The sequence below is a fragment of the Zobellia galactanivorans genome (genome assembly GCF_000973105.1).
Classification (GTDB): Bacteria; Bacteroidota; Bacteroidia; order Flavobacteriales; family Flavobacteriaceae; genus Zobellia; species Zobellia galactanivorans.
The window spans coordinates 3,994,476-4,052,146 of sequence record NC_015844.1 but is presented as its reverse complement, the minus strand read 5'-3'; the positions used below and the strand labels follow the sequence as shown (position 1 = coordinate 4,052,146).

Below are 57,671 nucleotides of genomic sequence, written 5' to 3'. Positions count from 1 at the left end.
TCTTTCAAATACGATTCTACCGATGGCCCATTATCGGAAGTAAATATGACCAAGGTATTATCATCAATTTTAAGGTCTTTTAAAAGTTGGAGAATATCGCCCACGGCGGAGTCAATCCTACGTGTATCCGTGGCATACCTTTTGTAAACATCGGTCCACGGCACCGGCTTTTTACCGTTCTCCGGAATGTAAGTAGCATCGGCATAATCGGGGTGAATCCACGAATCCACTTCACCACTAGCGGTATTTATCATTTTACCCGGTTCACCAAGCCATTGTAGCCCCCCGTTAAGTCCGCCTCCTTTGGGATAGGCCTGTGTAGGCAACTCCAAAACGGCATGCGGTGTGTCATAGGCCAAATACATAAAAAATGGCCTGTCTTTTTCCTCTCCCCGTTTATGGTCTACGATCCATTTTTTGGCGGCCGCAGTCCATAAATCAGCGGTATAACACTTGTCGAGGTCAGGGGTTATGTTGGTCCGGTTTTCGTAAACCTCTTTGGTGCCACGGTATATCCCTTCCTTGGGGTAATGTTCATGCCCATCGCCATGCCTCATATACCCTAAGTAATAATCAAAGCCTTGGTTTAGGGGGTGGGCAGGCCAATTCGGGGCCTTTCCTTTTCCTTGCAAACCCCATTTGCCTATAGCTGCGGTCTTATAGTTTGCCCCTTGTAAAACGGATCCCAAGGTATGGTTATAGGCCAAAGCCTTATCAAACTGATTGTCCCTTATATTGGAATGTCCTTGGCTTTGCCCCAATAGTAGCGATGCCCTTGACGGGGCACAAACCGGTGCGGCGGAATAATGTTGCGGCAATAAGGCGCCTTCATTGGCCATACGGTCTAAATTGGGCGTAAATTCCTGTGGGGAATGCTTCCCCTCTTTATCAGCTCTTTGCTTTTGAAAGAAGACTCCCAAATCGCCATAACCCAAATCATCCGTTAAGATGAATATGATATTGGGTTTTTGATAAGTGTCAGAAGTAGCATCTACCGTGGTTTGGGCAGTTAAATTACAACTAGCTATTATAACTAAAATCCCAAGACTAGTGATGGACCGTAACTTATTGAAATGCTTCATATTTAATTCTTGCTATATGTTTAAAATCTATTTTGATTGAAAAATAAAAGTGGTTATTGATTTTTTACCTACCGTGAATATTCCCTTCTTAGGTTTCCCTAAAACCTTACTTTTCAAATTTTGCCCAGCATCCGTTACATAACTTATCACTCTAGCAAAGGATCGGAAATCTGAATTAAATTCTAGGTCAGCAGCTTCTTCCTTTTGATTTATAGCTACTACCACTATGCTTCCATCCTTATTTTTATATGCGGAAACCAAAACTCCGTTCCGTAGGGTTTCGGTGGCATCCCTATTCGCATAACTGACGGAAATACGGCTAGCTTCCGGGCGGATGAATCTCGAATAATTCCCTAAGGTCCACAATAATTTTGAATCATAGATAGCACCGTCATCCGTGTTCTTATCATGGTAAATTAAGCCATCTTTAAAATCATATGGACTCATGGCCAGCCACCAGTGCCACGCACTTGCATTGGCTATTGTAAGATCGGCATGAATAAGGCGGGCTACATACAGGGCGGTTTGCATACCCAATCCCCTGCCCTTTCCTTTAATCTCTTCGTTGTTTTCCAGAATGCAATATTCACTCATCCAATATTCCAAGGAAGGATATTTTGCTAGCTTCTCCGCAATGCGTTCCCGCTCCCTTTTCAGCTTTTCCACAGGCCAAGTAGTAAAATAACTGTGTGCGGCTACTTTAGGTGCCAGGGTAGTCAAGTTTCTTAAATAATCCGGACTTGAAGGACTGAAGAAGGTTTCAATTTGGTCGCTTCTATTGTTGTGTTTCTTTTTGGTCCCTGTGAGATAATCGATCGCCCCGGCTTCGGTAATTTCCAATTGCGCAGCAATATTTTCAGCCCTAAAAACGGAATCGATTACCCTAGTGGCCGCGGCCAATTCCTTATTGTTCCAAGGAGAGCCTTCCTGTCCGCCTTTCCATTCCCATTGCGGCTCGTTAAACGGACTCATATAATCAAAATCCACTCCTACACTATCCCTAAAGTGAAGCCATACATCTGCCAGAAAGTTAGCGTATGCGGCATAATTAGCATGTGATATATTGGCAGCCAATCCATCTTCGGAATGTCCCTTTCCATTTTTTGTGAGCTGAATGGGCGGACTATTTACAAAAGCGATAAACTGCTCTACGCCCCTTTCTTTTGCAGCCTTTAAAAACCACTGTTGCCCAGCTTGTTTTTGCCAGTCGTAAGAGCCATTGCTTTGCAAGAAACCTTCCGTTCTTCGCCATGGGTCCTTTATACCGCTGTGGTCTCCTTGATCGAAACTTCCTGCCCCAATGTTAAATCGCCAGGCGGTCAGTCCTATTCCCTTCGGAGAACCCGTTTTATCGATTTCCGTACTAAACAACCAATCGGCCATTTGCCTTCTTTTCCCATCGGGCCACAATCCAGTAAACTGGGCGGCCCAGGCATCGGAAGCCGCAAAATTGTGTATCGTTTGAAACTCAACATCCGTATCGATATCAACTTTAAGAATGGAATTCTGTGCCGCTAGATTACAGCACATACCCAAAACAAGCATCCCCAAAAGCAAATTCCCCATAAACCTCGCGATTATATTATTTTTATTTTTTACAAGGAGGCCTTATTCCCCTCCCGTCCATTTTCCTTTCTTTCGTGCTACTTTTAGAATACTACCTCTATTGGTGAAGTGGCCGTTTTTTAAATCTCCCTCACAGGCGGCCAAGAGGCGGGATTTGAGCTCTTTTAGTTTCTTCGGATGTTGTTGTGACAAGTCATTGGCTTCCTTAAAATCATCGGGCAGAAAAAACAGTTCAAAAACCTGTTTATTCAAATCGGTCCTGATTTTCCATCCTTCATCGGTAATCAATGTGGGTCCGGTATAAGAGGAATACACCACAAATTCGCGCCCTACCTCCGTACTTTTTCCCACTAAAGCCTCGTAGAACGATATGCCATCCGTATGAAAAGGTTTCGAAAAACCGGTAACCTCGGCCATGGTCGCCAATAGGTCATAGTTGGCAACAAGTCCATCGTTACTACTTCCCGCTTCAATTTTAGCCGGCCATCGCACGATCAAGGGTACTTGAATGCCCCCTTGTAGGTTACTTCTTTTCATGCCCGCTCGTCCGCCATTTCCGTCAAAAACATCCCCTGACAAATGGCTGTAGTATTTATGATCTACATCATCGAAGCGTTCCCCTGTCTTTATATTGGTATAGGGTTTTTCTACACGCCCTTTTTGCCCATAGTAAATTTCATGGCCATTATCGGCCGTAAATATCACTAGGGTTTCCCCATCGATTTTCAGTTCCTTTAATTTTTGCATGATCTGTCCCACGTTATCATCCAACATTTTAACCATGGAGGCGTATTCCTTTTCGACAGGTGTCAAGCGCTCGTCATTGATAAAATCGGGATGTATTTCAGGAATAGCTACAGGACCGTGAGGCAATTGTGTAGGGAAATAAAGGAAAAAGGGCCGGTCTTTGTTCGTACTTATAAAATCGAGGGCCTTGTTCATGAACAAATCTTGGGAATACTGCGCCTTCCCTTCCCTATTTTGCCGTTCCGCAAAATTTTCAGGGGTTTCGGGTTCGCCCGACTTTCCGCAGTTAGCAAGGGTATTCCCCTCTATATCGACCAATTTGCCATCTTCAAACAGAAAGGGAGGATAAAACCCATGCGCCCGAACATGGTCGAGATAACCATAGTAACGATCCCACCCGTGTCTTTTCATTTGGTGGTCGGTTGTAGAAAAGCCCCATTCCAATTTTCCGATTTGGGCCGTTATATAACCCGCCTCTTGGGCCACTTGACCAAGGAATACTTGATTTTGGGGTATAGGCCTTAGGGCTCCGTTAAGAATTTTTTCTATTTGCCCTTGCTCGTAATTTCCCGTGCTTATTTTTTTATAAAATCCCCCAGGTGTAATCTCGAAGCCTTGTTTATGGCAATCATGCAGGCCGGTAATCAAAGATGCACGCGCCGGTGCACATAACATGTTGGAATAGGCATTGGTAAATCGCACCCCTTCTTTTGCCAGTTGATCGATATGGGGTGTCTTTATAATTTTCTGCCCCTCATGGCCCAACAAGCCTATCCCCAGGTCATCTGCGTAAATCAGGACAATATTGGGTTTTTGTCCATTGCCGGCTACGCTACCGTTTACCTGCGCAAGGCCCGAAAACGACAAAAAGAACACAAGCAACGGGATAATGCTTTTTTTCCAAATAGTTGTGGAACGTTTCATACTATAACATCTAATTTTAATACCTAAAAACTATTGCGGGGCAATAGGGAGATACGCCTGTACTTTCCATTGACAATTATACCTATTGATTCAAAAGCCTAGGCTTTTTTCTATGTATTTCACCACAGGTTCGGAGAGTAATCGGTAGCCTTCTTTTGTATAGTGCACATTCCCCGGACCTGCAGCATGCTTCTTGTACACCTTCTTTGAGATTCGATTTAGCGGATTTATGGTTACCCCGTGTTTTTTCATGACTTCAACGGCCATTTTATTGTATATTTTATCGGACTTGACAAAGCGACCTACCTCGCCCTCGGGCACATAACTTGTAGTCGCAAAAATCAGTTTGGCCCCAGTCTGTTTCAGTCGAACGACCAAGGCTTCCATATTATCGCGGTATTGTTCCGGAGTATAGGTCACGGTACCGTTTACCTTGTCCCTGTTACCTTGCGTTTTTGCATCGGGATGGCGGTAACACAAATCCCACAGTCCCCAATTGAAATGAATCACGTCCCACTGGGTATCCCCTAGCCATTCATCTAATTTCTCGATTCCCGTTCCCGTGTGTTGGGCATTCCCCTTATTATGGAATACGTTGGCCTTATCTTTTAAGGCCGATTTTACATGGGGCGTATATCCTAAGGAAATGGAATCGCCAATAATCAAGACCTTGGGTTTATTGTCTTGGTCAAAACCTACTAAAATCGCACAAAGCGCAATAATAAGAAACAGTTGTTTTTTCATTTGCTATTCTTCTATACGTATTAAGTTACTTCTTCTTGTCGCAACACTAAATTATTCAATGTTGGATCGCATGTAATTTTGTTAGCCCCATATCCTTACCTCACTTCTTAAAGCAAATAAAGAGGCCCAAACAAATTGGACCTCTGAACAAAAAATGAACTAACTCAAAATTCACAACTCTATTTAACGTTCAAATAAGTCTCTTGATTAAAAGTGAATACTTCCGAGGGCGTACGGGCCTCTTGGAACAACACTTTCATTTCTTCAATTATTTCCGGATGCTCCGCTGCCAAGTCGTTTTCTTCAGCAACATCGGTGCTAATATCATAAAGTTCGATTGGCACATCAGGCCCCTTGAATACATTGTATTTTACCGCTTTCCAATTACCTTTACGGATGGCTTGCCTACCTCCCTTTTCATGAAATTCCCAATACAGGTATTCATGTTCCTTTTGCTGATCGGTATCTCCTAAAAGTGTGGGCAAAAATGAAATTCCATCCAAGCCTTCGGGAGTTTCAATACCCGCTATATCAGAAAAGGTAGGAAACACGTCCCAGAACGCCGATACCAGTTCCGTTCTACTTCCAGGCTTGATCTTGCCCGGCCATGCCGCGACCATAGGCACCCTGATACCTCCTTCGTAAAGATCTCTTTTGGTTCCGCGAAACGGACCGCTGCTGTTAAAATACTCTGGATCGGCACCACCTTCGGTATGCGGACCATTGTCGGATGTAAAGACCACAAGGGTATTATCGGCAATACCCAATTTTTCCAAGGTCGCCATAATTTCACCGACTTGGGCATCCAATAGATGTACCATGGCAGCAAATGCAGCGTGTGGTTCCTTTTGCGATCCATAAGGCCCTAATTTGTATTCGGGACCGTCATCAACCCCTTCATAAACCGTTTCAGGGGCGAATTTACCTTTGTATTTTTCCATGATTTCCTCAGGGGCGGTCAATTCGGCATGTGGTATGATGGAAGCCACATAGAGAAAGAAAGGATTGTCTTTGTTCATCTCTATAAACTCCAGTGTTTTATCATGAATCAATTCGGGAGCATAAGTCTCTTTTTTAAAGCCCGAATTGCCCTCGAGCACCAAGGAATCTTTATTGGCCCAAAGATGTCTAGGGTAATAGTTATGTCCTAAACGTTGGCAGTTGTACCCAAAAAAAGCATCGAAGCCTTGGTTTAAGGGATCTCCCTCGGATCCTGGGAAACCTAATCCCCACTTTCCGAAGGCCCCTGTAATATAGCCTGCTTTTTTCATGGCCTCGGCCAAGGTATAGGTGTTGTCCGGCAAAGGGTATTGCCCTTCCGGTAAAATTTCCTTATTTCCCCTTACGACCGTATGGCCCGTATGCATGCCCGTTAACAAGGCCGATCGTGAAGGCGCGCATACCGTACTACCCGAATAGTGTTGGGTAAAAAGGATGCCGTCTTTTGCCAGCTTGTCGATATTGGGCGTAGAAAATTTTTGCTGTCCGTACGAACTTAGGTCGCCATACCCCAGGTCATCGGCCAAAATATACACGATATTGGGCTTGGTCGCAATTGCCGTTTTCAGGCTTGAAGAATCCTTGGCCTTGTTCTTACATGAAAGAATCAAAGTGGTCAGCAAAATCAAATAAAGAAATTGTTTCATTGTAGTTTTCTATTAATAATTGCCCCGGAACAGTTTTTTACGCTCCGAGGCAATCACACATTCATTAATTACCGGTAACCATTATTGGTCGGGTCGGACTCAAGTAAGTTTGGATTTAGTTCCAATTGTTGTTGTGGTATGGGCAACAATACGTGATAGGGCTGGATATTTGCGGCAGGATTGTTCCATGCACGGTGTTGTACCGTTTTTACACGATCTATCAAAATACCCCAACGTATAAGGTCCATACGACGGTGACCTTCGGCACTTAGCTCGAACTTACGCTCCTCATACATAGCTTCCCTAAATTCATCCTTAGACATGCCACTCCACGGTTGGTCTGGCTCGAAAGCTCTTTCCCTTACTTTATTGACATAATAATAGGCGCCTCCCGGGCCGTTCAACTCATTCTCGGCCTCAGCAGCCATTAGATATACATCTGCTAAACGAAAAACAATATAGTTTTCCGGGTGGTTCCCACGTAAAGAATTCTCTTGATCTAGATTCCAGTTCTTCCGGAAGTATGGGAAGGACAATTTCCATCCTAAATATTCAGTAACGATAGTAGCATCGTATCTTAGATCACCATCTTGCCAGTTTTCCCTTAAAGCGAATTCAGGTAGAGGTACCGACCAACCATAACCGGTCATATCTTCGCCTTGTTCACGCAAAAGACCTTGAAAAATATCCACTTTACTTCCGGAAACCCCGTTTACAATAGTATCGTTATTCCTTCCAGCCGGTTCATCCCTAATACGCGGATTGTAGTCATCCGTTCTTGTGGTAGCTAAAGGTCCGTCATAATCAGCTTCAAAGTCCACTACAAAAATATATTCGTCGTTATACTGATTGCTTGGATCCGACTGATCGAACACATCGGAATAATTATCCAATAATCTGTGTGCCCCACCATCGATTACAATATCGCATTCCGCCTTTGCCAAGGCCCACTCTTTATCAAAAAGGTGGTATTTTGCCTTTAAGGTCGCCGCGGCCCATTTACTGGCCCTGCCTAAATCATTACCCGAATAAGAACTGGGCAATAAATCAAATGCGCGTGCCAAATCGTCTTTCATGGCACTTCTTATCTCTGCCTTTGGGGTTCTTCCCAATACCGATCGTTCCAACACCGGCAACTGCTCCGTATAAAAAGGAACATCTCCCCATAAATTGGTCAAGTGATAGTACGCCAAGGCCCTTAGGAAGAGTAATTCACCCAATCTGCTGTTCTTGGCGTCGTCAGATAAACTCTCGTTACCTTCAATATTGGTAATGAATTCCGTGGTATTATTCACAACCCGGTACAACTGGATCCAAGTTCCGTTACCGTCTGCGGTTCCCTCTTGAATCAGGTAATTATGAATGGCCCCATTAACATCCCTATTGGCCGCCTGTATATCTGCACCGCTCGTATAATAATTATCCAACCCACGTTGCTTGTAAAGGTTGTTATCATGAAATAATCTATAAACCCCATTTACGGCCAATTCAGCTTCCTTATCATTGGTAAAAAAGGCGTCAGGGGTAATCTCGTCGCGGAGGTCTTCCTCCAAAAATTCGTCACATGAGCTTAAAGCTAGAAAGCCCACAAGTAGTATTAAAAATTTGCTCGTTATATTAGTTTTCATATCGTTTTTTTTAAAATTCTACTTTCACACCTAGGGTTATAGTTTTTGCGTAAGGATATTGACCTGTGGCAAAACCTTGGGAAACAGAATTAAGGCCGCTTCCTGCGGTAAAATTGTTTACTTCTGGATCACCCAGCGTAAAGTCTGTAAAAAGTAGGAGGTTCGTTCCCGTAACGTAGACATTCAAAGCACTGAAAATATTGCTAAGTCCGCCTGATTCTAAAGGAACATTGTAATTTAAGGTAGCTGTCTTCAACCTTAAATACGATCCATCTTCAATATTCAAACTGCTATTAGGGTTAAAAAGACTGTTAGAAGGCCCGGCCCTTGGTATGTCGGACGTTTCGTTTACACCGCCCGTCCACCGATCCAATACAATAGGATCAACGTTTTGCTCGCCTCTACCAAAATAAGCCGTTTGCGATCTTACGTTGTAAATTTCGGCTCCGTAGCTACCGTGAAAAAACACATCTAAAGAAAGGTCTTTGTATGTAAACGTGTTTCTAAAACCACCGTAAAAATCGGGTATCGGGCTACCGAGTACGACAAAGTCCTCATCATTGATATTCGAATCGCCATTGACGTCTTCGTATCTCGGGCCACCGATGAAGGATCGTCCTTCCCTACCGTCGGCAATAATCTCGTCGGCACTTTTATAAGTTCCCAAATATTTTGCCCCGACAAAGGTTGGCAAGGCCTCACCCACGATCAACCGTGCGGAATTCCCTCCTTGATTTCCTGTAGATTGCAGGGAAATATACTCTTGCCCATCTAACTCCAATATTTCACTTTGGTTAGATGATATACTAAGGTTAGACTCCCATGTAAAGTTTTCGTTCTGTACGTTGATGGTATTCAAACCAAATTCAAAACCACTGTTTCTTACCGACCCCAAGTTCTGTAATTGGGTAGTGGAATTTGCCCCTACCTGACCGGACAGTGCTACCGATAACAATAGATCATCCGTTGTTTTTTTGTAATAATCGGCTTCAAAGGATATCCTATTGTTCAAGAAGCCCAATTCTATCCCTAAATCCAGCTGCTTTGTTGTCTCCCAAGTCAAACCACTACTCGGAACTTTACCAACAAGAACCCCGTTCACCAAAGAGCCGTTAAAAACCGTTGTGGTATTGGCATAAGTTGCGATTGAATTATAAGCGGCTACGCCCTGCTCCCCAACAATACCGTAACTACCTCTAAGTTTAAACCTGTCTACAACATCGGAATCGGACAAAAAATCTTCTTCATCAACGTTCCATGCAGCTCCTATTGAAGGAAAGAAGGCATATTTATTGCCTGTTTCAAATACGGAAGAACCATCATACCTACCTACTAAAGTCAATAGGTATTTACTTTTATACCCATAGTTGACCCTACCCAAGAAGGAAGTCAAGGTTCGTTGTCCGTAACCGGAACCTACTACTGCCGTTGAAGCATCACCTAAAGCCAAGTTATTAAAAAGTACTACATCGTTTGGAAATTGATCCGCTTCAGTGCGGGTACTTTCATTGTTGTCTTTTTGCCATGTAAAACCACCTAGCACTTTTATAGAATGATCATCTAAATCCAAGTTATAGTTCAGCGTATTTTCATTCAAGATGCTCTTCGTAAAATTGGTATTGATACGACCGAAACCTCCATTTACCCTTTCTGGTAAAATACCTGGTAAATAGTTGTTTTCCTTTTTATAATTTAACTGGGCACCAAAAGTAGATTTAAACGAAAGGTTCTTGGCTACTTCATATTCTACATAGGCATTGGTGATTATCTGGGTAACCAAGTCATGGTCTACACGTAATTGTATATCTGCTTCTGGGTTTCGTTCCAACCCTGCACTGATAGGGTTTTCAAACGAATAACTTCCGTCTTCCAAATATACCGGTCGTATAGGAAGTACGCTAGAAACAATATTACCGTAATCTACTTTGTTGTTTTCTATTTTGTAGTGTGTAATGTTGGCGCGAATACCGGTCTTAAACCTATCGGAAACCCTAACATCTAGATTGGTTCTGAAGTTTACCCTTTCTAAACCAGAGCCTCTAAGAACTCCTTTTTGATTGAAATAATTCCCAGAGATAAAGTAATTGGCATTTTCAGAATTCCCGGTTACGGAAACATCTGTATTTGAAATAGAACCTGGTTGCTCCACTAGATCCAACCAATCGGTTGTTGTAGTGTTTTCAGGATCTAAAACCAGTGGCAAAGACGTATCGGTATAACCAAAACCATCGGGTCCCGGTACAAATTGATACGATTCGTTTTTGTAATCTATAAAGTCTTGTCCCCCCAGAATATCGATACGGTTGGCCGTTTCTTGAATACTCTGATAATGATTAACGGTCACTACCGGTTTTCCCGGTGCCATTCCCTTACCATTTTTGGTCGTAATCAAAATTACACCAGAAGCCCCCCTGGTTCCGTAGATGGAAAGCGCGGTGGCATCTTTTAAGATTTCAATGGATGCAATATCGTTAACATTGATCGTGTTCAGGTTAAACCCCGTACCGGCAATAAAACCATCGATAACGTACAATGGGTCGTTGTTTCCATTAATGGAACTGTTACCCCTAATACGTATAGTAGCCCCAGAACCTGGGGTTCCGTTGTTCGAAGTAACTTCTACCCCTGTAGCACGGCCCTGTAAGGCCTGGTCTACCCTGGCAACGGGTTGGTTTTCGAGAACATCGGATTTTACGGAAGCAACGGAAGATACCAAATCTTTCTTCGTTGAAGTTCCGTAACCAATGACCACTACCTCTTCCAGAAGTGCAACATCTTCTTCAAGTACCACGTTTATCGTAGTCTGCTTCGATACTTGAACACTTTGGGTTATAAATCCCAAATAACTAAATTCCAAAGTTGCCCCTTCGGGCGCCTTAATAGCGTAATTACCATCAAAGTCGGCCACGGTACCTACCGTGGTGCCCTTGACCAATACATTCACACCGGGAAGTGGTTGGCCAGACCCATCCGTTATAGTTCCTGTCAAATTTTGCTGAGCCTGAAGCGACACCATACTGGCGAACAGCAATAGCAATAACATTCTTTTCAAATTCATAATGGTTTATGTTAGTTAGAATTAGTAGCCTCTAAGTTGAGTTGTAAAAGGCCTAGGGTAAATATATTGAAGGGTCTTAGAGCGAATATCTCACATTGGTACACTTATGTTGCAAATTGCCATTTTAAAGGCCTTTAGAAGCCTTTTTGCAACATTTATGGCCTATATTTAGTACATATTTTGACCATTTAACGACCATACGTCTCATTTTAAACCTATAAACAACCAAAAAACAGCCTTTAAAAACACCGTGAAACCCGTATTCTACGTTCAATCAAGTGCTTATATAGTGGAAAAACCAAAAAACTGCCCCTACCAAACCCTGTGTATGAAATCACTCGTTACCCTCTTCCTTTTTATCTTTTACTGGGCCGGTTGTAGCGCACAGAACGTTAATACGCATTTTCATGACCTACATATAAACAATAGCCGTTTTAACAAAAAGACCAACGTTATTTATGAAGACCACTTGGGCTATTTATGGCTAGGTACCGATAGTGGGCTATATAGGTATGATGGGCACGCCATGGTCGAAAACCAATACGATGTTTTTGACGAAAACTCGATACCCAACAACAGTATCAATTCAATTATAGAAGACGATTACGGAAACCTATGGATCGGCAGTGAAAGTTATTTGATACGCTATCACAGAAAGACCAATAGCTTTAAAGGCTTCTATAAGAACAACACCAGTACCGTACTAGGCAAGTCAAATGACGGTGCCATTTGGGCCAATCTACGGAATACCGGTATTGTCAAAATCACTCCCGATCTCGCCCTTGACCGCATCAAATTTCAGACAGAACTCAACTATCGACAAAAAAACAGTGTCTGGACGAGCAACAAAAGAATAAACGATTTTTGCGAGGACCTTTTTGGTAGAGCTTGGTTCGCTACCCCTAAGGGTATTTTAATGCTCAACGAAGAAAACATACTGGTAGATGTGGGGTTCCCCAAAGATGTCTCATTTTTGGTTCCTTCAGAAAACAACACTTTTTTAGCCGCAACGGAAGAAGGTCTATTCCTTCTTGAATATCAAAAAGGCGGTATCGGACTAAAAATACTGGAAAAAATAGATCGCTTTAAAAAAAGTCAAGGTCTATTCGAATTCACCTCCATACGAAAAGACACGACCACGGGAATCATATGGATCAGCAACCGGTCTGGCCTATACAAAGGACAACGATCGAACAACTCCTACTCTTTCAGCTATGTGGCCGAAGAACAAAAAACGGACAACTCCCCATACGAAAACCGGATCAACTCCTTGATCATAGATCGCTACAATAATCTATGGGTCGCCACCAATAAAGGCATTAAGAAACACATTGATAGAAACTTGATTTTTGGATATACCACGTTCAACAGTAACCAGAACAACAACTTCACGCAATCCTTGTTAAAAACCGGTAAAAACCTAATGTTGATGACCCTTGACAACGACGGACTGTACCGGTTCAACCTCAAAACCAAAAAAAAACAATTATTGGCCGCCAGCGATGAAGAATACAGCATCGTAAAAAAAGACCATTCCCAGAAGGAAATACTATACGGACAGGGCAACTATCTTTTAACCACTAAAAATTACAGTAACAAGCTTGATAACATTCGGTTCGACACCATAAAAAAATACCACTATAACGTTCGAGATATGGTACCCCTGAACCACGATGAAATTTGGGTTGGACTTTGGGGCGGTGGAATAGACATAGTCACTCCTGAAAAAAACATGAACGCCTTTAAGAGAAAGGCCGTTTCCGTGTTGTTCGGAAAAAATGTTTCGGTCATGCACCTTGACCACAACCACAATCTATGGATCGGTACCCGGGGCGACGGCCTGTTCAAGATCAACCTTATCGATGAAGACATTAAGGTATTCAACCCATCTTTTGAAGACGGACTGAGCTCCAATGCCATTCTATGCCTATTCGAAGATGAGCAAGGCAATATATGGATAGGCACTAGGGGCGGCGGACTCAACTTCTACAACGCTGAGGAACAAAGCATCAAAAGCTATGCAAAAAAAGAAGGGCTCACCTCTACTACCGTTGCCAGCATTGCAAAGGATCCTTCTGGAAATTTATGGCTCAGCACCAGGGACGGTATTTCCAGATTCGATGTCAAGGAGGAAAAATTTGTCAATTTCGGAATTGAAGATGGCGTAACCGAGAGCCATTTTATGTTCAATTCATATGCCATAGACGAAGAGGAAAAAATCTATTTTGGCTGTCCCGGAGGCTTTTTTTCGGTAAACACCCAGAACTACAAAAAAGACTCGCTGGCGCCGCACACCATAATAACGAATTACACCATTTTCGGGGATTTCGACCGCTTAAACACGGAGAACAATGAGAACCATTCGCGAAAATTCCTCAACACCACAGACAGTCTAAAATTGCCCCATAACAGAAATAATATTGCCTTTGAATTCTCCTCCTTGGATTTTACGGCCCCTAACAAGAATAAATTCGCCTATAAACTCGAGGGTATAAACGATTTTTGGCACCATACGCAAGCTTCTAACCGCAACGCCAATTACAACGACCTGCCTCCGGGCAATTACATTTTTAAGGTAAAAAGCTCTAATAGTGATGGTGTATGGAACGAAAATCCGGCGACATTTAGCTTTACCATCAGCCCTCCCTATTGGAAGAGCACCTGGGCCTACCTTATTTACCTTCTTCTTTTAATCATCTCCATATATACGACATGGTCAGTCATTAGAAGATGGTATAAGCTGAAGAAGAAACTGGTAGCGGAAACCGTAAGCCGTGAAAAAGACAATGAGATGAACCGTATGAAAATGGTGTTCTTTACCGATATTTCACACGAGTTGCGTACGCCTTTGGCCCTTATCTTGGGTACCATCGAAAAAGTGGTAAAAGACAAGAAATTTACTTTAAGCCCCATTACCTCGCAACGGATCTACAACAATACCTTGCGAATGCACCGCCTCATCAACCAACTCATGGACATCAGAAAGTTCGATGAGGGAAAACTCAAACTTCAAATATCGAAGAACGATATTGTAAAAGACATCGAAATTATCAAGAATGCATTTAACGACTTTGCCAAAATTTATGAAATCGACTATGAGTTCGTTAGCGAAGAAGACAAAATTTTCGGTTGGTACGATGTTGACATTCTTGAGAAAATCCTTTTTAACCTCTTGTCCAATGCCTTTAAGTACACTCCCAAAAAAGGAAAGATCAAGGTTTGCTTGAGTTTGGCTTCCGCCAAGGACAAAAGCCTTTCCCATAAAAAATTAGGCAGTGGCAAGTATATCAAATGTAGCGTTAGGGACAATGGCATAGGCATTCCTAAAGAAGATATAGCACGAATCTTTGACCGTTACTATCAAGCCACCAAAAATTACAGTAATCAAATACCAGGAACCGGTATTGGTATGGAGCTGGTACAAAAACTTACGGAAAGACACTACGGCACCATAGAGGTGGAAAGCGAAGAAAACGTTTTCACCGAATTTACATTTTATCTCCCCATCAACAAAAACAGGTACCATAAAAAAGAACGGATCAACAAGGCTACCCCCCTTACCAAAAATTTTATCAAAAACTCCGAATTTCAGGTTATCGAAGAAGTTTCTTCCGAGTTCGAATCCATTCCCATGGAAGCTAGCCTTACAAAGCCCCTTGTACTGCTGGTAGAAGACAATAATGACCTAAGGTCTATGGTGCGCGAAGAACTAAAGGACGACTTTAATATCATTGAAGCTTGCAATGGTCAGGAAGGATACCTTAGCTGCTTGTCCCAAAAACCGGATTTGATCATATGCGATATTCTCATGCCGGTAGAAGATGGCATCTCAATGCTACGCAAGTTAAAAGGTAATACTGAGACCAAGACCATTCCCATTTTTATGCTTACCGCTAAAAATTCCGAAGAAACCAAAATAGAATGTCTTAGCCTGGGAGCCGACGATTATATCGAAAAACCTTTTAGCCTTGAATTTGTAAAGTGGAAGGTAAAAAACACTTTTAGCTCACGCGAAGACTTAAAAGACAGGTACAGTAAGATAATCACTCCCGAACCGTCTGAACTGAAAGTCGATTCCAACGATGAAAAGTTTATCCGAAGGCTTATAGAGGTCATTGAAAAATTTATTGACGATAGCTCGCTCAATGTAGAGTTCCTAGCTTCCGAAGTGGGTATGAGCCGTGCCAATCTCTATCGTAAACTACAGGCGATCAACAATGACACCCCTGTCAATTTTATCAAACAAATACGGTTAAAACGTGCCGCACAGCTATTGAAGAACAATAAGATGTACATTTCAGAGGTGGCTTATATGACCGGTTTCAGCAATCAGAAATATTTTAGCAAGTGTTTTAGCAAAGAATATGGAATGAGCCCTACCGAATACGCCAAGCAATTTTATAAGGACACCCACACTAGCGTAGAAGCCCCGCACAATGATCCGACCAAATAACAACGACCTTTACCCAAAAACGCAACATCCGTATCCCCTTAACGAAGCATTACACCCCTATATAATCGTTGAAAGGGGAATACTTTTAGCCTTCGAATATATCGGGAAGCATACGAACCTCTTCTAACATCCATACCAAAACATGAACGCCCGCACTTATAAAATACTATATATTGTTCTCCCGGCCCTATTGGCCTTTCAATCGTGCAAACCTGTAAAAATCGCCGATCCAGTACAGAAAAAACCAAATATCGTTATTATAAACATAGACGACCTAGGGTATAAGGATGTGGGTTTTATGGGAAGCACCTATTACGAAACGCCCAACCTAGACGCCTTGGCCGCCGAAGGCATGGTTTTTTATAATGCCTATGCGGGCGCCGCAAACTGCGCTCCCAGTAGGGCATGCCTTATTTCAGGACTGAACACGCCTAGGCATGGCGTATATACGGTGAGCCCATCCGACCGTGGGCATATAAAAACGCGAAAACTCGTTCCGATCCAAAATACCGATCATCTCAACGACACTATTTTCACCTTGCCCCAAATGCTCAAATCGGCCGGCTATGTCACCGGAAGCTTTGGCAAATGGCATGTAGGCAAGGATCCCGGCACCCAAGGTATAGATGTTAATATTGGAGGAAGCGGAAGGGGAAACCCCGGCAAGGGCGGATACTTTTCACCGTACAATATAGACCATATCACCAATGGCAAAAATGGCGAATACCTAACCGATAGGTTGACCGATGAGGCCATAAGATATATAGAGAAGTACAAAGACAGTACTTTTTTCCTTTATATGCCCTATTACACCGTACACACCCCCATTATGGGCAAAGCGGAACTGGTGGCCAAGTTTGAAGCGAAAGCCGGTCAAAATGGACAAAACAGGCCAGATTATGCCGCTATGGTGTACGCTATGGACCAAAATGTAGGCAAACTCTTGAAGGCCCTTAAACAAAATGGCCTGGAAGGCAACACCCTTGTCATTTTCACTTCGGACAATGGAGGGATTCGGGCTATCTCCGAACAAAGTCCCCTACGTGCCGGAAAAGGCTCATATTACGAAGGGGGCATTCGCGTTCCCTTGATCATTAAATGGCCGGGAAAGATCCAGGCACAATCCATATCGACCGCACCGGTGAGCCATTTAGATTTTTATCCCACGCTTCAAAGCATTGCTACCCCCGGAAGAAAGGCCGAATTTCTCGACGGTATAAACCTTGAGCCCGTTCTATACGGAAAAGGGGCCGCCGAACGACAGCTTTATTTTCATTTCCCAATATACCTTCAAAAATATAGCGGATTGAAAGATCAAGCCAGGGATTCCCTTTTTAGAACACGCCCCGGTTCGGTCATCATTTCTGGGGATTGGAAGTTACACGAGTACTTTGAAGACGGAGCCCTAGAGCTCTATAATTTAAAAACCGATATAGGCGAAACGACCAATCTAGCGAAACAAAATCCGTTAAAGACACAGCAGATGTACGATGAACTAAAAAAATGGCGCACCGCTACCCATGCACCAATTCCTACACAGGTCAACCCCGCATACGAGCCTACCAAAAAACCATAACCCACTTTTACCATAAAAAAACCGGCCCCAAATGGGAACCGGTTTTGCTCTAATCAATAAAAAAACTAATTACCAATTCGGGTTTTGGGTCAAATTAGGGTTTAACGTAAGTTCATTGGTCGGTAATGGCAATAGGTAATCCCTTTCAGGGTTAAAGCCGTATGCCCCACCATCCAAATAGTTAATAAAAGGATCAAGAAAACCCTCTTCATTCGTAAACAGGGCTGGATATTCCGCCTCGATATCCGCAGTATAGGTCGTACCTGTAGGGCGTGTCCCCACAAACAAGGTATGCGCTCTCCATCGCATTAAATCTGCCAATCGGTTACCCTCGCCAAATAGCTCTACTACGCGTTCCCTTCTGATCTCATACAAGTAGTCCGGTAGGGTATAACCGTAGTTTGGCCACTCTGGATCGGGGGTAATGGCATTGATGACCAAATCCGGCATACCGACCCTGGCCCTTAGCTGATTAATACTCATATCAACATCCGTTTGGGTTAGGGTGCCCAATTCGGCCTTAGCTTCCGCATAGATCAAAAGGGTTTCCGCATATCTGAAGATGATATAACCAATATCCCTTGTCCGTTGATTATTCAATTCTTCGAACAGCTCTTTAGACCTCCATTTTTCAATGGCATACCCCGTTGGGTTACGTGTCATTATCGGAACGCTAAAAGCGATGGAATCTCCATTGACCGCGATAAAATCTAGGTCTCCGGGGGCCATAACGGACTGTGCCAGCCTTGGGTCGCGGTTCACTTGAATTTCATCAAGGGTAACATCGCCTTCAAAATTCGGACTTACGGATATAGGAAGACCATCTGAAGCCAAATAGTATTTTGTCATTTCACGGGTCATACCATGTGCATTCGGTTGATTCCACAGTGAATTTTGAATGTTATAGGTCAAATAATCGTAGTGCCTGTATAACATTACTTCGGGATTACCGCTATAATCGGTCTGAACGAATAGATTATAATAGGCATCGTTTACATCACCCGTATCCAAGGAATAATTGCCATCATCCATAACACTTTTGGCCGCTTCCGCCGCTTGCTGTATAAAACCGGCTCCATTGGTATCACCGGCAAAGGTGGTGCCTTGATGGTATTTTTCCCAAGTACCCTCGTACAGGGCTACCCTTGCCTTAAAAAGGGCCGCTATGTCTTTATTCAACCTTGAAGGCCCCACATCGGAAGCCGTCTTCATCATGGCAATTGCCTTATCCAGGTCTTCCAAAATAAAGTTGGCCACTTCCGTTCTCGGGCTTCTTGACCCGTACAGAAGGCTTTCATCTTCAATCCCAACTACATCGGTAATAATAGGTAGGTCTCCAAAATTTTGTAGCAAGCTGAAATAAAACCAAGCCCTAAAGAAATAGCCCTCACCTTTATAATGGTCTACAAGACCACCGCTTTCTACACGCTCTGCGTTCTCAAGAAAATAGTTGACCCTACGTACGTTAGACCAACTCCATCCTCCACCAGAACCAGGAACGTTAAGGGTACCATCTAATCTAGTGGTCGACGAAGCGCCAAACCACTCTTGTGATTCTATGACGATATCGGTACCCACATCTGGGGACGGTGCCGCACCGGCTCCGGCCCAACCCGGAAAAGTTCCGTAGAGATTATTCAAATACAGTTGTAAATCGCCCTCGGTTTGCCAAAAGTCGGTATCCGATATCTGATCTAGTGGGGTTTTATCCAATAGGTCTTCTTCTTCACAAGAGTTAAAAAACAACCCAATAATAACTATCCAGAGTATATAATATATATTTTTCATTTTTATATTTTTAGAAGTTAATATTTAAGCCCAATGAATATACTTGGCTCAACGGATACTGGTCACCTACACGGCTGTTTCTCCCATTAAAGGCTTCTGGGTCATAAATCATAAGATCTGTAAAGGTCAAAAGGTTTTCGCCTGAAATGTATATTCTGGTTTTAGGTAATTTCTTTTTACCCGTACCTCGTGGAAGCGTATAGCCTATTTGCATATTCTTTAATCGCGCATATGCCCCGTTTTGAAGGTAACGCGTGGTGGCATACCCATAATTTTTATTGTTCTGACCGGTAAATTGTGAATACGGATTCGCAAAATAAGCATCGGGATTAGCGCCTAACGGACTAGTGTCATCGCGCCAGAAGTCTAGGTGCTCTTCGTATACATTGGCATGTAATGGTCCGTTGGCCGGCCCTCTAAACGTACCCAAGCCCCTTAAATCCAAATCTCTTTTGCCTACACCTTGAATCAGGAAGGAAAAATCAAATCCTTTATACGAGGCGTTAGCACTGAATCCAAATTGATATCTCGGGGTACTGTTACCGATAATTTTTCTATCGCCAGGGTTATCTTTTGTATTGTCACCTATATCTATGGCACCATCACCTGTTTGATCGACATATTTTACGTCGCCCGGTAAAAAAGCACCTGAATACAGAAAAGATTGATCAACGCCCCAATTCGCTACATCTTCATCTGACTGAAAAAGACCGGCTGTTTCCAATCCCCATATTTCATTGAGCATTTGACCTTCATAATAGTTGCTCAAAATCTTGGTCGGATTGTTATAGCTGGTTATCTCACTTTGGTAATCAGATAGAACGCCCCTGAATCCATAGGAAAAGTCCTTAGAACTATTTTGCCATGAAAGCTCCACTTCCCAACCCGTAGTAGTGACTTCACCTCCGTTGGTTTTTGGTACACTTGTGCCTAATATGGCAGGTACAGCTTGACCAGGACCGACTAAGTCACTGGTTTTTGACTGGTACCAATCAAACGTAAAACCCAACCTATTGTTCAAAGCACGTAGGTCTAGACCAAAATCTAGGGTACTGACCTTTTCCCAGGTTAAATCGACACTAGAAAGATTCGGTGTTCCGACCGTCCATAATCGTTCTCCCCCAAATAACCAGCCAGATTCAGAGATCGGCATTGTGGGTACGTATAGATAGTTATCAACGTCTTGGTTTCCTATTGAACCATAAGATCCCCTAAACTTTAAAAACTCGATCTGTTCCTTAAACGGATAGAAGTTTTCCTTTGAAACTACCCAACCTGCGGAGACCGATGGAAAAGTACCCCATCTATTGTCTTCATCAAACCGTGAGGATCCGTCTCTCCTTAGATTCATTTCAAAAAGGTATTTCTCATCAAAATTATAGCTGAACCTTCCGAAGAATCCTTGAGTAGACCAATGGCCTTTACCGTCAAAAATAGTTTTTTCACCTACCGCGGTATTGATAGACGGTATGGCATCAGTCAGTAGATATTTTGCCGAGGCATACAGGTTAAAATACCTATAGGTTTCTTGTTGATATCCCCCTAAGACGAGAAAATTGTGCTTCCCTAGGCTTCGTGTATATTCCGTATATATGTTCGGAGAGAGATAGGTATTGGAATACATCGTAGAGTTATACCCTGTGTTCTCTTGACTGGAACTTGTTATGATAGACCCTCCCGAACCGTCGGGTACCGCACTAGCTATAGTTGGAAATTCCGAAGTCAAACGATTGTCGTTCGTCTTGTAATTCAACTCTATATTGGTCGTCCAGTTCTTAAAAGGCTTAAGGGTCAACCTAGGCGATAAAATGATCTGACGTTCTTTGTTATATGACCGATGCAATTCTTGCTCCCCCACTCTACCGGTCCATACTTCCGTACCAGGATAGTACGCCGGTTTGGTCGGCTTAAGCCTTGTCATCAACAACATAATAAAGGACCTGCCTCCCGAAACTTGTTCGGGGTATTCCTCTTCTTCGTATTTGTACTTGGCCAAAAAAGATAGGTCGGCCCATGGAGCCAGCTTAGCGCTGATTTTCGCATCTATATTGTACCGGTTAAAAGAATCGTCTCCTTGTTTTAACAATCCGTCCTCTTCATAGAGTCCTCCTGACAAGTAAAAGGATAGGTTCTCGCTACCTCCTGTTATATTGAGGTTATGCTTCATTCTAGACCCGGATTTATTAAAGAATATCGATTCCCAATCCGTAGCCGCCGAAGCGTTAAGTCCGTCAACCCCCAAGTCCCAGCTCAAACCATTTGGAGTGGCAAGCACTTCTGGAGCGCTTCCGGGAGAAGCCATATTTTGTTCTATTCTGGCAAGTGCGGCATCGTCATAATACCCACTTCCCCCTGCATTGATACTCGCATGGTTCATGGTATGTGCAAAAGAAAGCGCATCTGCATTTTGCGGCATGTTCAACATAGATGTGATCGCGTAATTGGTAGAATAGGAAACATTTACCCCTTTATTACTTTTTCCGCTTTTCGTAGTGATCAATACCACCCCATATGCTGCCCGTGCCCCATAAATAGCGGAGGCCGCTACATCTTTTAACACAGAAATACTGGCTATATCACTTGGGTCGATATCATTGATCCCCATAGGGATGTTATCCACTAGAATATAGGGCGAACTATTCCCTTCCAAGGAGGTCAAGCCCCTAATATTCATATTCATATCCGCACCCGGTTCGCCTGTTGCCCCAGATTGGGTTATCTGTAAGCCCGGTGATGCACCTTGCAAGGCCTGTTGGGCATTCGCTACAGGTCTTGCCTCTAAGACCTCTTCGTCTAAAACCGATATGGCCCCTGTTAAGTTTACCTTTTTCTTGGTACCATATCCAACTACTACGACTTCTTCCAAACTTGCCGCATCTTCTTCTAGTTCAACGATAATCGACTCTTTACCGGCTACCGAAACTTCTTTTGTAGAAAAGCCAATATAGGATATGACCAGGGTGGTACTTGTCCCCGATAAATTAATGGCAAAGTTTCCGTCAAAATCTGTTTGTGATCCATTTACGGTTCCTTTCTCAACGATACTGGCCCCAATAAGTGGGCCGTCTATACTTGTGACGGTTCCCGTTACCGTTTGGGCCATAATTCCTATAGTCCCGAATAGGAATACAAGGGTTACTCCACAGAGCCTTACCCAGCTTTTAATTTGTTTTTCTTTTTTCATTTTATTGAAATTTGGTGATTACTTGGTTACTTAAAACTTCTCTTTTTTCTATTTACATAGTTCATGATTTAGCTTAGTGATGTGTTATTCATATTATTTTTCACTCCCAGGGATAAACCCGCAATTTTTGTACGTCTTTTTAATATAACTTTAAAAAGTATTCCGGCAGAAGTCCAAAAACCAGGCTTAAAGCCTATTTAAGGGCCTTCCACATTAACTTCCCCATCTTTTCACCTAGCCAAATATTCGACTCTGAATTAAAATGGGTGTTATCGTTTAATGTCTCAAGCTTATCCGTATTTATGATAAAAACATTTTTGTCTTCTGCCGCCACCTTATCTTGGGCCGCCTGCACTACTTCTGTATGATCAAAGTTCCAAGGGGTCTTTCTCAAAAGGCCTATAGAGATTCTGCCCATGACTATAGGCAGGTTTTTCTTGCCGGTTTCCTTTCGGACATCCTTATAAAGCACCTTTAAATTTTCTTCATAAGCATTTGCCCACTCCAAGGTCTCCGCATCAGATTCACCTTGCATCCAGAGCATCCCGGATACTTCATAGGCCACTCCTTGGCCCTTCAGGTTTTGCAAGGCATTGTCCATGTTCTTAAGGAACCGTGTATACATGGGCTGGCCAGGTAACCAATGCTTCCATAATTTGGTCCCACCCCCTGAAGTCTTGACGATAGCGATGGTGTGATTTGGAAACTTCTTTGCCATTAGGTGGGAAAAAGCGATTTCCGGTCCAAATTTAAACTTCCTCCGCTCCGAAAAAGAGTCCGTTCCCAACGACACCCACTTCTCCTTTTTATTGTCCCAGATCATAACCTCATCGGGATGGCTTCGGTATTTTTCCGGCAAGTCTTCAGACTTACCGGTACCGTCCATATTCGATTGCCCCCCAAGAATAAAAACCTTAACGGGCAATTCTTGATTTTCCTGACCTAGGCCGCTAAAGCCTATGAGGGATAAAAAAAATACGTGTATGTATCTGGTGATTTCCATGTAAGGTCTTCCCTATTCTGCCATTTCTACAGCTGCGGTATCCTTGTACTGTACCCTAAGCTCATTTAATTTATCGTGCAATTCGGCCTGTATTTGGGTGTATGATTCATCACCGTACAGATTATTCATTTCGGCAGGATCTTCTTGAAGATCATAGAGCTCCCACTGGTCTATATTGTTATAGAAATGTATAAGCTTGTACCTATCGGTTCGCACCCCATAATGTCTTTTGACGGAATGTGGCCCTGGATATTCGTAATAATGGTAGTACAAAGCATCGCGCCATTCTCCATTGCCATTTTCCCCTACCAATGGAAGCAATGACTTCCCTTGCATATCCGCTGGTATTTCAACACCTGCCAAATCTAAAAAGGTTGGTGCATAATCAATATTCTGTACCAATTGATCCACACTGGCGTTTGCCTTAAATCGTGATGGAAGCTTCATTACCAAAGGCGTTCTAAAAGACTCCTCGTACATGAACCGCTTATCGAACCAACCGTGTTCCCCTAGATAGAAACCTTGATCAGAAGTGTAAACGACCAAGGTGTTTTCTGCCAATCCGTTTTCCTCTAGGTAATCTAATATCTCACCCACACTGTCATCTACGGAGGCTATACAGCGCAAGTAATCTTCCAAATACCTTTGGTAGCGCCATTCCATCAATTCCTTGCCCGTTAGCTTGGCCTCTTTGAAATACGCAATTTCCTTATCATATGCCTTGTCCCATGCGGCCCTTTGTTCAGGGTTCATACGGTTGATCTGACTCTCAAAGAACTTACGAAGCGAGGTATCGAATTCCCCTTCCTTATCATACATTTTTAAGTCGTTCACCAAATCAAAATCTTTGATGTGCATCTTCTGCTCTGCAGCGGCCGTCCTATTATCATACGCATCATAAAAGTTATCGGGAAGGGGGAATTTAATATCATTGTATTTTTCCAAATACTTAAGATCGGGCATCCAACATCTATGTGGCGCCTTGTGGTGCATCAATAGAGCAAAGGGTTTCTTTTCATCCCTACCTTTTAACCAATCAAGGCTAAACTTGGTTATAAGCGATGTTACATATCCTTCCACCACCGACTTTTCACCCATTTCAATAAAGTCGGGGTTATAATAATCCCCTTGACCTGGAAGAATGTTCCAGTAATCAAAACCGGTAGGATCACTTCCCAAGTGCCATTTTCCGATCATCGCCGTTTGATATCCTTCCTTCTGCAATAGCTTTGGAAAGGTCATCTGGCTTCCGTCAAAACGTTGGCTATTGATTTGCTGTCCGTTTAAATGAGAGAACTTCCCCGTAAGCATTACCGCCCTACTCGGAGAACATATGGAATTGGTAACGAAGCTTCTTGTAAACTTTATACCCTCGTTGGCAATTCTATCAATGTTCGGGGTTTCGTTCAAGCCGCCATTGTACGCACTTATCGCTTGGTACCCATGGTCATCGGTCATGATATACACAATGTTCGGAGGTCCCGGTGTTTCAGGGCTTGTAGTTTTGTCTTTACAACTCGCTAGGAAGGCCGACAGAACAAGGCCGATACTCAGAACGGTTAAGGAGGTTATCGATTTTGACATTTTAAGTGGATTAAATTATTATTCTAGTATGAGTTATTGTCTTCGTTTTATTCAAATTTGATATCGACCATAGCGAACCATTTTCGCCTCAAATATTCTTCAAGACCTTTTCGTTCCCAATCCAATAATTTTCTGTCGATCAATATCATTTCGGCAATGGCCCCTTCCCACAAGCCTTCGGTACGGGCCAAAGGAACATCGGAAGGAGAGGCTAATTCCACTGTTAGGATGCAGAACTCCATGGGGTTGGGGGTCGTGAACGGATCCACTTTCTTTCCATTTAGAAAGACCTGCCCCTTCTTTGTTCTATCATCTACCGCATCAAGGTCGAAAAGTGATTTCTTAACATCGCTACTCCTTCCAATAAAAGCGTTCAACCCTCTAAACAAGCTAGTTCCCGGAAAAGAAACACTGCCCTCTTTATAGACCAATACTATGGTCTGGTATTCTTTAACTTCCTCTTTCATTATAGAAACCCACACGTGGTCAAATGCCGCCACACCCTTTCCGTTCAGGGCATTGGGTTCGTATTTCATAAAAAGTTCGTAGCCATTTCGAATGGACTTGTCTTCCCAACTCTTGACCGGCCCGCGATCCGGGTTTTCTTCATCGGGTTTGCCGTTTCCGTCTATATCGCTTGAATCGAACCATAACTTTATCGCATCCTCCCCTAATTCTTCCGGAGTAATCCGCACCTCTCTCCTATCGGCAATATCACCTACCGCAAACCCAATTCTATTGCTACTTTCCGCATTGGTAGCCTCGTTATAGGCGGCCACATAAAAAGTACCCTTATGCGGCACACGAAAGGTATTACCGACGCCCAAAGGCTTTTCATAGTGCTCCAACTTTACCTGTGGGGCATCTTTAGCATACCATTTATAGGTATATCCGTTAACCGGACTAGCTATACCTACGGTGCCCTCCGAAGTATTTTCTACACTTATATCGCTTATTTTAAAAGGATAGGTTTCGGGAAGTACGACTACACCTTCGACAGTGTTCGATTCACTATCCATGACCACATATTCGTAGGTGCCAGGCGCAAGACCGATTCTTTCGTTGCCGGAAACCGATATGGCCTCGACACGCGTCGGGACCCGTAAATAATCGAGATTAGGAAGCGATTCCCCATTGGAGAAAAGCTTCACCGTATTTATTCCTTCCTTTAAAAACACTTTGGCGGTGGCCACATCCCAACCGGTATAGAGCGGCCGGGTTTGATTGAAATGAACCGATTCCTTTTCTTCGACCCCATTGACCATCAGCTTTGCCGAAGAGCCTTTCATAAAAATACCCGCATAGATAATATCTACAGGATATATCCCGCTGTTGGCTACTTTCACTTCCCAAGAAACCGAACCTTCGTTCCCTTTTAAGTCCACATAAGTATTGTTGCTGGCACTAAAAAGATGTTTGACCGTATACTCCGCATCAGTAATAGTTGCGTTCTCCGACTCATACACCCACGGCGAACCGTATTGGTATTTTCCCTTTTTCCACAATACCGTATAGGGAGCCTTGCCTCCCGAAGGGCTAATGGCAAGCATACCGTTAGCCTTACCTATGTCCGATGCCTTTATATTACACCCGACACTGATTTCATTTTTTTTCTTTCGTTTTTTAGATTTTGACTTCTTGGTCTTTGAAGCGAGGCCACCGGCATAAATATCGATACCAGACGTTGCAGTCCTGTACTCACTATCGGTAACGGTCAATTCGTATATACCCAGGCCACTATCTTTCAAAGTGGGCCCTGTTGTTCCGTCAGACCATTGATAACTATATGGAGGCACGCCTCCAGAAATATCCGATGTAATATTCCATACTGTTTTTTCTCCAGAAACAGGCGTTTTGGAAAGTTTTACAACCAATGGTGAAGCCTTCGTTGGGGCCGATTTAGAACTGATTTCCCACCTTACCTCAAACTTTGGAAATCTAGAAAAAGGTGGATCAGGACGGATATATTCCGTTTCATCGCTTATAGAGCAAACCAGCTCGTAACGGGCAATTTTCCCAAGCTCTACGTCTATCCCATCTACCCCCTCGGCAATCAGTTTCCCATTTAAAAACCATCTGGCGACCTGGGTATTCGGCTCTGGCACAATGTGGTCCACAGAAAAATGCATTTTCTGTACACCCTCTATTTCAATGGAGGTTTCCGAAGGACTAAAGCCATTTACGGGATCGACCAAATCATAGACCCGCATAGAGACCCTTTGGTTACAGACAGGACACATTTCTTCGGTATTATCGAACACGCCTGCCCCCATGATACAGCCTTGGGCCGTAGACCGGTAGTAATCTACCAAATGATATTGGTTCCCCTCAAAAGCACCTACTTTATCGATATATTCTTCCTCATAGGGTGTGGGAAGTGGCGTTTCCGGGTCGATCCATTTTCGCCATTTGATTTTCTCCCTTTCATAATTTAAATCGGCCGCATAGGTCGGAAAAGCTCCCGTGCCCGTCGCGGCCGTAGTATATTCATCCCCCAAACTCATACAGGTATGTGAGATCTCATGTAACATTTTCCCTATGCCATTCCCGGCAATCACGGCCGTACCAACCCTTTCTTCAAGGTTTCTTGCCGCGCCACCGCCCCCCTTGTCCCTGTTAGGCATAACTAGAAAGGTCACCCAGCCCCTGTGCTCATTTTTCCAAGGTAGAAATAACTTGTCACGAATGGCATCTACGGTTTCCCTATCGATACCCTTTTTCCACTCGGGAACAGAAGGCGCCCACAATCCGTAGACATTAAAAAATTCTTTGTAACTGGCATAGGCGGTTTGCGCCCTTTCATCGCCGTAGGTCAAGGCAGCTACCATAGATTCCTCAATATCCTTTACGAATTCGCCTCTCATATCAGGACTATTATAAGGAGCTTCATCGGCAGCAGTCCATTGGTTCATAATAACAATATTGATCCTATTATCCTTGTCCCCTGTAATCTGTATAGGAATCAACTCAGATTCGGCAATGAGCTTATCTATAGCTTCGTCATTCCATTTACCGTCCTCACTAGATTGCGTATAGGCAAGTGACACAAAACCGACAATAAAAATAATAGTGCTGAATAAACCTTTCATCATATTTAGCTGGATTCCTAGGATATTAAAATGCCTTTAAAAAGTGTAAACTTAGTTATAAAAATGTTAAAATTGCACAACAAAATTACCCGTAAATGATACTATTTTGATAGTTCGACCAAAGTATGGACATATGAGTCCGGCTTCAATCACAAAGCAGATTTGCAAGGTTAATATTAGTTTATAACATTTTTTTCTTACAGATATAAGGAAGCTTACTTCCCTACGATACGATCTGCCATCAAGCCCTGAATAACCGAATCACATTTTTTAGCATACAGTTCCACTAGTTCTGCGTAATCAGGATCCAAGGCCAAGTTATGCACCTCGCTCACATCTTCCCTAAAATTGTAAAACTCTATAAAATCGGGCGCGCCTTCATAGCGGATGAATTTATAGGTCTCATCCCTAAAGCTTTCGGTTTTGGGCAATAAGGACTCCCCTTCCCTTTGATGCTCGAAAAAAGCTGAAGTCCTCCAATCTTCGACATCTCCATCGGTAAAACCTTTTAGCGTTTTCCCTTGGTAGCTTTCCGGTATGCCCACATCGGCGTAATCTAATAAGGTTGGTGCGATATCCAAGTTCAAAACCATCTCATCAAAGGTTTTCCCCCGAAGGTTTTCGGGTTGTCTCGGATCATAAATCACCAAGGGCACGCGCAAGGATTGTTCATGCATAAGCCACTTACCCGCAAAACCACGTTCTCCCAAATAGTATCCGTTGTCTCCCATCAGCACGATAATGGTATTATCGGCCAAACCTTCCTTTTCGAGCGTAGCCCTAATTCTACCAAGAACACTATCGACGCCACTGATCATACGATAATAGCCCTTGACCATTTCCTGGAATTTTTCGGGGGTATCATATCGCCAATACCATCGCTTTCTGTTCATTGATTTCTTCATGAACTCCGGCAAGGCCTCAAAGAATTTCGGGTCGGCCGTATCGGGAACGGGAATATGGTCCGACACATACAGACTATCTACATATGCTGGCCAGAAGTATTGTTCCTTGGCGCCATCATCAGCATGGGGAGACCAAAAGGAAAGGGATAAGCAAAACGGCTGGTCTTTGCTTTCCTTAATAAAATCGATGGCATGATTCCCGTTCATATCGGCCAAATGGACTTGCTTTCCATCTACTTCCCTTAAATACGGCCAAAAGGTTTTGATACTGACATCGAACAAAGAATCTTCAATCCCCTCATTGACCTTCACCCCAAACTTACCGATAAGTCCCGTTCTATACCCTGCCTTTTTAAGAAGGTAGGGATAACTCTCTAACATATAGCCATTATTCAATTTCGGTTTCCCGAAATTGAAGTCGTGGGTTCTCTCATAAAGTCCCGTAAGTATGGTAGCGCGACTGGCGGCGCAAATGGGGGTAGTTACCAAGGCGTTCTTAAAATAAACTCCAGATTGGGCCAATTTATCCATGTTCGGGGTTTTTATAATAGTATTGCCCGCAAACCCCAAAGCATCCCATCGCTGGTCATCCGTAAGAACAAATATGATATTGGGCTTCCCTACCTTTGCACTAACAGCTTCCTTTTGAGGACGGTCGTTACATCCGAACAAAAAGGCGATTCCTGCCGTAGTTATTATTGCCATGCCCAATTTCCCCATACTATCGTTTTAAGTAAAATTCGAATTAAATATCAATCATAGGGTATTACGTTTTGCTCGTATCCCTTTTTCAAAATCTCATCTGGATCTGAAGCCACATAGGTATTCAGGTCATCTTCACCAAGCCCTCCTAGGTAGCTCACATACATACATTGGGTCGCCAAGGTCTTGCCCTCTTCCGGCATATGGAACGCTGTTTCTATACAGGTCGTTCCCGCATTTATATCCACATTAAACGTAACGGTGGTCATATCTTTATCCACCTTTTTACGCCGTTCTATATTCCCTACCTTCAACCAAGCATCCGTAACCGCTACTTCCGCATTTCCCGATTTATTTTCTACGATCCTTTTTCCCGACTCTTCAGGCCATCGATTGAGCCGTATTTCATAGGTGCCCGCTTTTTCAACATCGACCACCCATATCTTTTTTCCGTTTCTGCTATGTGCATCGTGAGCGTACATCCCTACGGGGTCTTCACTAGGGTTGCCGATATGGATTTTAGCATATTCATCAAAACCTACGGAAACATCGTTCCACCAAGCTTCATAATCGGCATACAATCTTTTTATCACCTCAGGATGTTCATGGGCCACATCGTGTTTCTGTTCGGGATCCTTTTTAATATCATATAGCTCATTCCTTTCCCTTTTCACTAATCGCCATTCCTCTGTAAGAACTTGGTACTCCTTATCTTTTACCGGATATTCCACCCGTTGGTTTTGCACGATCAATTTGCGCTCATCAGGCCATTTATCAATGGTCTTATTCAGGATCGGCGCCAAACTACGACCATCCAGCTTCAACCCACTGTCCGTGGTCAAATCACAGAGATCAATCAATGTGGGCATGATGTCGATATGGGCAGCTATGGCATCGACATCTTTACCGCCAGAAATGCCCCCATTGGGCCAACGCATAAAAAATGGTACACGGTGGGCATTTTCATAACCCCATATTTTCGCTCCCCTCATACCCGCCGTATAGCCCTCTTCAATATAGCCGGTATCAAAATCCATTTCCACTCCCCCAAACCAAGGGCAGGGGCCATTATCCGTCATGAATATGACGATCGTGTTCTCTTTAAGCCCTACCTCGTCAATTTTATTTAACAATTTTTTAACGTTTTCGTCAATATTATCGACCATACCGTAATAATTGGCCAAACGGTCAGAAACCTCGCCCCTGTATGGCGCTACGTATTTTTCATCAACATGAAGGGGAGCGTGGGGCAGATTGGTGGTCAAATAGCAAAAAAATGGATTTTCCTTATTTTCATCTATGTATTCAATTGCCTGATCGAACCACACTTCATTACAATAGCCCTCGTACTTTTCAAACTTCCCATTGTGTTTATAGGTGTCATCGAAATAATCATTGCCCCAGTAGTCAGGCCCCTGTCCTATGCCACCACCACCATGCACGATAGCCTCTTTAAACCCTCTATCCTGTGGTCGAAACGGGTAATTCTCACCCAAGTGCCACTTACCGAACACAGCGGTCTCATAACCGTTGGAAGCAAACACTTCGGGCATGGTGACCATACCTTCTTTTAACAATGATCGCCCCCCTATGGTATGCCATACTCCGGCCCTAGCCGAATAGTTCCCCGTTAAAATAGCCGCCCGAGTAGGCGAACAGGATGGATCCACATGGAAGTCCGTAAAGCGAACGCTCTCCGCATACAAGGAATCGAGTGCCGGGGTTTTAACGTAGGGACTACCGTGGCATGCCAAATCTCCGTACCCCTGATCATCGGTCATGATCAAGATGACATTCGGCCTTTTTGCCGCCACTATGTCTTTTGGGGTATTACTCTCGTTTTTACAGCTAAAAAAAATGACGGCCAAAACAGCCGTCACTATGTAATTTGAATTCCTTTTGCGCATTTGTATCAGATATATATGTATAAATCAAAACATAAAGGGGAAGGTCAGCCCCAATTTACCCCTCCTCCAAAGAGGATAATTCTAGGTTCAGCACCTTTTCCAATATTAAGGATACCGCCCCTATCGAAGTTGCCTGGTCTCCAAAAGTAGAAGGCCTTATCGCTACATTTGAACTGGCGGGCAATAAATATTTGCCCTTTTTTTTCTCTATAAGATCAAACAACAGGTCGCCGCTCAACGAAACCCCACCTCCTACATACACCGTTTCCGGATTCAACAGGTTCGCTATGGTACCGATACCCTTGCAGAGGTACTCGGCAACCTCTTCGTATATTTTCAAGGAAGCTTCATCTCCTTTTTTCGCGGCCTTTGCCACGAGCTCGGCCGTTATCAATTCTTCCTTGCCCATGCTCAGTTTTTCCAAGAGCCCAGAACTCCCATTGGCCAAGGCAAGCTTACCCAAACTAGCTATTCTCCGACCCGAGGCCAATGCTTCCAAGCAACCGTACATCCCACATTTACACTGTACCTCGCTATCCGTATCTACGGAAATATGTCCAAACTCACCAGCAAAACCCGAGTAACCCTTTAACAGGTTGCCCTCTACTACTAGACCGGAAGCAATTCCGTACCCAATATTGATTACCGCAAAATTCTTTTGATGGCTCTTTAGTCCCATTTTCAATTCACCCAAGGCCATAAGGCGGGTGGAATTATCATAAAAGAAAGGCAGATCCATTTGGTCTTCCAGCTCTTTTCTTAGGTCGATATGAGACCATTGAAAATCAGGGGAAGATTCTATTATACCCGTCTCGCTATTGACCAGACCGGCCACCCCTATTCCAACACCCCAGATTTTGGCATCGGGTTCTTTACGGGCCTTAAGCTTATTAACCACCTTTATCATCTTATCGATGATGCTGTAAAACCCTTTTTCCAGCTCGGTAGGCACCTGGATTTCAGAAATAAAATTGGCGTTCAAATCGACCAGACATCCCCTAATATAAGTGGCTCCCAAATCTATACCGATAATAAGGTTGTTTTGGTTTTTGAATTTAACGATCAGCGGGGGGCGCCCCCCACTGGAATCCCCTACCCCTAAGCTTTTCACCAATTGGTCCTTGGTAATCAACTCATCTACTATACGCGTAATGGACGGAGGCGTCAATCCCGATTTTTTGGCCAAAACGGAACGACTAATTTCATCGTGATCCTTTATAAGGCGCAAGACCACTTTTTTATTTGCAAGATGTAAGAGACTTACATCCATTTTTGAATATTCCTTTTTCATTCTTTACACTACCTTTTATTTTTTCCTTTGAAACATTACATCAGAAAATGCCCAAAGACTCTATTCCATATGTGTTTTTTTTAGACTATAGGCTTATTTCTTTTACTGTTCTCCCCATAAACGTGAGGGTCGGTTGTTATCTAAAAAAACACAAAGTTCCTTTCGCCTACATTTTATGTTTCCATTTTATTCTTATCAAACCTAAAATTACCGCTAAGTCCTTCTTCCGAAGAGCTCCTAGCATAAAGGTAAAACTTCCGGTTTCTATCGTTTTGTCCATATTCAACCCTGTAAATTCCAACATTTCGGAATCGACCGTAAAATGTACGGATTTTGTCTCGGAAGGCTTAATGATTATTTTCTAAATTCCTTTTAACTCTTTACCTAACCTAGTCTGAGAAGCGATATCATCGGCACTATCGCCCTTTTTACACTTCCCCCACTTTTCCATACATCCAGCCTTCTTACCGCTTAAAAATCAAAAACTATGATTCAAAATTTATGTTTACACGTACAAACCAAAGATATTAAAATTGATTTCATAAATACTTAAAAAACAATTTTACCCTATTTTTGTGCAAAAATTGCACAAAAAAGATAGTTCACACCTAAATATAGCTCAATATAACTAATTTCATATGATTTGAAACAAATCTAAAAAAACTTATTATAGTTATTTTACAAAGATAGTTTTAAAATCATATATAATCGCCTCATCCCTTTGAAATAAGGTGATGCTGATTTTTATTTTCCATATCAATAATTTTCCTCAACTGAGCACGCGCCCCTGTAATTCCCAATTCCTACTTTACCCCCTTTTTTCCATGTAAAAACAGGGCCCAAATTCCCTTCCTTATGGTTTTGAGTTGAAAAAAAATCAACATCAATTCTAAAATATTTTATATATACTATAAGAATAGTATTGATTATTGGATGGATTTTAAGATTTTTGGACTTTAAGATTTTAGGAAGCCTAATTCACCCATTCCCGATTTGGGCCTTTATCCTAGAATCTAGAAACCGGTCAATAGAATAAAACAGAATCATTAATTAAAAGTACCCTTGAATTATGGCTTCCGGATTTTTCGCCTTACTAGATGATATTGCTACACTTATGGACGATGTTGCCGCCATGAGTAAAATTACGGCCAAGAAAACGGCCGGTATTCTAGGTGATGATTTGGCGGTAAACGCCGAAAAGGCCTCCGGCTTTATGTCAAGTCGCGAAATACCCGTACTCTGGGCTATCTCCAAAGGTTCTTTGCTGAACAAGCTTATTATTCTGCCTATCGCCTTCCTATTAAGTGCATTCCTGCCATCGGCCATAATCGTTGCCTTGGTCTTAGGGGGACTCTACCTTGCCTATGAGGGTGCCGAAAAAATCTACGAAATCTTTGTTCCACACCGCCACGAAGAACACGAGGCCTCTATGCTGAACCTTACCGAAGCCGACATATTGGCCTTGGAAAAGGAAAGGGTAAAGGCGGCCATTGTTACCGATTTTATACTTTCCGTAGAAATTGTGATCATTGCCTTGGGCTCGGTTGCCGAAGAACCACTTTCCATACAGATTCCCGTAGTATCCTTAATTGCCTTGATCGCTACCATCGGGGTTTACGGTATAGTAGCCTTGATCGTTCGTATGGATGAATTCGGACTACGACTCATCAACCTTAACGAAAGGGACGATAGTTTCTCCGACTACGTCGGTAGGTTATTGGTCAATGCCCTGCCATGGGTCATCAAGAGTTTATCGGTAATCGGTACTATTGCACTCTTGTTGGTCGCTGGAGGTATTTTTGCCCATAACATTCATTTCTTTCACGACCTCCTTCCCGAGCTTCCAAGCATTATCAAAGAATTCTTGGTAGGCCTCGGCGTAGGTTTTGTGGTCTTGGTCGTCGTTAAACTGGTAAGTAAGGTCATAAGCCTCTTTAAACGAAAATAAGACGGCCCAAGCCTTGCCGGTCTTTGCTTTTCATTTCTTCAGCGGTGGAATTTTGTCTTTTCAAAAGGCAATGATACCCTAGCCTCCCTAGCCGATATTGTATGTCGATCGCCATCGTATTCTCCATTTTTAACAATCCTAGCTCGCAACCTTTTTACTTTTCAAGTATCTAGCTAACGAACCAATAATCTATATTTTATGAAAAGAAACCTATTTTTTGCGCTTACCGCTTCGGTCGTCACCACACTGTTTACCGCATGTAACTCTGACAACGATATTGAATGCCCCGAAGACTATACGGGAGCCTTGGCCGCAAGTGAGGAAAAAATGCAAGGGGACTGGGTTCTTACCGGTATGATGGCCGATACGGAAGTAGACCTGACCGATGACGAAGAAGACAACCCCATAAAAGACCTCTTTGCCCAGTACGAAGATTGCCAAAAAGACGCCTCTTATACCTTTGGCAGTGACCGCTCCTACACCTACAAGCAGAGTCATGTCGCCGAAGATTGCGACAACAAGGCTACTCTAAGTGGTACCTGGAAACTTACCGGCGAAGTACTGAGCCTAGTCGGAGCCTGTATCGTTCAGAACATTTCACTGAACATTAAAGATGACGCATCGGAGTTTTCATTTACCGACACCTTCAACATACAAGACATAGACGGCAAGGTCGTTCAGGCTAAAGTCACCTTTACCTACACGGCCCAATAAACCAAAATACTCCTCAACTGTGCCAACGAGGTTTTTGCCGATCAAGGAAATCCCTTGGTCGGCAAATTTGTTTTACACCTTATTTACACCCAAGTTAGATCTCTGATTTTCACACAAAAATGAAGGCTTTAGCTTTGTAAATTGTAATTTAGGGGCCAAAGGTTCAATCTATGACAGACTTCCAACTCAAAACCGCCCCCGAAGTAGCCGCTGTTTTTGACGCCTACCCAAGTTCGGTAAGACCCCAAATGTTGGCCTTACGGCAATTAGTAATCGACACGGCCAAAGGCATTGAGGGCATCACCCATTTGGAAGAAACCCTAAAATGGGGCGAACCGAGCTACCTTACCTCCATTGGCAGCACGCTACGCATGGATTGGAAAGCCAAATCGCCCGATCAATATGCCCTTTATTTTAAATGTACCAGCAGATTGGTAGAAACCTTTAAGGCAATCTTTAACGAGTCGCTGGACTATGAGGGCAAACGCGCCCTGGTTTTTAAATTGGATGCCGAACTCCCAACCGAAATATTGACCCATTGCATCACGGCGGCACTGACCTATCACAAGGTAAAGAAATTGCCAACCCTAGGCATATAGCCTCAAACGTACTTCTGGCAGCACAAATGGTGCTTTAAGCTATTTTCCGTAACATTTTCCAATAAGAATGTTTTATTTTTTTGATAACTCGCCTTTGGAGCCCTATATTTAAGAACCGTATCCCTACCGGTCAACAGCACGGCAAAAAAGAAACCCCAAATCATCTTATACCCTGCCAAACGATTCAAGAGGGGAAAAGTATACCCCATTAAAGCTGCCTTAAACAAAACAAAAGTTATGACCCTAGAATTCAAGCTCAACAATGAAGAACGTTCTGTTGACCTTACCGATGAAAATACCCCTCTCTTGTGGGTAATACGGGATATTATCGGTTTAAAAGGCACCAAGTTCCGCTGTGGAAAAGGCGGGTTATGTTGACCAGGCCGTGAACGGTCGTGCCATGGGGCTTGCCGCATCCATTGATAGTGGAACACCCTGTGCCCAAGTCGCCGAGGTATCGATTGAAGATGGAAAGATCAAGGTGCATAAGGTAACCTGTGCCCTCGACCCCGGAATCGCCGTCAATCCCGACCAAGTGAGGGCGCAATGTGAAGGTGCCATTATTATGGGAATCAGTGCCGGCCTACACGAACAGATGTACGTTGAAAACGGCTCCTTGCAACCTACCATTTACGGCCCGTACGAAATGGCCTTGATGAAACACGCCCCTAAGAAAATAGATGTAGTACTGCTACAAGGGCGAGACCGCCCGGGCCCCGTGGGCGAACCACCTTTGGGGCCTATCGCCGCTGCCGTGGCCAATGCCGTTTTTCGTTTGACAGGGAAACGTTTGCTGCAACTCCCCCTAAAACTATCCTGATAAAGAAAATACAGACTCATTCCTCAAGCCCGTAGATATCCTTTAAGACCGATATTACCGAACCTTCAAAATAGGTTTCCAGATCATAGCGGATTTTCAATCTGGTACCCAAGGGGGCATAATAATATATGACCCAAGCATCGGCCTCACGGGTACCTATGCACCCATTGGAATAAGCCTTCCCCAAACTCTTGGGATTCGTGGTCGGATGTATCATCTGTCCGTTCCTTATTCCATTGATCTCGGTCTCTATCCATGGGATTTGTGGCATCTGCGTAAGCTTTCCGTCATCACGTTTGGTCACATAAAACTGATGCCCGTTTACGGGATTATAGAAGTCTGGGTGCTTTGCATGTCTAATAATGCTTCCTTCCCCGGTTTTAGTTCTTAAATCGGTAATACGGTCTCCCATTTTCAAATAACGTTGTCGGTTCTGCCCTACCCTGACCGGAAATGTATGGAGCAAAACGGAATCTTGAAAAATACGCAGTTTAAACTCGGGTATATTTACATCGATCTCGGTATGGGCAAAATCATCAAGTAGGCGACAGGCCTTTGCCGAGTCAGGAAGGTGCAGTACACTTCCCTCGGGCAGTATGATCATCTGCCTTTGATCGTACACAAAAGAATCCCTGGCCATCATACGGTAATAATCGGTATTCGCCAAAGTATCTACAATCCACGGATTGTTCCGCACCAGCAGATGTTCCGACAAGGGATAGGGCACCAAGGAATCGTAGCGTTGCACCAAAGAATCCAAATATTCAAAATACTCGGCCACCTTGATGTTTCGCGATATGTGTATATCTTCATAGGTCTTCGCCTTTTTATGGGGAAGGGGCATCGGTTTCCCCTGATGTATATCCGCCTTAGTTGCCATGGTAGCACTACCGCGGTTGTGGCAACCTTCCACACATAGGACAAGTACGCCAAGGAGAATCCAAATTGACTTTGGAACCAAACCATAAATGCGCTTTTTCGAGTCTAACATGGGCAAGGGTCGTCTTATGGATTAGGTGCTATAAACTGGAGCGCTTCATCCAATTGTGAAATATCAAAATAACGCTCTTCGTAACCTTTTCGCAGTCTTTCAAAGAAAAGAGCATCAAGGGACACTAAGGCCTTTAAGATGTTCGAATTGGCCACAACGGCTATATTCCCTATTTGCCCGTAATTCCCTAGGGTCCATTTGGCATCTTCCACAAGTGCTTTTACCTCACTATGGCTAATTTTCAACTCGTCAAGCTTTACCAGTACATTCACATGGTCGTATCCTTCGTCAATTTTTTCTTGAAAGAACTTTAGGGCCAATTTTTCATCGGTTTCGGTAAATCCGTCTATAACCTCTAAAGCTAGGGAGTTGCCCTCATAAGTTTTTAATTTTTCAATCATTTTTCCTGTTTAAAGCGTGTTGTAATAAAAGGCGGTAAGCCCTATAATATCCGTCAAAAGTAAAGGCTTCGGTCGATCCCCATCATGACTTGGGTCAGTGAGCGGTTCAAGATATAATACGTCCGTCTTCCATCTGGATAATACGGTCCGTTCGTTGGGCAAAATCCTCGTCATGGGTCACCACCAAAAGGGAAAGTCCCTCTTCCTCTTTCAGCCTTTTAAATATATTAAAAACGTTATCCGAGTTCTGACTGTCGAGATTTCCGGTAGGTTCATCCCCCATAAGAATGATGGGATTATTGATCAAGGCCCTGGCTATGGCTACCCGTTGCTTTTCACCCCCCGATATTCGCGAAGCGCGTTGTTGGGCCAGATAATCGATATGAAGCATTTCTAGCTTTTGCATAGCATCGCGTTTTATATCGGCATGTGATTTCTCGTTCAGTTTCTTTGCCGGAAGCATGACATTTTCCAAAACACTGAATTCCGACAATAAGTAATGGAACTGAAAGACAAAGCCTATATGCTTGTTTCTAATACGCGACAGTTCTTGATGCGACCTTCCCGTGACCAGTTCATGATTGAGGTAGAGTTCACCTGTATAGTCGGTATCCATGGTCGATAAAATATAGAGTAAGGTAGATTTTCCCGAGCCGGATTTTCCCATAATGGAAGCAAACTCGCCCACTTTCACCCCAAAAGAGATATCCTTAAGTACATGAAAGTCCTTTGGCTTATAAAAATGCTTATTGATGTTTTTCGTTTCTAGAACATATTCCATTTTTCCGCTTTTAAGTTCCACGAATAATGCGCACCGGATCTATGTGTTTGGCCTTTACGGAAGGCAGCCAACCCGCAATAAAAGTAGAAAGCAGTGCAAAAGTGAGTCCCACTACATAGTAGCTGATATCAAAACTTATAGGATAGGTCTTTATGGTGGGCAGGGCGGCCGTCTCAAAAGCTACATTGTCTATGATATGCGATAGGCCGAAGCCAAGGAGGAGTCCGAGAACACCTCCTACCACCCCGATGATCATGGCCTGGCTCATAAAAATAAGCTGTACATCGCGCCCCGAAAAACCCGTGGCTTTCAGAATGGCGATATCCTTCATTTTTTCGTAGATGAGCATGTTCAAGATGTTGTAAATTCCGAAGCCCGCCACGATCAACAAAGTAATGGATACGGCATAGGTAATCAGGTTTCTAATGTTGGATCCGGTCTCGAACTGGGCATTGGCCTCATTGATATCCGTAGCCTTTATGTCAAACTGTTTTTGCAGCCGTTTTGCCATGGCCGGCGCCCCTTCAATATTAAAAAGCCTAATATTGATATCGGTAATATAGTTCTGTGCCTCGCCTAGAATCCGCTGTACGGTCTTAAGGTTGGCAAAACTCTGAATGTTGTCTACATCGGCCACCCCGCTTTGGTAGAAACCTACTATTTTCAAGGGAAAAATATCGCCCGATACGGTACTTACCTGTACCCTATCCCCCACCGACAAGGACATTTTTTCGGCAAGGCCCGAACCTAGCAATATGCCATTTTCGGTATTCTTAAGGGCTTGAGGGCTTCCTTGAACGATGTAATCGCCCATGTTGGAGAGTCGTGTCTCCTCCATAATATCGATACCCACTAGGTTACCGCTCAATTCTATGGAACCCGACAAATAAAAAATCTGGGCCCTGAGCTGGGGCGTGGCCCCTTTTACCTCCTTATCCTTTTTGAGATAGCTTAAAATGGGCAGGGCGTTATGAATCTTCTTCTGACTTTGTCTAGGTTTAATCGAATGCACAATGTTTACCGAATTTTGAAATTCGTCATAAAGCGATATGGGCTGGGTTTCGCTCGGTTCGATCTCGTTGTACAAATGAATATGCGGCGTTTGGTTCAAGATGAGTCCATCTAACATAACATTCAGACCGGTCATAAAGCTGATCAGGGTAATATAGGCGCCAATACCGAACGTAACCCCCAAGGCTGCGGTAGCCGTAGACTTTACCTTGGTTACCAAATGTGTTTTGGCAATGTTCAATATAACGCTCCAATTGGTCATTGTTCCGGTTTTAACAGCTCGGTATTTTCGCCGATTCCCTCAACAATCTCTACCCGATCTAAATTTTGCAATCCCGTAACCACCTCTACCATACCCTTAGCGGTACGTACGCTATTGCCATTTATAAGATAGGTCTTGGGAATGGTCAATGCCTCTTTCTTTTGGGCGATGATAATATTGCCCTCACCTGCCAACCCCGGATACAGGATTTTTGGCGGGTCGTCAAAACTGGCCTCTACCGTAAAGGTCTGTGAGCGCTCATCCTTACGCGGATAGATTTTGTCTACCGTGGCAACGAAGACCTCCGAAGGGTATGCATCTAAGGTAACCAAGGTCTTTTGGCCCAAACTGAGTTTTACGATATCCACTTCGTCTACCAGCATTTTGATGATAAAATCCGAATCGCTCCCTACTGCGGCTATGGGCTCCATCGTGCTTACGATTTCACCGGGTTCTTTCATCAGTTCATAGACCTTGCCATTGATCTTGCTCGTTACCGTAAAGTCCTTTGTATTGATCTGTGCCGACTCATAGTTGTTCCGTGCTTGGCGTACTTGGGTCAACAGTTCGTTCTTGGTACGCTCGTACTTACTTTTCAGGAGGTTAAGATTGTTTCGGGAAAGCTCATAGGCCAATTTACGGTTATCAAATTCAACCTTAGACCCTATGTTTTGTGACCACAGGCGTTTCTGTCTATAGAAATTGATGGAATCGTTATGAAACGATAGGGTGGCCGCTTTTATTTCGTCTTCCAAGCCCTTGAGCACGGCCGCGCTTCCGTTATAGTTTTCTTGGGCCAAGCGTAACGAAAGCTTGGCATTTTCCGTATTCAGTTTGGGGGTGTTATTGATAATCTGCAGCAAAGGGCTTCCCTTTTTGACACGATCGCCCTCCTCTACCAAATTGCGGTCTAAAATTCCGCCAACGGCCGAATACACCTTATACAGACTATCGGGCTGTACCGTAGCCGAGGCATAGACCGATTCGGTGAGTTCCGCTTTTTGGGGAAGGATTTTTTCCTCATCATCACCGCATGATTGCAGTACCAATACCAAGACCCATATAAATATATAACGCATAGTTTATAAATTGCAGATATCCAAATTAAAACGAAATTCCGTTCCAAGAACATGAGATAAGTCATACTATTGACAATTTCGTTAAAAAAAGCACTACTATCGCCATCGGAAGGTGACCTGCCCTTTGCTCCTTAACTTACTCCAATAAAATGACATAGATCAATCGCGCTATATTTTATTTCCCTTATTTTTGGAAAAAGAACGTATATGGCCGTTGAAAACTTGGGTATTGATGGACTGACCGACGCGCAGGTAGAACGATCAAGAAAAACCAACGGGGCCAATTCATTTGCTTATAAGGAAACAAACGGTTTTTTAGATGCCCTAAAAGGTATCTTAAAAGAACCTATGATCCTTTTGCTCTTGGTGGCCTCCTCCATTTATTTTATCAGCGGTAATTTTGGCGACGGTATCTTTATGGTCGCCGCCATTGTATTGGTGGGCTCCATTTCGCTTTATCAAGATTCGAGAAGCCGGAAGGCCTTGGAAAAACTAAAGAACCTGACCGAACCCAACTGCCAGGTCATCCGTAACGGCAAGGTCGTGGAGATTCCCAGTGAGGAGCTGGTCGTTGGCGACAGCCTGATCGTAGAGGAAGGCACAATGGTTCCTGCGGATGGCACCATCGTTCATTCCAACGACTTCTCCGTAGACGAATCCATACTCACCGGAGAATCGCTTTCGGTCTTTAAGGATGTTTCTTCTACCGATAACACTATTTTTAGCGGCACCACCGTAGCCAGTGGTCTGGCCATTGCCGTCGTTACCGCTATAGGCAACCACACCCAACTGGGAAAAATCGGCAACAGTCTAAACACCATTGAAGACGAAAAAACGCCCTTAGAACTGCAAATCGCAAATTTTGTAAAGCAGATGGCTCTTTGGGGCGGCCTTACGTTTCTTTTGGTATGGGGCATTAATTACTTCAATTCGCGTGATGTACTCGATAGTTTACTAAAGGCCCTGACACTTGCCATGAGTATTCTTCCTGAAGAGATTCCCGTGGCCTTTACCACCTTTATGGCCTTGGGAGCCTGGCGACTGATGAAATTGGGCGTTGTGGTAAAACAGATGAAAACGGTGGAGACCTTGGGTAGCGCTACCGTTATATGCACCGATAAAACCGGGACCCTCACCCAGAACAAAATGAGCCTGGCCCGATTGTTTTCCATGAAGGCAGCAAGGGTAGTCTCTCTCGAGGAAAGCTTAAATAACGAAGAAAAAGAGCTGATTACCATAGCCATGTGGGCCAGTGAACCCATACCTTTTGACCCCATGGAAACCGCTTTGCACCAAGCCTATGGAAAGCATACGGATGTGGACGAAAGGCCCAATTACCATATGATCCACGAATATCCGCTAGGCGGAAAGCCCCCCATGATGACGCATGTGTTCGAAAATCGGGCCGGCCAGCGGATCATTGCCGCCAAGGGCGCACCGGAAGCCCTGATACAAGGCTCGCACCTCAGCGCCGAGGAAAAGCGATCCATCTATTCTACCATAGAGGAACTGGGCAAACAAGGCTTTCGTTTATTGGGCGTAGGGCAGGCCCTATTCGAAGGAAACGATTTTCCTCAATACCAACAGGACTTTAAATTCGAATTTAAGGGACTGGTGGCCTTTTACGATCCGCCTAAGGAAAACATCCCACAGGTGCTCAAAGATTTCAATACGGCCGGAATAAACGTAAAACTGGTAACGGGAGACAATGCCGCTACGGCCGTAGCCATTGCCAAGGAAATCGATTTTATTGGTTACGATAAATGTATGTCGGGTGACGAATTGATGCAGTTGACCGATGCGGAATTACAGGAGAGGGTAACGGACACCCAAGTGTTCAGCCGAATGTTTCCCGAAGCCAAGCTTAGAATTATCAATGCCCTAAAAGTGAACAACGAAGTCGTGGCCATGACAGGTGACGGGGTCAACGACGGCCCGGCGCTCAAGGCGGCACACATCGGCATTGCCATGGGAAAAAAGGGCACGGAAATCGCCAAGCAGGCGGCCTCATTGATTTTGGTCGACGACGACCTCTCTAAAATGGTAGATGCCATTGCCATGGGACGAAAGATCTATACCAACCTCAAAAAAGCGATCCAGTATATTATCTCCATCCATATTCCCATCATATTAACGGTATTTATCCCCTTGGCCTTGCGGTGGAGCTTCCCTTCTATATTTTCACCATCGCATGTTATTTTGTTGGAACTCATCATGGGGCCCACCTGCTCCATTATTTACGAAAACGAGCCCATGGAAAAAAATACCATGAACAAGAGACCCCGGCCGTTTACGACCACATTTTTCAATTTCAACGAATTAATTACAAGCATCGTACAAGGTCTAATCATTACCTTGGCTTCACTATCGGTATACCAATATGCCGTAGCGCAAAGCCTTGATGAGGACACTACCCGTACCATGGTCTTTATGGTGCTGATCGTGGCCAATATCTTTTTGACCTTGGTGAACCGATCTTTCTATTACTCGCTATGGACGACCTTGAGGTACAAGAACAATCTAGTTGCCCTGATTATCGGCATAACGATCGCCTTGACCACTAGCCTACTCTTCGTGCCCCCCTTGACCGCCTTCTTTGAATTCAGCACCTTAAATGTAGACCAATTGTTCGTTTGCCTATTGGCCGGTAGTATTTCGGTACTCTGGTATGAGGTGGTAAAATGGGGCAAACGCCTAGGAGCTAAGGAAAACTAGTATGTGGGTACAAGGAAAAATACCCTAGGGAACAAGCCTAAAGTTTTTCGCCATAGGCCAGGTCACCTGCATCCCCTATGCCGGGAATAATATAGCCCCTGGCATTCAGCTCGGGGTCAATGGCAGAAATCCATAGATGGGTGTTTTCAGGAAATACCTTTTGAACGTGGGCCACGCCCTCTTGCGCCCCTATGACCGAAACAATGTGTATCTGTGCCGGCGTGCCGTGGTTTTTTAATACTTTCAAGACATTCTCCAATGTTTTCCCGGTAGCCAACATCGGGTCTGTCAGCACCAATATCTTGCCTTCTAAGGAAGGTGCCGCGAAATAGTTGACAATGACCTCAAAGGCATCTTCGTCTCCCCTATGGTGACGATATGCCGAAATAAAGGCATTTTCCGCCCCGTCAAAATAATTTAACAACCCCTGGTGCAAGGGAAGTCCGGCCCGTAAAACGGAACACAAAACCACATGGTCCGTGGGTAGGCTCATTTCCTTGCTTCCTAATGGTGTATGTACCTGACTGCTTTCGTACCGAAACGATTTGCTCATTTCATAACCTAGCACTTCCCCGATACGCTCGATATTCCGCCTGAACCGCATAGCATCCTTTTGGATATCAACATCCCTGATTTCTGCAATGAATTTGTTCATCAGCGAATTGTTTTCGCCAAGGTTATGAATCGTCATAATTATCGTTTGATTTGAGTTATGAATATGTTTTTATTACAAAGGTATCGGACTTTCCGAATTTGTTCAAAAGGTACACCTAAATCGGAAATTCGAAAAAGTTTACCAAAAAAAAGGGTGTTGCCAATAACAACACCCCTTTTTCAACCATCTAAAATATTTGATGCGGAACCACCTATTTTACTCGATAATCGAGATTAAATACTCCGAGGCTTGCCTCGAAATCAAGGCGTATTCTTTTAATGCCTCGCGGGCTTATCCCGAGGTAGTTTACTTTATCTATTTTCCCCCTCCATTTTTGAAGCTTATTTATCACCATAGAACGCAATGCTCCACATACCACGTACTTGGTCAACATCATAGCCGACCGCCTTATCGTTCGGGTACAATTTCTTCAGTGCCGCCATAGTCTCGGGCAGTACTTGCTCATTGGGTTTGCCGTGACATTGTAGACAAAGGGCATTGGTTACTATTGGTGCGTAAAAGGAGACTTCATCGTTTTCAGTATGTACCACGGGGGATACTTCCTCTCCCGACGCCAAGGCTTCCTTGAAAGAGGCTATATATTCTAATTCTTGGGCACTGGCCTTGTTTTTGGGATTTCTGGGCCTATCGGAAACCCTTTGAATGACCGCATTTTTCATCAAAGACACACTATCCGTAATTTTTATGGCCTCTAGGTTGCAGAAACCTATGGCCCCTACGGGTCCCTTTTCCTGAATGGCCTTCGTTAAGCTCTTCCCTAACTGCATTTGGGCTTCTTTTGCATATGACATCCCTATAGAGGCATACACTTTATCGGGGTCGGGATAATCAAAACAATGGCATTCTTCCATCCCCATACCTTTTTTATGTGCCATTTTGAAATAGTCATCAAAGCCGTCGGGCCGTTCCAATTCGTTATCATAGATATAATCGGCAATCTGTGCCACGGCCTCATCGCGGTTGGGCAGATAGGGCATGGGACCGAACCTTTTATGGGCGGCGGGAATTTTGGTTTCCGTTTCCGGATCGTTCACCCATTTGATCAAGGCTTCCGTAAACTCCTCTTTGCTCACGGTCGAATCGATATAATGTCTCTTGATCGCTTCCATAGGCGGTGCAATCCGATTCGCCATGGTCGCTTTAGGATCATGGCACATATAGCACTCCCTCTCCATAATGAGTTTTCCCGGATGTGGTTCCTTGGCCTCAACGGTTTGGGTTTGCCCATTATCATCAACAGGTTCCGTTTTTGTTTTTTGACCGTCCTTACAACTTGCAAAGAAGAGAACAACTAGTAAATAAATACAGTACTTTTTCATTCGGTTGATTTTTAGATAAAAGGCTTCGTGCTTTTCGGAATCGGTCAAAGGTTCGGGAAGCCCATCGGGACACCCTCTCCATTCCCTATAACGAGAACACCGCCGACATTAAGAGTTCGACTTCACGATCTGTACAATATCGTTTTTCTGTAGTACCCCCGACTGTCGCCAGACCTGTTTTCCGTTTTTGAACAATAGCATGGTGGGTACGCCACGAACGTTATAGGTATTCGCCAAGGGCTGATTTTTATCCACATCGATCTTTACGATCTTAATGGCATCCCCTAGTTCGTCTTTGACTTGTTTTAAAATAGGGGCCAACATTTTACAAGGCCCACACCAGTCGGCATAAAAATCTACCAGTACAGGTGTATCCGATTCTACGATTTTACTGAAACTACTTTTCATTCCTGAAATTTTGATGGTTAAAATTACTGAAAATAGATCTCTGCGAAACTGACCAATATCATGGTTTTATAAATTCTTCTCGATTAGTTTTATACAGTAATCAAAGCTACCGAGATTCCATTAATTCTAAATTTAAGATAATGATAAAAAATATACTGGTGCCTACCGACTTTTCAAACTATGCCTACAGCGCGCTTTTCTACGCTACCCGCTTGTTGGCGTCAAAGGAATGTACCTTTTACCTTCTCAACGTATACGATCAACTTACCCCTTTAGAGGGGGGCAAGCCAGAATTCTTGGTAGGAAAGAAACTGCTGGAACAATTAAAGGTTGCATCCAACGATAATCTTACGGCCCTTAAACACCGTATCAACCTAGACAATGAAAACCCCTTGCACCGGTTCGAGACCATATCGAAAAAAGGAAATTTGGTAAAGACCATACACCAGATGCTCAATCCATACGACATAGATCTCATCGTCATGGGCAGCAAGGGCCATACCGGGGCTAAAGAAATTTTCTTGGGAAGCAACACCATACAAGTGGCCGACACCATAACCCAATGCCCTATTTTGACCGTTCCCAAGCAAAGGGACTTCTCAAAACCTAAAGACCTTGCCTTTGTAACTGACTATAAAAGGGGATGTACCAAAAAAACGATTACCCCCCTCATGTTCATTACCGAGCTCTTCGACGCCAAAATAAAGGTCATGCACATCAATGAAGAAGAAGAGCTAAGTAAAGAACAACAATCACATAAAGAAATGCTCGAACTATGCCTTAAACACATTGACCACAGTTTCCACTGGGTACGGGCCTTTTCCGACAAGGCCGTGGCCATTGACGATTTCTTGAAGACCAAAGGCATTGATATGTTCGCCATGGTCTATTATAAACACAGTTTTTTTGAGCGCCTTATACACGAACCTGTGGTAAAGGATATAAGTAAGTATACCGATGTTCCCTTTCTTATCCTTCCTTATAAAGACTGACCGCCAAAAATAGGTAAACCACTAAAAATCAATTAGATTTATTAACCCTTGAAAAAAGAACAGCATGTACAAAAGAATATTGGTGCCCACGGATTTTTCAAAAAATGCCCTCAATGCGGTGCGGTACGCCCTTGATCTCTATGCAAAATTGAATTGCGAGTTCTACTTTTTAAACGTTTTTAAACTCGAAAACTACACTACCGACAGCCTTATCATGCCAGAACCCGGTAGCGCGGAATACGAAGCTGCAAAGGCAAAATCTGAAGAAAACTTTGTGAGATTGTTGGATATGTTGGCGCTGCACCATGACAATCCAAAGCATATCTACCATACCACATCTACCTTTAATTTTTTGACGGAAGCCCTAAAACAGATGATTTCCGAAAAAGATATCGATTTGGTGGTCATGGGCACCAAGGGGGCCTCATTAACCAAAGGGGTCATCTTTGGCAGTAACACGGTCAATACCATGGAAAAGATAACGGAATGTCCGGTATTGGCCATACCCCAAGACACACACTTTTCAACACCCAAGGAAATCGTTTTTTCAACAGACTACAAGTCAGACTTTAAACGGAAGGAATTAAGCTACCTCATAGAAATCGCCAAGATGCACGGGGCGGCCGTTCGTGTACTCCATGTTAGCAAAAAACAAATCTTGACCGCCGAACAAGAAAAAAACAAAGTCCTGTTAAGCCATATATTCGAACAAATAGACCACAGTTTCCATACCCTTTCGGAAAAGAAAGTGGCTAACGGTATTACAGCCTTTGTAGAAAGTAGGGAAAGCGATATGATCGCCTTTATCAACCATAAGCATTTTTTCTTTGCGAGTATATTTTCCAGACCCTTGGTCAAGGAAATAGGCTATGACGCCACCGTTCCCATTTTGGCCCTGCGTTAAAAAACAAGAATTTGAAGGTTTTTTGGAGAAAATTTCGGCAATCCTCCCTTTTTCACCTTAGGGACAAGAACATGTACAATACGCATGGTTAACTTTATAAGCAAACCTATATGGACGCACTTCTCGATTTTCTCAAAGACCCTTTTGCCGCAAAGGTGATCAAGCTGTTGTTATGGATCATCTTTATCATCATCGCCATTGGTCTTCTAAGGAAACTCCTCAAAAAACGCATCGGTGATGCCACAATAAGGTACAAGGCCCAGAAAGGTGTTGAACTGGTGGGCTATTTTTTTATTTTTTTCTTGGTCTTGATCTCGTTTACCGTAGAAAGTATTGAAGACTATACCATTATTATCGGTCTATTTACGGCAGGAATCACATTCACCCTTCAAGAGCTTATTTTGAGCATAGCGGGTTCCTTTTACATCTTTTTCGTTCGCGTGTACAAACCGGGCGATCGAATCGAGATCAACGGCATAAAAGGCGATGTCATTGACATTGACAGTATTTACACCACCCTAATGGAATTGGGCGAATGGGTGAGCAGTGACAATTACTCGGGACGCATCGTCAAAATCAGCAATGCCTTTGTATTCAAAGGCCCTATAAAGAATTACTCTATGGACTTTCCCTTTGTCTGGGACGAACTCAATATTCTAATTACACACGAATCGGATATTGCCCTGGCCAAGAAAATTGTATTGGCCGATGCCACGGAGTTGCTTTCCGAATACACCAAAAACTCCTTGGCCAAATGGAAGGAAATGGTAGCCCATTACTACATAGAAGATGCCACGCTAGAACCGACCCTAGCCCTTAAGATTACCGACAACTGGATAGAGGTCAACCTTAGGTACATTACCGACTATAAGCTTCGGCGTGCCACCAAACACCAGCTGTTCGAACGTATACAACAGTCGATATTCGCCACCGAAGGCAAGGTCGTACTGGCCTCCACTACCCTACAACTATTGAAGATTCCCGATATAAACGTCCAGGTCAAACCCCAAGCATAAACCAACCGTATCCATTTTAAAAAGCAATGAAGAACAAAACGGAATTCGATATTATAAAGTCCTCCGGCGCAAAGGCCAAGTTTTCCATAGACAAGCTCAGAAACTCCCTCAAACATACGGGGGCCAATCATGAATTGGTAGAGAAAATCGTAGATCAAGTACGCGACGAACTTTATGAAGGCATATCTACCAATGAGATATACAATAGGGCCTTTGCCCTACTAAAAAAAAGGAAATCGGTTTTCGCCTCAAAGTACAAGCTAAAAAAGGCCATTTACGAATTAGGCCCTACCGGTTTTCCCTTTGAACGGCTTATAAGTGCCCTTTTGACCTATTCCGGCTACCGGACCAAGGTAGGCATTGTTATGGATGGCCTATGCGTTACCCACGAAATTGACGTGGTGGCCGAGAAAAATAATACCGTAACCGTTATTGAATGCAAGTTTCACGGTGAAGAAGGCCGCAATTGCAATGTAAAGATACCGCTGTATATACACTCGCGCTACAATGATGTCAAGTCCCATTGGAATACCAAGACCAACGAGACAAAGACATTGGGCCCAGGTTGGGTCGTGACCAACACACGCTTTACCTTAGATGCCGTCAAATATGGAACCTGTGCCGATTTATATTTATTGAGCTGGGACTACCCCTTTAACAATGGCCTCAAAGACCGTATCGATAGATTGGGCCTTTACCCGATTACCGTTTCTACGATATTGAGCAGTAGCGAAAAGCAGTTTTTGCTGAGCAGGGATGTAGTGCTCTGTCGCGAACTATGGAAAAACAAGTTCTTATTAGACCATTTAGGGATATCGATAACCAGAAAGAGTAAAATACTGAACGAAATTGAACAACTCTGCAACCCTTAGGCTATGAATAAAGTAAAAATTCACTTTTTGGGTGCCTCGGGCACCGTAACCGGATCGAAATTTTACCTGGAAACCCCTGAACTCAACGTTATGGTGGACTGTGGTATGTACCAAGGCCTGAAGGAATTACGGCAATTGAACTGGGCGCCCTTGCCCATAGATGCCTCAAAAATAGATGTGGTACTCTTGACACACGGACACCTAGACCATACGGGCTACCTTCCGAGATTGGTTATGGAAGGATTTAAGGGAAAGATAATTGCGACCCCTCCTACCTTGGCCATAACCGAAATCATTCTTTTGGATAGTGCTAAAATTCACGAGGAAGAAGCCGAACGCGCCAATAAGGAAGGCTATAGCAAACACCATCCTGCCAAGCCCTTCTACTCGATCCGGGAAGCGGAACGAGCCATAGGCCTTTTTTCTTATGGGGAAAAAGACCAATGGATTTCCCTTTCCGAACACCTACGGTTGAGGTTCAAGTATAACGGACACATTATAGGGGCAACCTTTATAGAGTTGGAAATTTTTGGAAAGCTGTTTGTCTTCTCTGGGGATATAGGACGCGAACACGATATCTTATTGGCCCCTCCCGAACATCCGAAATGGGCCGACTACCTCTTTATTGAAAGCACCTATGGCAACAAATTGCACCCGCAGGAAGATGTTGAGGAAATTTTGGTCGACCTGGTCACCGAAACCATCAACCAAAGGGGCAACCTTATCATTCCGTCCTTTGCCGTAGAGCGCTTGCAATCGCTGATGTATGTTTTGTGGCAATTGTTCAAGAAAAACAGAATACCTAACATTCCTATTTTTATCGATAGCCCTATGGGCAATAATGTATTATCGGTTTTTGAACGGTTTCCCGAATGGCATAAACTCTCAAGCAAGGAGTACCAGTCCATGTGCAAGCATTTCAATATTATAAGTTCGTATGCAGATACCTGGAAGACCATTGACGACCCTAGACCTAAAATCGTAATAGCGGGTAGCGGCATGGTTACCGGGGGCCGGGTACTCACCTATCTGAAACAACTCATGCGCCATTCCTCAACAACGGTCTTGCTTGTAGGATATCAGGCAGAGGGCACTAGGGGAAGGCAGCTTTTAGAAGGGGCCTACGAATTGAAACTGTTCGGAAAGTACTATCCCGTAAAATCGAAAATACGCCACTTGGAAAGCCTGTCGGCTCATGCCGACCAAAAAGAACTGCTCCATTGGATGGAAGATATCAAAAATATACCCGAAACGGTCTTTCTCATTCATGGCGAACCTACGGCACTCGATGCTTTTCGGGTCAAGATCGGCGATGTTCACAACTGGCGCGTACACATTCCTAAATTGAACGAGACCAAAGAAATTATCTTATAGTCCCCTAAATGACCTAGGTCATTGTGTCTGCGTACCACCGCACCTATATTCGCTTATATATGGAAACTATGACAACAATAACCGAAACCTCTACATCGCGCTGGACACAGCAGAAAAAAGAAGGGGAACTCTTTAGGGAAATTCAGCAATGGAAATCGAGTCTTAGATTTTTAGAAGATGAAATTGCCTTTATGGAACATCTATTGGATTCATACGTTTTTGAACCCGATACCCCTATCTTGTTCGATCGCCTACAAAACCACAAAAGTGGCCTACAAAATATAGAAGGCGCCGTGAAGAAAATTCAGGACCAAATCTACAAACACGAAAACATGTTGGGCGGAATCTTGGAATGTAACACCGCACCTTTTGACATAGCTTTCTATAGACGGCATGAACGCCTGCAATTCGAGGTCGATTTCTGCACGACAAGTTTTGGTGGTTTAAAGACCGATATCTTCAGCTATGCGGGTACGATACTGAAAAAACGCAAACCTTAAAACGATTTAATGTATCTTAGTTTAGTTCAAGAACTGATAATTGTCATTTTTATCCACTCCTAGAACTTATACCTTGTGTGCGATTCTTTTAGTGGGATATGGGGCATCAAGTCTTATCATACGCTGGACAATTGAAGAAAAATACGTTTATGAAAAAACTATCGATACTACTCTTAGTCCTTTTTGTCAGCTGTTCTTCGACCAGCTTGGTCGAAAATTGGAAAAACCCCGACATTGTTTTGTTCGACGCCCAAAAGGTGCTCATTGTGGGGATGACCCAAAATGAAAACGCAAGGGAGCGTTTCGAGACCAAGCTTCAAAAAGAATTTGACAAGCGGAATGTGGAGGCCATGCGAAGCCTTGATGTTTTTGATGTATCGTTTACCGACTCGAAAAAAACGGAAAAAGAACTTGATGACGTTGAACAAAGCCTCTTGGACAAAGATTTTGACGCCATTCTATTTACCAAAGTTACGGGGTCTGAAAACCGGGAAAGTTTTTTGCGTACCCTCGCAAAATTGGATAACTATAAAGGGCGGTTCAATGATGATTACCTTAGGAACCAAGACATCTATTACGATGACGACTACTACGAAAAATTTGACGTCTATCACGCAGAAACTACCCTCTACTGTATTTGTGAAGGCAAAGATCGGTCAATGATCTGGCGTGGCAGCATCGATGTCACCGACCCTACGAACATTGAAAAAACCGTAGATGACTACATAAAACTTATTGTTCTCGCCATGGAAGAACAAGATTTGATCTTTAGAAAAGAAAAATAACCATCTTAGGCCCTTTTCTAAGCCTTTCCTTTGATCAAATGCTTGGGAAAATCTTCTACACGCTCACAACAGATCTGCTCCATAACCTGTTGTAATTCGGTTTTAAGCAACGATATGGTGTGGTTACCTCCATTGTTGCCCAAAGCACCAACACCGTACATGAAGGAGCGTCCCATAAAGGTAAACTTGGCCCCACTGGCCAATGCCCGGGCCACATCGGGACCGGAACGTATGCCGCTATCCATCATTACCGTTAGCTGGTCGCCGTATTTTTCCGCTATTCTAGACAATGGTTTTATGGTAGATTCGCCGGCATCCAATTGTCTTCCCCCGTGATTGGACACAATGACCCCATCGATACCTAAACGTAAGGCTTTTTCCACATCGGCTTCATTGGCTACACCCTTTAAGACCAACTTGCCTTTCCACATATCGCGAATGGGCTTGATCTTCTCTTCGTTCAATCGTCCCGAAAAGGTCTGATCCATAAATTTTCCCAATTGCTTTAAATCCAAACCTTTGGGCATATAGGGTTTTAAGGTCTCAAAATTTGGTTGACCGTGAATAAGGGTTTTCATTGCCCATTCCGGTTTACCCATAATTTGAAGTATATTTTTCAATGACATTTTAGGAGGCATGGCCAATCCGTTTCTAATGTCCCTTGGTCTAAAACCAAAGGTAGGCACATCGCAGAGAATAACGAGAACCGGGCATTCCGCCACGGCAGCCCTTCTGATAATATCGTCCCGCAAGGAATTCTCCGTAGGGTGGTACAACTGAAACCAGGCTTGGCCTTCCGTAATCTCCGAAATGCGTTCAATACTACTGGTACTTACCGTACTCAACACAAAGGGAACGTTGTGTTCAAATGCCGCTTTCGCCAAAATTTCAGGGGCATTGGGCCACATCAATCCTTGCAGACCGACCGGTGCTATACCAAAAGGGGCATCGTAGGTATGACCGAAAATTTCGGTTTTCATGACAGATTCGGTGTGCTTGCTGAGATAATACGGCAAGAGTTCCACCTCACGGATTTCTGCGGTATTCTTAATGAGATTGACATCTTCGTTGCATCCGCCATCCAAGTATTCAAAAGCGAATTTCGGCATCTTCTCCATCGCCCTATTTCTCAGGTCGCTTATGGAAGGATAACGCGCATCAAAGCCTTTTGCTATTTTTTTTCCCATTGTAGTATGTGCTATGTGAAACGGCACCTCTTTAATAGGTGCCGCCCAAATTTTATTTCAAAATAAATACTATTCTAAATCGTATTTTTTATACGCCCTGTGACCATAAAAGGCTACCACAAAAAAGCAGAGCATAGGAAGTACAAAGGAGAAATTCACCTCTGGGACCCCCAGTATACGTACATCGCTATATCCCGATCCGCCAATGTCCAATATTAGTCCCTGTAACATGGGCATAAATGCCCCACCTACAATGGCCATCACCAAAAACGCAGAGGCCGATTTGGCATCGTCTCCCAGTCCTGTCAAGGCAATTCCGTAAATCGTCGGGAACATCAAAGACATGCAAAAAGACACCATGACCAAGGAATATAGTCCGATTTCACCCTGTATAAAGATAGTTCCCGCACAGAAGAGAATCGCCAAAAGGGAGAGCATCATCAGCAATCTTCCCGAGTTGATGAATTTTAAGAGATAGGTACACAAAAAGCGACTGATCAGAAAAATCACCAAGGCGGCGTAGGCGTAGTTTACGGCATCCCTATTGTTTATACCAATGTTTTCGGCATACTGGTAAATATAGGTCCAACACATGATCTGGGCACCGACATAAAACATTTGGGTGAGCATTCCCCCCACAAAGCGTTCCTTTCTAAAAATCCTTTTAATAGACTCCCTTAAGCCTACTTGATTTTCCTTTTTGCCTTCCGGCATTTTAACCATGGCAATGACGACGAACATAAAAATCACGAAGAGCCCCAAGCCTACATAGGGGTTTCTGATGACCATTAGATCCGAAGTCTTGACGGCGGCCTTTGCCGATTCCGATAGTGTTTCATAAATATAGGACCCATCTTCGGCCATATCGTCCGACTGTAGGGCCCCCAGAATAAAAAACTGGGCCACGAACAGGCCGGAAAGTGCCCCCAAGGGGTTAAAGGCCTGTGCGAGGTTCAAGCGCAAGGTTGCGGTTTCCTCCGCTCCCATGGCCAAGATATAAGGGTTGGCCGTAGTTTCGAGAAAGGCAAGTCCAAAGGTCAGCACATATAACGCCAAAAGAAAGAACAGATAGTTCTCCATGGCCGCTGCGGGATAGAACATAAGGGCCCCTACCGCATATAGGGCAAGACCCACCAAAATACCGACTTTATAACTGAACTTTTTCACCACATACGCTGCGGGCAATGCCATGGTAAAATAGCCTCCGTAAAAAGCGGCCTGTACCCAGGAAGCCTGTGTATTGTTCAGTTCCAATATTCTTTTAAACGCGGCTACCATAGGATTGGTAATATCATTCGCAAAACCCCAAAGGGCAAATAAAGACGTAATCAATAAAAAAGGAAAAAGAATTTCCTTGGCTACTACCGGTATTTTTTGTTCGCTTTTCATGTGGTTTGTTATGCTGTTATTGCCCTATCCAAGTGTGTATATCCCCCATCCACAAAAATTAACTGTCCTGTAGTATGGCTCGATAGTTCCGACAATAGAAAAACGGCCGTATTGGCTATTTCCGTCGTTGTCGTCATACGATTGCCCAGTGGAATCTTATCCGTAATGTCCTTTAATTTCTTTTCGGGTTCGGAAAATGTACCGATCCATTTTTCGTACAAGGGCGTATAGCACTCTGCCACAATTACGGCATTTACCCTTATTTCATAGGGCAGGAGTTCTATGGCCCATTCCCTGGTAAGGGCATTTCGACCTCCATTGGAAGCCGCATAACCCGATGTTCCTCCCTGTCCGGTAAAAGATGTTTTAGACCCTATGTTCACAATGGCCCCCTTGCTCTTTTTAAGCTCGGGAAGCGCATATTGCGCCATGAGGTAATAATGCACCAAATTCTTGTGCAAAGAAGCCATAAAGTCTTTGTAATTGCCGTTTTCCAAGCCGACCCCGTCATTTACGCCTGCATTATTCACAAGACCGTCGATTCTTCCGAAGGTAGAAACTACCTGCCCTACGGCCGCTTTACATTGTTCCGGATCTGTTAACTCGGCAAAGGCAAACCCTACTTGTCCACCACTTTTTTCAATTTCTTCGGCCACCGCAATGATACTCGGTTTGTTTCTCCCAATGATAAAGGGAATGGCCCCTTCTTTTGATAGCACCTGACTAACGGCGAGACCGATTCCCTTTGAACCACCGGTTACAATTATGACCTTATCCTTCAAGTTCAAGTCCATCTTCCCGCTATTTGTATGCCTTTACGTGTTGTTTAGAGCTTCCCAATCCTTCGATACCAAGTTCTACCACATCGCCTTCCTTGATGTATTTAGGAGGGTTAAACCCTAGGCCTACACCCGAAGGCGTTCCTGTGGAAATAATATCCCCGGGCAACAAGGTCATATACTGACTGATATAACTGACCACTTCCTGTACGTTGAAAATAAAATCGGAGGTGTTGCTGTCTTGAAGGGTTTCACCATTTAACTTCAACCATAAGTCAAGGTCATTGGGGTTTTTGATCTCATCCGCTGTTGCGATAAACGGACCTATGGGGGCAAACGTATCACATCCCTTTCCTTTACACCATTGTCCTTCTTTCTCTATTTGAAAAGCGCGCTCACTGTAATCGTTGTGCAGTACATAGCCGGCCACATGGTCTAAAGCATTTTTTTCCTCTACATAGGAAGCCTTCTTTCCGATAACAACCGCCAATTCTACTTCCCAGTCGGTTTTTTCACTATTCTTAGGAATGATCACATCATCGTTCGGACCTACAATGGCCGACGTCGATTTGAAGAAAAGAACAGGTTCTTTGGGTATGGCCATTCCACTTTCCGCTGCGTGCTTGGCATAATTTAAGCCCACACATACGATTTTTGAAGGGCGTACCAAAGGCGATCCCAAACGCACATCATTAGAAATTACGGGACAGTTTCTTTCGTTTCTTTCCAACCATTCGGCCAGTTTTTCTATGCCATCGCCACCAAAAAAATCTTCGTTGTACTCCGGTACGAATTCGGAAACATCCAAGCGTGTACCGTTATCCAATTGCACTCCGGGTTTTTCAGCCCCTATACTTCCAAATCTTATTAATTTCATAGGTAATTTATATTTTAATACGTCTGTATATTTATTGTTTTGATCCCGTTTTTACTACGAACCGTTTAAGGTAACAAATCCCCCATCTATTGGGAAATTAGTTCCCGTAATAAACGAAGCCTCTTCCGAGCAAAGGTATACGGCTAAATTGGCGACCTCCTCAGGTCTCCCCATTCTACCAATAGGCTGGGTTTTAGAGAGCTTTTCAAAAATTTCCTTTTCCCGACCGGGGTAATTCTTATTAATAAATCCATCCACAAAAGGCGTGTGTACCCTACCTGGGGAAATACAGTTACACCTAATGCCATCATTTAAATAGTCTTTGGCCACGGAATACGTCATGGTCAATACCGCGCCCTTGGTCATGGAATAGGCAAACCTATCGTTGATCCCTA

The 57,671-nt window shown here is 43.7% G+C and carries 44 protein-coding genes (2 of these 44 cut by a window edge); 15 read left to right on the top strand and 29 right to left on the bottom strand.

All coding sequences use genetic code 11. The features are described from left to right. The 7 genes from ZOBGAL_RS16530 to ZOBGAL_RS16500 all read right to left on the bottom strand — a co-directional run. On the bottom strand, positions 1 to 1,082 hold the 5' portion of the coding sequence (locus ZOBGAL_RS16530; protein ID WP_013994845.1) for a sulfatase-like hydrolase/transferase. It extends 1,018 nt beyond the left edge of the window; 1,082 of the gene's 2,100 nt are visible here — the first part of the coding sequence; its start codon is at positions 1,080 to 1,082; its stop codon lies beyond the left edge, outside the window. Between the two features lie 27 nt (positions 1,083 to 1,109). Then, complete coding sequence (locus ZOBGAL_RS16525; RefSeq protein ID WP_013994844.1) at positions 1,110 to 2,648, bottom strand: glycoside hydrolase; 1,539 nt, start codon at positions 2,646 to 2,648, stop codon at positions 1,110 to 1,112. A gap of 42 nt (positions 2,649 to 2,690) precedes the next feature. Further along, a complete protein-coding gene (locus tag ZOBGAL_RS16520) occupies positions 2,691 to 4,319 on the bottom strand; it encodes an arylsulfatase (RefSeq protein WP_013994843.1) in 1,629 nt (542 codons plus the stop codon). A 90-nt stretch (positions 4,320 to 4,409) separates the two neighbouring features. Next, positions 4,410 to 5,063 carry an SGNH/GDSL hydrolase family protein gene (locus ZOBGAL_RS16515; protein WP_013994842.1) on the bottom strand — a complete coding sequence of 218 codons (654 nt, stop codon included), beginning with the start codon at positions 5,061 to 5,063 and terminating at the stop codon, positions 4,410 to 4,412. A 179-nt stretch (positions 5,064 to 5,242) separates the two neighbouring features. After that, positions 5,243 to 6,709 (bottom strand): arylsulfatase, encoded by a 1,467-nt coding sequence (locus tag ZOBGAL_RS16510; protein WP_013994841.1) that lies wholly within the window; start codon positions 6,707 to 6,709, stop codon positions 5,243 to 5,245. A gap of 68 nt (positions 6,710 to 6,777) precedes the next feature. Then, positions 6,778 to 8,337 carry a RagB/SusD family nutrient uptake outer membrane protein gene (locus ZOBGAL_RS16505; protein WP_013994840.1) on the bottom strand — a complete coding sequence of 520 codons (1,560 nt, stop codon included), beginning with the start codon at positions 8,335 to 8,337 and terminating at the stop codon, positions 6,778 to 6,780. Positions 8,338 to 8,347: 10 nt separating this feature from the next. After that, positions 8,348 to 11,395, bottom strand: coding sequence for a SusC/RagA family TonB-linked outer membrane protein (locus ZOBGAL_RS16500; RefSeq protein WP_013994839.1), 3,048 nt, complete (start codon positions 11,393 to 11,395; stop codon positions 8,348 to 8,350). 328 nt (positions 11,396 to 11,723) lie between these two features. Between ZOBGAL_RS16500 and ZOBGAL_RS16495 the strand changes: the two genes are divergently transcribed. Both ZOBGAL_RS16495 and ZOBGAL_RS16490 read left to right on the top strand, forming a co-directional pair. Beyond that, the gene (locus ZOBGAL_RS16495) at positions 11,724 to 15,848 is read left to right on the top strand and encodes a hybrid sensor histidine kinase/response regulator transcription factor (protein WP_013994838.1); all 4,125 of its coding nucleotides are present in this window, start codon (positions 11,724 to 11,726) and stop codon (positions 15,846 to 15,848) included. 142 nt (positions 15,849 to 15,990) lie between these two features. After that, positions 15,991 to 17,424: a sulfatase gene (locus tag ZOBGAL_RS16490; RefSeq protein ID WP_013994837.1), complete on the top strand. Its 1,434-nt coding sequence runs from the start codon at positions 15,991 to 15,993 to the stop codon at positions 17,422 to 17,424. Between the two features lie 69 nt (positions 17,425 to 17,493). Here ZOBGAL_RS16490 and ZOBGAL_RS16485 read toward each other — a convergent pair whose 3' ends face one another. The 9 genes from ZOBGAL_RS16485 to ZOBGAL_RS24070 form a co-directional block, all read right to left on the bottom strand. Further along, a complete protein-coding gene (locus tag ZOBGAL_RS16485) occupies positions 17,494 to 19,212 on the bottom strand; it encodes a RagB/SusD family nutrient uptake outer membrane protein (protein WP_013994836.1) in 1,719 nt (572 codons plus the stop codon). A gap of 10 nt (positions 19,213 to 19,222) precedes the next feature. Then, complete coding sequence (locus ZOBGAL_RS16480; protein ID WP_013994835.1) at positions 19,223 to 22,396, bottom strand: SusC/RagA family TonB-linked outer membrane protein; 3,174 nt, start codon at positions 22,394 to 22,396, stop codon at positions 19,223 to 19,225. A gap of 193 nt (positions 22,397 to 22,589) precedes the next feature. Then, a complete protein-coding gene (locus ZOBGAL_RS16475) occupies positions 22,590 to 23,399 on the bottom strand; it encodes a sialate O-acetylesterase (protein WP_013994834.1) in 810 nt (269 codons plus the stop codon). A gap of 12 nt (positions 23,400 to 23,411) precedes the next feature. Further along, positions 23,412 to 24,983: a sulfatase family protein gene (locus ZOBGAL_RS16470; RefSeq protein WP_013994833.1), complete on the bottom strand. Its 1,572-nt coding sequence runs from the start codon at positions 24,981 to 24,983 to the stop codon at positions 23,412 to 23,414. Between the two features lie 47 nt (positions 24,984 to 25,030). Beyond that, entirely contained in the window at positions 25,031 to 28,075 is a 3,045-nt protein-coding gene (locus ZOBGAL_RS16465) for a M64 family metallopeptidase (RefSeq protein ID WP_013994832.1), read from the bottom strand. 212 nt (positions 28,076 to 28,287) lie between these two features. Then, positions 28,288 to 29,697, bottom strand: a complete 1,410-nt coding sequence (locus ZOBGAL_RS16460; protein WP_013994831.1) for a sulfatase family protein — start codon at positions 29,695 to 29,697, stop codon at positions 28,288 to 28,290. 32 nt (positions 29,698 to 29,729) lie between these two features. After that, positions 29,730 to 31,586 (bottom strand): arylsulfatase, encoded by a 1,857-nt coding sequence (locus ZOBGAL_RS16455; RefSeq protein ID WP_013994830.1) that lies wholly within the window; start codon positions 31,584 to 31,586, stop codon positions 29,730 to 29,732. 55 nt (positions 31,587 to 31,641) lie between these two features. Then, the gene (locus ZOBGAL_RS16450) at positions 31,642 to 32,877 is read right to left on the bottom strand and encodes an ROK family transcriptional regulator (RefSeq protein ID WP_013994829.1); all 1,236 of its coding nucleotides are present in this window, start codon (positions 32,875 to 32,877) and stop codon (positions 31,642 to 31,644) included. Positions 32,878 to 33,043: 166 nt separating this feature from the next. Further along, positions 33,044 to 33,229 carry a hypothetical protein gene (locus ZOBGAL_RS24070; protein ID WP_353939107.1) on the bottom strand — a complete coding sequence of 62 codons (186 nt, stop codon included), beginning with the start codon at positions 33,227 to 33,229 and terminating at the stop codon, positions 33,044 to 33,046. A gap of 717 nt (positions 33,230 to 33,946) precedes the next feature. Between ZOBGAL_RS24070 and ZOBGAL_RS16440 the strand changes: the two genes are divergently transcribed. The 5 genes from ZOBGAL_RS16440 (at position 33,947) to ZOBGAL_RS16420 (ending at position 36,958) form a co-directional block, all read left to right on the top strand. Next, on the top strand, positions 33,947 to 34,825 hold the full coding sequence (locus tag ZOBGAL_RS16440) for a DUF808 domain-containing protein (RefSeq protein WP_013994827.1): 879 nt from the start codon (positions 33,947 to 33,949) through the stop codon (positions 34,823 to 34,825). A 198-nt stretch (positions 34,826 to 35,023) separates the two neighbouring features. After that, the gene (locus ZOBGAL_RS16435) at positions 35,024 to 35,539 is read left to right on the top strand and encodes a DUF5004 domain-containing protein (RefSeq protein ID WP_013994826.1); all 516 of its coding nucleotides are present in this window, start codon (positions 35,024 to 35,026) and stop codon (positions 35,537 to 35,539) included. Between the two features lie 170 nt (positions 35,540 to 35,709). Beyond that, complete coding sequence (locus ZOBGAL_RS16430) at positions 35,710 to 36,138, top strand: DUF1801 domain-containing protein (RefSeq protein WP_013994825.1); 429 nt, start codon at positions 35,710 to 35,712, stop codon at positions 36,136 to 36,138. Between the two features lie 237 nt (positions 36,139 to 36,375). Continuing rightward, complete coding sequence (locus ZOBGAL_RS23420; protein WP_013994823.1) at positions 36,376 to 36,516, top strand: (2Fe-2S)-binding protein; 141 nt, start codon at positions 36,376 to 36,378, stop codon at positions 36,514 to 36,516. Next, positions 36,494 to 36,958, top strand: coding sequence for a molybdopterin cofactor-binding domain-containing protein (locus ZOBGAL_RS16420; protein WP_013994822.1), 465 nt, complete (start codon positions 36,494 to 36,496; stop codon positions 36,956 to 36,958). Before ZOBGAL_RS23420 ends, ZOBGAL_RS16420 begins: the two co-directional genes overlap by 23 nt. 16 nt (positions 36,959 to 36,974) lie before the next feature. On the opposite strand, the gene ZOBGAL_RS16415 is transcribed toward ZOBGAL_RS16420, so the two are convergent. The 5 genes from ZOBGAL_RS16415 to ZOBGAL_RS16395 form a co-directional block, all read right to left on the bottom strand. Then, complete coding sequence (locus tag ZOBGAL_RS16415; RefSeq protein ID WP_013994821.1) at positions 36,975 to 37,949, bottom strand: L,D-transpeptidase; 975 nt, start codon at positions 37,947 to 37,949, stop codon at positions 36,975 to 36,977. A gap of 14 nt (positions 37,950 to 37,963) precedes the next feature. Next, a complete protein-coding gene (locus ZOBGAL_RS16410; protein ID WP_013994820.1) occupies positions 37,964 to 38,350 on the bottom strand; it encodes a SpoIIAA family protein in 387 nt (128 codons plus the stop codon). 106 nt (positions 38,351 to 38,456) lie between these two features. Next, positions 38,457 to 39,131, bottom strand: a complete 675-nt coding sequence (locus tag ZOBGAL_RS16405; RefSeq protein WP_013994819.1) for an ABC transporter ATP-binding protein — start codon at positions 39,129 to 39,131, stop codon at positions 38,457 to 38,459. Positions 39,132 to 39,141: 10 nt separating this feature from the next. Continuing rightward, positions 39,142 to 40,404 (bottom strand): ABC transporter permease, encoded by a 1,263-nt coding sequence (locus ZOBGAL_RS16400; protein WP_013994818.1) that lies wholly within the window; start codon positions 40,402 to 40,404, stop codon positions 39,142 to 39,144. Beyond that, entirely contained in the window at positions 40,401 to 41,483 is a 1,083-nt protein-coding gene (locus ZOBGAL_RS16395) for an efflux RND transporter periplasmic adaptor subunit (RefSeq protein WP_013994817.1), read from the bottom strand. Before ZOBGAL_RS16395 ends, ZOBGAL_RS16400 begins: the two co-directional genes overlap by 4 nt. A gap of 207 nt (positions 41,484 to 41,690) precedes the next feature. Between ZOBGAL_RS16395 and ZOBGAL_RS16390 the strand changes: the two genes are divergently transcribed. Continuing rightward, the gene (locus ZOBGAL_RS16390) at positions 41,691 to 44,198 is read left to right on the top strand and encodes a cation-translocating P-type ATPase (protein WP_013994816.1); all 2,508 of its coding nucleotides are present in this window, start codon (positions 41,691 to 41,693) and stop codon (positions 44,196 to 44,198) included. Positions 44,199 to 44,235: 37 nt separating this feature from the next. Here ZOBGAL_RS16390 and upp read toward each other — a convergent pair whose 3' ends face one another. The 3 genes from upp to trxA form a co-directional block, all read right to left on the bottom strand. Continuing rightward, the gene (upp, locus tag ZOBGAL_RS16385) at positions 44,236 to 44,889 is read right to left on the bottom strand and encodes a uracil phosphoribosyltransferase (protein WP_013994815.1); all 654 of its coding nucleotides are present in this window, start codon (positions 44,887 to 44,889) and stop codon (positions 44,236 to 44,238) included. Positions 44,890 to 45,194: 305 nt separating this feature from the next. Then, positions 45,195 to 46,193, bottom strand: a complete 999-nt coding sequence (locus ZOBGAL_RS16380; protein WP_013994814.1) for a Tll0287-like domain-containing protein — start codon at positions 46,191 to 46,193, stop codon at positions 45,195 to 45,197. 108 nt (positions 46,194 to 46,301) lie between these two features. After that, a complete protein-coding gene (gene trxA / locus ZOBGAL_RS16375) occupies positions 46,302 to 46,601 on the bottom strand; it encodes a thioredoxin (RefSeq protein ID WP_013994813.1) in 300 nt (99 codons plus the stop codon). A 140-nt stretch (positions 46,602 to 46,741) separates the two neighbouring features. Here trxA and ZOBGAL_RS16370 point away from each other — a divergent pair, with 140 nt between their 5' ends. The 7 genes from ZOBGAL_RS16370 to ZOBGAL_RS16340 all read left to right on the top strand — a co-directional run bounded on the left by ZOBGAL_RS16370 (position 46,742) and on the right by ZOBGAL_RS16340 (position 53,044). Beyond that, a complete protein-coding gene (locus ZOBGAL_RS16370) occupies positions 46,742 to 47,593 on the top strand; it encodes a universal stress protein (protein WP_013994812.1) in 852 nt (283 codons plus the stop codon). Positions 47,594 to 47,657: 64 nt separating this feature from the next. After that, positions 47,658 to 48,497 (top strand): universal stress protein, encoded by an 840-nt coding sequence (locus ZOBGAL_RS16365; RefSeq protein ID WP_013994811.1) that lies wholly within the window; start codon positions 47,658 to 47,660, stop codon positions 48,495 to 48,497. A 110-nt stretch (positions 48,498 to 48,607) separates the two neighbouring features. Further along, positions 48,608 to 49,513 carry a mechanosensitive ion channel family protein gene (locus ZOBGAL_RS16360; RefSeq protein WP_013994809.1) on the top strand — a complete coding sequence of 302 codons (906 nt, stop codon included), beginning with the start codon at positions 48,608 to 48,610 and terminating at the stop codon, positions 49,511 to 49,513. A 26-nt stretch (positions 49,514 to 49,539) separates the two neighbouring features. Continuing rightward, positions 49,540 to 50,385 carry an ATP cone domain-containing protein gene (locus ZOBGAL_RS16355; RefSeq protein ID WP_013994808.1) on the top strand — a complete coding sequence of 282 codons (846 nt, stop codon included), beginning with the start codon at positions 49,540 to 49,542 and terminating at the stop codon, positions 50,383 to 50,385. 3 nt (positions 50,386 to 50,388) lie between these two features. Then, positions 50,389 to 51,759: an MBL fold metallo-hydrolase RNA specificity domain-containing protein gene (locus ZOBGAL_RS16350; RefSeq protein ID WP_013994807.1), complete on the top strand. Its 1,371-nt coding sequence runs from the start codon at positions 50,389 to 50,391 to the stop codon at positions 51,757 to 51,759. Between the two features lie 68 nt (positions 51,760 to 51,827). Next, complete coding sequence (locus tag ZOBGAL_RS16345) at positions 51,828 to 52,259, top strand: hypothetical protein (protein ID WP_046288010.1); 432 nt, start codon at positions 51,828 to 51,830, stop codon at positions 52,257 to 52,259. A 149-nt stretch (positions 52,260 to 52,408) separates the two neighbouring features. Further along, on the top strand, positions 52,409 to 53,044 hold the full coding sequence (locus ZOBGAL_RS16340; protein WP_013994805.1) for a hypothetical protein: 636 nt from the start codon (positions 52,409 to 52,411) through the stop codon (positions 53,042 to 53,044). 17 nt (positions 53,045 to 53,061) lie between these two features. Here ZOBGAL_RS16340 and ZOBGAL_RS16335 read toward each other — a convergent pair whose 3' ends face one another. From ZOBGAL_RS16335 to ZOBGAL_RS16315, 5 genes are all read right to left on the bottom strand, one after another. After that, positions 53,062 to 54,231, bottom strand: a complete 1,170-nt coding sequence (locus ZOBGAL_RS16335) for an alpha-hydroxy acid oxidase (RefSeq protein WP_013994804.1) — start codon at positions 54,229 to 54,231, stop codon at positions 53,062 to 53,064. Between the two features lie 69 nt (positions 54,232 to 54,300). Beyond that, a complete protein-coding gene (gene fucP / locus ZOBGAL_RS16330; RefSeq protein ID WP_013994803.1) occupies positions 54,301 to 55,620 on the bottom strand; it encodes an L-fucose:H+ symporter permease in 1,320 nt (439 codons plus the stop codon). A gap of 8 nt (positions 55,621 to 55,628) precedes the next feature. Next, complete coding sequence (locus ZOBGAL_RS16325) at positions 55,629 to 56,414, bottom strand: SDR family oxidoreductase (RefSeq protein WP_013994802.1); 786 nt, start codon at positions 56,412 to 56,414, stop codon at positions 55,629 to 55,631. 7 nt (positions 56,415 to 56,421) lie between these two features. Further along, positions 56,422 to 57,276: a fumarylacetoacetate hydrolase family protein gene (locus ZOBGAL_RS16320; RefSeq protein ID WP_013994801.1), complete on the bottom strand. Its 855-nt coding sequence runs from the start codon at positions 57,274 to 57,276 to the stop codon at positions 56,422 to 56,424. 54 nt (positions 57,277 to 57,330) lie between these two features. Continuing rightward, on the bottom strand, positions 57,331 to 57,671 hold the 3' end of the coding sequence (locus ZOBGAL_RS16315) for an SDR family NAD(P)-dependent oxidoreductase (RefSeq protein ID WP_013994800.1). It continues 436 nt past the right edge of the window; only the last 341 of its 777 coding nucleotides appear in the window; its start codon lies off the right edge, out of view; its stop codon occupies positions 57,331 to 57,333.

Excerpts from the sequence above, each read along its gene's own strand:
- ZOBGAL_RS16525 (WP_013994844.1), bottom strand. The coding sequence starts at position 2,648 with ATGGGGAATTTGCTTTTGGGGATGCTTGTTTTGGGTATGTGCTGTAAT.
- ZOBGAL_RS16520 (WP_013994843.1), bottom strand. The coding sequence starts at position 4,319 with ATGAAACGTTCCACAACTATTTGGAAAAAAAGCATTATCCCGTTGCTT.
- ZOBGAL_RS16515 (WP_013994842.1), bottom strand. The coding sequence starts at position 5,063 with ATGAAAAAACAACTGTTTCTTATTATTGCGCTTTGTGCGATTTTAGTA.
- ZOBGAL_RS16510 (WP_013994841.1), bottom strand. The coding sequence starts at position 6,709 with ATGAAACAATTTCTTTATTTGATTTTGCTGACCACTTTGATTCTTTCA.
- ZOBGAL_RS16505 (WP_013994840.1), bottom strand. The coding sequence starts at position 8,337 with ATGAAAACTAATATAACGAGCAAATTTTTAATACTACTTGTGGGCTTT.
- ZOBGAL_RS16500 (WP_013994839.1), bottom strand. The coding sequence starts at position 11,395 with ATGAATTTGAAAAGAATGTTATTGCTATTGCTGTTCGCCAGTATGGTG.
- ZOBGAL_RS16495 (WP_013994838.1), top strand. The coding sequence starts at position 11,724 with ATGAAATCACTCGTTACCCTCTTCCTTTTTATCTTTTACTGGGCCGGT.
- ZOBGAL_RS16490 (WP_013994837.1), top strand. The coding sequence starts at position 15,991 with ATGAACGCCCGCACTTATAAAATACTATATATTGTTCTCCCGGCCCTA.
- ZOBGAL_RS16485 (WP_013994836.1), bottom strand. The coding sequence starts at position 19,212 with ATGAAAAATATATATTATATACTCTGGATAGTTATTATTGGGTTGTTT.
- ZOBGAL_RS16480 (WP_013994835.1), bottom strand. The coding sequence starts at position 22,396 with ATGAAAAAAGAAAAACAAATTAAAAGCTGGGTAAGGCTCTGTGGAGTA.
- ZOBGAL_RS16475 (WP_013994834.1), bottom strand. The coding sequence starts at position 23,399 with ATGGAAATCACCAGATACATACACGTATTTTTTTTATCCCTCATAGGC.
- ZOBGAL_RS16470 (WP_013994833.1), bottom strand. The coding sequence starts at position 24,983 with ATGTCAAAATCGATAACCTCCTTAACCGTTCTGAGTATCGGCCTTGTT.
- ZOBGAL_RS16465 (WP_013994832.1), bottom strand. The coding sequence starts at position 28,075 with ATGATGAAAGGTTTATTCAGCACTATTATTTTTATTGTCGGTTTTGTG.
- ZOBGAL_RS16460 (WP_013994831.1), bottom strand. The coding sequence starts at position 29,697 with ATGGGGAAATTGGGCATGGCAATAATAACTACGGCAGGAATCGCCTTT.
- ZOBGAL_RS16455 (WP_013994830.1), bottom strand. The coding sequence starts at position 31,586 with ATGCGCAAAAGGAATTCAAATTACATAGTGACGGCTGTTTTGGCCGTC.
- ZOBGAL_RS16450 (WP_013994829.1), bottom strand. The coding sequence starts at position 32,877 with ATGAAAAAGGAATATTCAAAAATGGATGTAAGTCTCTTACATCTTGCA.
- ZOBGAL_RS16440 (WP_013994827.1), top strand. The coding sequence starts at position 33,947 with ATGGCTTCCGGATTTTTCGCCTTACTAGATGATATTGCTACACTTATG.
- ZOBGAL_RS16435 (WP_013994826.1), top strand. The coding sequence starts at position 35,024 with ATGAAAAGAAACCTATTTTTTGCGCTTACCGCTTCGGTCGTCACCACA.
- ZOBGAL_RS16430 (WP_013994825.1), top strand. The coding sequence starts at position 35,710 with ATGACAGACTTCCAACTCAAAACCGCCCCCGAAGTAGCCGCTGTTTTT.
- ZOBGAL_RS23420 (WP_013994823.1), top strand. The coding sequence starts at position 36,376 with ATGACCCTAGAATTCAAGCTCAACAATGAAGAACGTTCTGTTGACCTT.
- ZOBGAL_RS16415 (WP_013994821.1), bottom strand. The coding sequence starts at position 37,949 with ATGTTAGACTCGAAAAAGCGCATTTATGGTTTGGTTCCAAAGTCAATT.
- ZOBGAL_RS16410 (WP_013994820.1), bottom strand. The coding sequence starts at position 38,350 with ATGATTGAAAAATTAAAAACTTATGAGGGCAACTCCCTAGCTTTAGAG.
- ZOBGAL_RS16405 (WP_013994819.1), bottom strand. The coding sequence starts at position 39,131 with ATGGAATATGTTCTAGAAACGAAAAACATCAATAAGCATTTTTATAAG.
- ZOBGAL_RS16400 (WP_013994818.1), bottom strand. The coding sequence starts at position 40,404 with ATGACCAATTGGAGCGTTATATTGAACATTGCCAAAACACATTTGGTA.
- ZOBGAL_RS16395 (WP_013994817.1), bottom strand. The coding sequence starts at position 41,483 with ATGCGTTATATATTTATATGGGTCTTGGTATTGGTACTGCAATCATGC.
- ZOBGAL_RS16390 (WP_013994816.1), top strand. The coding sequence starts at position 41,691 with ATGGCCGTTGAAAACTTGGGTATTGATGGACTGACCGACGCGCAGGTA.
- upp (WP_013994815.1), bottom strand. The coding sequence starts at position 44,889 with ATGACGATTCATAACCTTGGCGAAAACAATTCGCTGATGAACAAATTC.
- ZOBGAL_RS16380 (WP_013994814.1), bottom strand. The coding sequence starts at position 46,193 with ATGAAAAAGTACTGTATTTATTTACTAGTTGTTCTCTTCTTTGCAAGT.
- trxA (WP_013994813.1), bottom strand. The coding sequence starts at position 46,601 with ATGAAAAGTAGTTTCAGTAAAATCGTAGAATCGGATACACCTGTACTG.
- ZOBGAL_RS16370 (WP_013994812.1), top strand. The coding sequence starts at position 46,742 with ATGATAAAAAATATACTGGTGCCTACCGACTTTTCAAACTATGCCTAC.
- ZOBGAL_RS16365 (WP_013994811.1), top strand. The coding sequence starts at position 47,658 with ATGTACAAAAGAATATTGGTGCCCACGGATTTTTCAAAAAATGCCCTC.
- ZOBGAL_RS16360 (WP_013994809.1), top strand. The coding sequence starts at position 48,608 with ATGGACGCACTTCTCGATTTTCTCAAAGACCCTTTTGCCGCAAAGGTG.
- ZOBGAL_RS16355 (WP_013994808.1), top strand. The coding sequence starts at position 49,540 with ATGAAGAACAAAACGGAATTCGATATTATAAAGTCCTCCGGCGCAAAG.
- ZOBGAL_RS16350 (WP_013994807.1), top strand. The coding sequence starts at position 50,389 with ATGAATAAAGTAAAAATTCACTTTTTGGGTGCCTCGGGCACCGTAACC.
- ZOBGAL_RS16345 (WP_046288010.1), top strand. The coding sequence starts at position 51,828 with ATGACAACAATAACCGAAACCTCTACATCGCGCTGGACACAGCAGAAA.
- ZOBGAL_RS16340 (WP_013994805.1), top strand. The coding sequence starts at position 52,409 with ATGAAAAAACTATCGATACTACTCTTAGTCCTTTTTGTCAGCTGTTCT.
- ZOBGAL_RS16335 (WP_013994804.1), bottom strand. The coding sequence starts at position 54,231 with ATGGGAAAAAAAATAGCAAAAGGCTTTGATGCGCGTTATCCTTCCATA.
- fucP (WP_013994803.1), bottom strand. The coding sequence starts at position 55,620 with ATGAAAAGCGAACAAAAAATACCGGTAGTAGCCAAGGAAATTCTTTTT.
- ZOBGAL_RS16325 (WP_013994802.1), bottom strand. The coding sequence starts at position 56,414 with ATGGACTTGAACTTGAAGGATAAGGTCATAATTGTAACCGGTGGTTCA.
- ZOBGAL_RS16320 (WP_013994801.1), bottom strand. The coding sequence starts at position 57,276 with ATGAAATTAATAAGATTTGGAAGTATAGGGGCTGAAAAACCCGGAGTG.